Raw genomic sequence first — 55608 nt, forward strand, 5'->3', positions numbered from 1 at the left:
CCACTCCTCCACATCGGGCGGGCTCGAGATCTTGTCCAGCAGCCGCGCATCTACGTCACCGTAGAGGCTGTTGCCAGCCTGCTTGGGGCTGACGGTGATGAGCATCGACCAGCCCTTCTGGAACGGCTTGATGGGGCCTTCCGGCGCCTGCAGCAGCGCCAGGGCCTTGGCCGGATCCCGCGCCGAGAGCTCCTGCAGGCCGAGGCTCACCACGCCGATGACGTCGTGGGCGGCCTGCTCCAGCAGGTGCATCTTGTACTTGTTGTAGTACTTGTCGGCGAATTTGAGGCTCATCAGTACCGCCTTGCCCTTGATGGCGGCCAGCTGTTGCTCGGTCAAACGTTCATTGTCGCGGCCAAAGCGCAGCACCTGGGTCAGAAAGGGGCCCTGGTTGGCATCGCGAATGACTAACTGCATGAATGGGCTCCTTAATCCAGAAAGCTGAACATGTCGTCGACGTCGCCGTATTCGTCTTCCTCGACCTTGTTCTTCTCCTTGGCCTGCATCACCAGCTCGGCGGCAAACTTGTTGATGATGCCGTCCCAGGTCGAGTGTTCGCTCCGCAGTAGCGCCTTGATGGCTTTCTCCACCTCGGGGGCCAGCTCGCGAATGAGCATCAACAGGCTGCGCGGGTCGTCCAGTGCGTAGTCGTGGACATCCTCGCTCTGCTGGCGCTCGCTGTAGCGCAGAGACTCTTCAAGGTCTTCCTCTTCGGCGTGCAGCACGTCGCGATAGCCTTCGTCCTCTTCATAGCGATCGCCACGATAGAACTCGATAAAGGGGATGGCGAGGTAGAAGAGACCGGCCGGATCCTCGGCCACGCACTCGAGGATCTCCCGCTGCTTGGCTTCGCTATCCTGGGTGCGGATCAGGTAGTTGAGGAAGTCGAAGGTGTGCTGTTGCAACTCATCGGCGTTGTTCTTGATCGCCTCTTCCCAGTAGAGCGGCTGCTGGCAGACGATGTCGCGGATCCGCTCCGGGGTCATCAGCTCGGAGATGATGGAGGGGAAGGAGATGTCGTGCTGGCCGTTGATCTGGGTCAGGGTAACGATATCAATGTTTTCAATCACTTCGGCCAGCTGGTCGTCAGACATGGTCTTGGCGATCAGCTCGAACTTCTCGCTGGCCTGCTTCGGCTCGATAACGGCCAGCTCTTTGATCTCGATGGCGGTAATTTCTATCAGACTGTTGCTCATGCCTTGCCCCAATTAGAAACGGACTTCGTCGTACATATCCTGATCGCCGTCATCATCACCATAGCGGTCGCTGCCGCCGTGGTAATCGGCGTCGGCATCTTCCCCGTCTTCCTCTTCCTCATCGCGCAGATCAACGTCGTCATCGCTGCGGTGGCTGCCGCGCGGCAGCGGGTTGTCGAGCAGGAACAGCACGGCGCAGGCTTCCATCAGCTGATCTTCGCTCTGGGCCCGCACCGCCTTGACCAGCGGCAGGATGGCGTTGTTGAAGCCGACGCTCACCTTGAACTCGTCCCAGCTCGGCTGCTCGCCGCTGGCGAGCCACTTGTTCCACTGCCCCTTGGCCTTGGCCGGGAACTGCACCCGGCCATAGAGGGCGAGCGGCAGATACTCGGGCATGAACTCCAGCATGCTCATGTCGGCCAGCAGCAGGGCCTTCATCTGGTCGGTGAACTGCTCGAGTCCCTTGGGGTCGTCCTGATCCCGGTAGGATTCGATGTTTTCACTGGCATCGCTTTGCAGGGCCTTGAGCCGTGCCTGGTCCCATTTATTTTGCATAGTCGCTCTTCTTGCCTGGTGGCTCAGGGGTAGAACTGGTCCCACATCTCCTGCATGGCAGCAGCGGGATCGGTCACGATGACGTTGTTGAAATCCTTGATAAAGGCGGCCCGCTGTTTCGGATCGGACAGCACTTCATAAGCCTGCTTTACCTGGTGCAGCTTGAGGGCTGCCTGCTCTTTCTCTTCTTCGCTCGCCCCGTGCAGCTTGTCGGGGTGGTACTGGTTCGACAGCCGTCGATAGGCTTTTTTGATGTCGTTTTCACTGGCGTTGGACTTGACGCCCAACACCCGGAAGTAGTTGTTCATGACGGATCCTGCCTCACTGGCATCGTGGAATTGACCCTGCGCTAGCCTGGCGGCGGGGCTCTTGGCAAACCAGGCTCGGCAAAAACCCGACATTTTAACGCAAACAGGCCGCCATCGCCATGGATAGGAAGCGAACAGATGGGCGTGCTGGTGGCGTCGTGCGGGGCCTCGTCAGGGGCGGTTTGGGGCCGTTTGTGACTATTTTGTCAGTTCCATGGTGACCCATGTGTGACAGGGGTTGAAAAAACGCCCGGACTGGCCGGGCGTCGAGGTCAGGGGTCAGCGCAGGCTGGCCCACAGCAGGCGGGCCTTGAGCCCGAGCCATGAGCTCCAGCCGGTGGTGCTGCTCACCAGCGTCCCATCCTTGATGATGAGGAAGGTGGGGGTGACCCCCACCTGCCAGCGAGCAGCCAGCTCTCCCCGCTCATCGTTGTGGGTGGGAAAGGCGAGCCCCTTCTTCGCCATCCCGGCGCGCAACTGGTCATCGCTGCCGGAGCGCAGCGCCACCGTCAGCACGTTTTCACCCTGTTGCCAGAGTTGCTCCACCGTGGGGGTAGTGAAGCGGCAGACGCCACACCAGCTGGCCCAGTAGTAGACCAACAGCGGCTTGCCGCGGCTCTGCTCGGCCAGGCTGGTGATGGTGCCATCCTGCAGGGTGAAGGGGGCCTCCATGGCCCCCGCCGGCAGGGTGGGGCTGCGCCACAGATCCAGCAGGGTGGAGATGACCAGCGCCATCAGCAGCAGCCAGAGCGCCTCCTTGCCCCAGCGGCGCCAGCGGGGTGGCTTTACGACTGCATCTTCCGCCATGGCTTAGCTCCGCTTGGCCAGCTCGGCCTTTACCAGCTGCTCCAGTTCGTCATAGGGCACGGCGCCCGGCACCAGCTGGTTGCCGATCAGCGTCGCCGGGGTGCCCTGCACCCCCAGGAGCGTGCCGATGCGCAGGCTATTGCGCAGCTCCTCGGTGGCTTTGGCATCGGGCTTGAGGGCCGTGTTGCCGGTGGCCGCCAGCGCCTTGTTGATGTCCGCCTCGGTCAGCATCCCCTGCTTGCTCATCAGCTTGTCATGCAGGGCGAGGAAGCGGGCCGGCTCCTGTTGCCACAGGGTCAGACTGTACTGGGCCGCCTTGGCGGAGCTCTGTCCCTTGAACGGCAGCAGTTTGATCACCAGCCCCAGATCGTCGGGATAGGCCTTGAGCAGCTTGGTCAGCTGGGGATCGAACTGCTTGCAGTAGGGGCAGTTGTAGTCGGTGAACAGCACCAGGGTCAGCTTGGGGTGCTTGGCGCCGAGGCGCGGGCTGGTGGCGCTGCTGAACAGCACGTCCTGATTGCCCTTGATGAAGTCGCCGAGTTGGGCCTCCTGGGCGGCTGCGTTCTGCTTCTCCCAGGATTCGGCCGCCTCGTCGAGGATCTTGGGGTTCTGTACCAGGGTCTCGCGGATGAGCTCCTTGATGCGGGCCTCCTGCTCCGGGGTGAAGGGTGCCGCCTGCAGCAAGGGGGCGCAGAGGGTGCCGGCAACCAGGGCGGTGCAGAGGGTAAGGGTGCGCAGTTTCAGGGTACGCAGAGTCATGGGATTCTCCTTAAAAGTGGGGGGCATCGGCCTGGACGAGGCCGGCCTGGTGCAACACGTCGAGCAAGTCGGCCTTGTCCAGCAGGGGCGAGAGGATCTCTCCCTCTGGCAGGCCGGGCCCGTAGATCTGGTTGAAAGGGACGGCGGCAGCGCCGCGCTGGCGCAGGAAGGCGGAGATGGCATCGCTCGGCCGGCTCCAGTCGCCACGCAGGGCCACCACGTCCGGGGCCGACAGGGCGCCCTGCACCTCGTCACGCAGCAGCACGTTGTACTTGTTGGCCTTGCAGGTGACGCACCAGTCGGCGGTGACGTCGACGAAGACCCGCTTGCGCTGGGCCAGCGCATCGACGATGGCCTGTTCGGTGAGCGGCTGCCAGGCAATGCGATCGACGCTGCCCGACCCCTGCGCCGTGAGGGCGCCCCCCAGCAGCAGGGCACCGCCGATGAGGGCCGAGAGGGAGAGGGCCAGCGTGAAACCGCGCATGCCATAGCGCCAGAGGATGCCAATCAGCAGCGCCAGCAGCATGGCGGCCATCAGCCAGCCGGTGGCCGTGCTGCCCAGATGGTTGCCAAGCAGGCTCGCCAGCCAGAGGCTGGAGCCCAGCATCATCAACCCGAGCAGGATGCGTAGTCGCCCCATCCAGCGGCCCGGTTTGGGTAGCCAGAGGGCGAGGCGCGGCAGGGCCGCCACCAACAGCCAGGGCAGGCTCATGCCAAGGCCGAGCGCCGTGAAGATGAGCCAGAGCTGGCCGAGCGGCGCTGCCAGTGCAAAGGCCACCGCGGTGCCGAGGAAGGGGGCCGAGCAGGGGGTGGCCAACAGGGTGGCAAAGCTCCCCTGCAGGAAGTGGCCGCCGAGCCCCTTGCCGCCGCTGGTGGCGAGGCGAGTGCTGAGATTGCTGGGCAGGTGGATTTCGAACAGCCCCAGCAGGTTGGCGCAAAACAGCAAGGTCACCGCCACCATGAAGCCGATGAAACCGGCGCTCTGGAACTGGATCCCCCAGCCGACCGCCCCCTGGGTCGCGCGCAGCAGGCTGCTCATGGCCGCCAGCACCCAGAAGGAGGCAATGATCCCGGCGCTGGCGGCGAGGAACTGCTTGCGCACCTGTCGCTGTTCGCTCTCTTGCTGCTGCAGCACGGTGCCCAGTTTCAGGGCCAGCACCGGCAGCACGCAGGGCATCAGGTTGAGGATGAGGCCGCCGAGCAGCGCCGCCCCCAGCAGCCAGATGAGAGGCTGGCCTGGGGCTGGCAAGGCGAGGGGATCGGCGATGGTGGCGCGGGTCTGCCAGGCCTCATCGCCGCTGCCGAGCAGCAGGCTGAGGGATTGACCGCGCAAGTCAGGGGCATCCCCCTGCCAGCCATCGCTGACCGGAACCCGGGCAATCAGGGTGTTGCCACTCACCTCGAGCGCGGGCTTGCCGAACTCGGCCCCCTCCAGCGCATCGATGAAGAGCGCGGGCGCCTGCCAGCCCTCTGCCCGCTCGGCGCGCAGCTGCAGCTGGTTGTGCTGGTAGCCGAGCTCGACCCGGGTGTCGGCGGGCAGCGTCTGCGGCAGGGTGCTCATGGTCTGGGCCCAGCCGAAGTCGAAACCGGCCGGCGCCTGCCCATCCACCGCCAGGGTGAAGGGGTAGTCGGTCAGGATGCAGACGTTGCTGCAGGTGGAGAGGCGCAAGGTGCCCTGGAGCGGCTGCCCGGCCGGGTAGTCGAGGCTCAGGGGGAAGCGCACCTGTTGCTGATAACCCTGGGTGCTGAGCCCGGCCACCTCGAAGGGGCGCGGCGTGGGCCAGTGCCACTGGAAGTCGCCGACCGGCTGATCCCACAGGATCTGGGGCGCTATGCCCCCTTCACCCGGGCTGCGCCAGTAGGTTTTCCAGCCGGACTCGAGGGCCACCTCGAGCAGGATGCGGGTCTGGTCAGGGGCGCTGCGGTCGGCTTGCAGCCAGACCTTGGCGTGATCGTTCTGGGGGCTGGTGAGCCAGCCCGTATCGCTGGCCAATCCGCTGGATTGCCACAGCAGGCAGCCCAGCAGCAGGCTCGCCTTGAAGAGAGTTGACATAAACGTTGTCTCGCAAAAAATGAATGACAGCAGGCTGAAAAAGCGCGGCTGAACTCATTCCCGCCAGACACAGAGGGTGAGGTGAAGTCGTCGTTCGGGGGGCGACACGGCCCGTGGCGGCGGCAGTGGCGGCGTGTAGCGCCAGAGCGGGGCCAGCAGCGCGATGAGCAGGGCCACCGCAAAGAACAGTTGCTCGAGGCAGAGCAGGGTGGTGGCGCTCAGCCACTTGCCGTTGAGCTGGCAGCTGTTGGGCTGCGGGCTGGCGGGCGTGCCCTTGTCGGCCTGGTCGTCGGCCGTGACGAAGGAGGGCAGGGCCTGACAGCTGAGAGCATGATCGAGCAGAGCCAGCCGGGCCAGCGGCTGGGCAGCGCAATTGAGCACCAGCAGGCAGACCAGCAGCAGGAGTCGTTTCGCCACGCGTTGTTGGTGAATCATGCTCGCCCCGTTCATCAAGATGGCCACATCCTAACGGCCAACGCCGGGTGGGGCAAGCCGCCGTCCGTTTTAAGGCAGAGGGGCGAGTGGCAGGGGTGGTCGGTTCTGTTTGGCGAACGCTTGTTCGCTAAAAGGGGGACCAGTATACTGCGCCGAGTCAAAATCCGAGGTGTTCGATGCTCAAACTTGCCCGTGTGCTGCTGCTTGGTCTGCTGCTCATCTTCTGGTTCCTGTTCGGTCTGCTGCTTTGTCTGGTGCGTCCGCGCCATCCCAACAACGTCTATGTCTTCGCCCGCATGTATCATGCTGTCTGCCCGCTGATCGGGCTCAAGGTCCGGGTGACGGTGGCCGACGAGGTCAAATCGGTGGGGCCGGCGGTCTACGTCTGCAACCACCAGAGCAACTACGACATCTTCACCGTGACCGGCGCGGTGCAGCCCGGCGTGGTGGCGGTGGGCAAGAAGAGCCTGCTGTGGCTGCCCTTCTTCGGCCTCATCTTCTGGCTCTCCGGCAACGTGCTGATCGACCGCTCCAACCGCTCCCGCGCCATCGGCACCATCGGCCAGGTGGTGGAGCGCATCAAGAATCGCGGCACCTCCATCTGGATGTTCCCGGAGGGGACCCGCTCCAAGGGGCGCGGCCTGCTGCCGTTCAAGGCGGGCGCCTTCCACACCGCCGTACAGGCAGAGGTGCCGGTGGTGCCCATCGTCTGCTCCAGCTACTTCGGCCAGATCGATCTCAACCGCTGGGACAACGGCGAGGTGCTGCTGGAGGTGATGGCCCCGGTCTGCAGCAAGGAGCACGGCGCCGCCGGCATTCGCGACCTCTCCGACAACTGCCGCGCCCGGATGGAGGCCAAGCTGGCCGAGCTGGACAGCAAGCTCGGTCATCCCCGGGCTGCCTGAGTACACCGCTGATTGCATGAGGGAGCCGCCGGCTCCCTTTTTTATTGGTTAAAATCACCACTTGATCGGTATTTTTCGCCACTAAGACGATATTGAAAATACCTGATAAAACCTCATCTATATGTAAGTAAAGGAAAAATTATCTTGGCATGGCTCTTGTAATGTCATGGGAAGAGATAGCCATCCCATCAACAAGGAGCCAGACCATGAGCGTATTTAGCCGCCTGACCGACGTGATCAATGCCAACCTGCACAGCCTGCTCGACAAGAGCGAAGAGCCGGAGAAGATGCTGCGGCTGATGATCGAAGAGATGGAGCAGGTCCAGGTCGAGATGAGAACCCAGGCCGCCCGCGTCATTGCCGAACAGAAGCAGCTGGAGCGTCATCAGCAGGCGTTGCAGCACCAGATCCTGGAGTGGGCGGCCAAGGCCGAACTCGCCATCCAGAAGGGGCGTGAGGACCTGGCCCGGGCCGCGCTGACCGAGAAGTTGGCCGAGGTCAAAAAATGTGAGCAACTGGAGCAGGACAAGGCGCGGGTCGCCGAGGTGCTGGCTCAGCTCACCGCCGACAGCGAGCGGCTGGCCGCCAAGCTGACCGAGGCGCGCGAGAAGCAGAAGCTGCTGACCCTGCGTGAACAAACCGCTCACAGCCGGCTGCGGGCCCGTGCCCAGGTAGACAACCAGCGCATGCACGAGCTGATGGCCCGCTTTGACGGCTTTCAGGGCCGGGTCGATCAGCTGGAAGCCCAGCTGGAGGCGGCAACCCTGGGGCAGAACCCCTCGCTGGAGGCCCAGTTCCGCGAGCTGGAGCTGAACGACGAGATTGAACGGGAGCTGGCCCGCCTCAAGAGTCAAAAGGTGGAGGCATAACCATGACGCCCTGGCCGAAGGATCTTGCCCATCGCAAGCTGACCGGCGTCTGCGCCGGCATCGCCAACGGGCTGGGGCTCTCCAGGGTGACGGTGCGGGTTGCGGCCCTGATGGCGCTGATCCTGATGCCGCCCTTGGCGCTGGCCGCCTATCTGCTGGCGGTACTGATCATGCCGCCCCGTCGTGAATTGAAGCGCTGGCTGGATTGACCCCGGGTCACTCAGCGGCATTAACCCAGTGAGGAGCAACACATGCTGGAATTTATCGTCTTGATGCTGGTTCTGGTCGGCATGGCGCTGGCCGGGTTCACCGTGCTGGCCATGCTGCTGGTGAGCGGCGTCTTCGTGCTGTTTGGCGCCCTGGCCGGCATGTTTGCCCTCATCATCAAGCTGGCGCCCTGGTTGCTGGTGCTGCTGGTGGTGTGCTGGTTCATCAGCAGCCGGCGCAAGCAGGCTAATACCTACCGTTGACACTCCCTGTTACCGGATCCTTCCTTGGCCGCTGTGTACAGCGGCCTTTTTTGCGTCTGCTGGTGGCGTGCTGATTTCAGCAGCCGGCGCAAGCAGGTTAATCAACACCTACCGTTGACACTCCCTGTTACCGGATCCTTCCTTGGCCGCTGCGTACCGCGGCCTTTTTTGTGTCTGGGTGGTGGCGTGCTGGTTTCAGCAGCCGGCGCAAGCAGGTTAATCAACCTGCCGTTGACACTCCCTGTTATCGGATCCTTCCTTGGCCGCTGCATACCGCGGCCTTTTTTGTGTCTGGGCGGTGGCCAGCCAGGACTGGCTGCAGGCGAGCCAGCGCTCCGGCTGGGTGATCAGCTGCTCCTTGAAGGCCTTGCTCTGCTGCTTGAGCCGGTATTCGAGGCGCAGCGCCGCCCCTTTCTCGCCGATGACCTGCTGCCATGCCAGGGTCAGCGGCCCTTTGCCACGCAGGGCGCGGGATCCCTTGCCGCTCTGATGCTGATGCAGGCGGCGGACCGGGTCCGTGCTGATCCCGGTATAGAGCAGGCCGCTGGCGGTGCGCACCATGTAAATGAACCAGTGGCTGGCGGGCGGACTGGCAGCCGGTTCGGCGCCGGGAGCAGGTTCTCTCATTCGATCTCTCTGTGCCACACTCAAGAGCAGCTCAAGGAGGTGCGATGCGAGCGTGGTGGTGGTTGTGGTGTTTGCTGTCGATATCGGCTCATGGCGAGACGCTGCGTCTCTACGACTATCATCAGCACCCCCCCTTCATGACCGGGGAGCAGACCGGTCTGAGCCGGGATCTGGTCAAGTATCTCAATGAAAAGCTTGGCGGAGAACCCAGGCTGGAACTTTGGCTGGTGAATCGGGCCAGACTGGCGCTGGAGATGTCGGACCCCGGCTTCGATGGCCTGGTGGCCTGGGTCAATCCCGCCTGGGTGGGGGATCCCCAGCGCGAGCTCTACCTCTGGACCTTTCCCATCATGCGCGATACCAACGAGCTCATCTCCAGCGTCGCCAGGCCGGTCATCTATCGCGGGCCCGACTCACTGAAGGGGATGAGCTTCGGCGGCATCGAGGGGTATCGCTATCAGGGCATCGACGAGGCGGCGGCCAGGGGCGATCTGGTGCGGGTCGATGCCAAGAAGGTCAAGACCAACTTCAGCCTGCTGGTGCGCGGTCGCATCGACGTGACCCTGGTGCCGGGCTCGGCGCTCACTTTCTTCACCCATGACCCGGCCTTCGAGGGCAAGCTGTTCGTCTCGCCCTTTGCCCAGTCCAGCTATACCCGCCACATCCTGTTGCCAAAATCCCGCAGCGCACTGCACAGCCGGCTGAATGACATCGCCGAGCAGATGGACCGAGATCCCAAGTGGCACGCCATTCTGGAATCCTACCGCGGCAGACCCTGAGCGTCGGCGTTGCGGCGCAGATGGCGCCCGAGCTTGTGCAGCGGCAGCAGGCTCACCAGCAGGCCGGCCCAGACGAAGGCAAACCCCACCGATTTCACCGGATCCGGCGTCTCGCCAAACCAGAAGATGGCGAGCAGGAAGGCGAGGCTGGGCTCTATGTACTGCAACAGCCCCACCGTGCTCATGCGGGTGCGCATCATGCCGTAGCAGAACAGCCCCACCGGCAACAGGGTCGCGGGGGCGCTGCCCATCAGCAGCAGTCGCTCGGTCCAGTCACCGGCCACGAACTGGCTGGCACCGCTCACCGCCAGAGCGCCGATGATCAGCAGGGCGACGGGCAGCTGCACCAGAGCCTCGAGGTAGAGGCTGACGCCGGCGTCATAGTGGACCTTCTTCTTGAGCAGACCGTAGAGGGCGAAGTTGGCCCCCATGATGAGGGAGAACCAGGGCAGCTGGCCGTAAGAAAAGAGCATGTAGGCCAGCCCCGCCAGCGCCAGTGCCACCGCCAGGTGTTTTTGCGGGGTGAGCTTCTCTTTGAGGAACAACACGGCAAACACGATGTTGAACAGCGGCGTCATGAAGAAGGCGAGGCTGGTGGCCAGCACCTGGCCTGTGGTGAGGCACCAAGTGAACATGCACCAGCTGATGGACATGACGGGGCCGGCCAGCAGGATGAGGCCGAGCTGGCGCGGTTCGCTGCGTAGCCGCGCCCAGGGCACCCGGTAGCCGATGAGGAGGAACAGAAGGCCCAGCAGCACCGCCGACCAGAGTACCCGGTGGGAGAGCAGCTCCCACATGTTGACTGCGGTCATGAACTGGTAATAGAGGGGCAGCATGCCCCACAGCACGAATGAGAGGGCCGCGCTGCCGGTGCCCATCCAGTTCTTCATCTCGCTCCGTTTATTAAATTAAACAAATGTGATTGCATGATAAGTATCTGCTGAATCTTTCACAAGCAGGATCCGGCGGAAAACTCTGCTACTATCGGGCCCATGAACCGACTCGACAGTTTGTTTGAACAGATCCGGGCCTGCCGCCTGTGCGAGGCACACTTGCCGCTCGGGCCCAGACCGGTGATCCGTGGCAGCGAGCGCGCCCGTCTGCTGATCATCGGCCAAGCGCCCGGCACCCGGGTGCATGCCAGCGGCATCCCCTGGGACGATCCCTCCGGCGATCGCCTGCGCCAGTGGCTCGGGGTGGACAAGGCCACCTTTTACGATGAATCCCGTATCGCCATCATGCCGATGGGGCTCTGTTATCCCGGCAAGGGCAAGTCGGGAGATCTGCCGCCGCGCCCCGAATGTGCACCCACCTGGCACGACAAGGTGCTGATGCTGCTGCCCAACATAGAGCTGACCCTGCTGATCGGCCAGTATGCGCAAGCCTACTACCTGCGGGATGCGGCGAAAGGGTCGCTGACCGAGACGGTACGCAGCTGGGCGGACTACGGCCCGGCCTGGTTGCCGCTGCCGCATCCGTCACCGCGCAATACCTTCTGGCTCAAGAAGAACCCCTGGTTCGAGCAGGATGTGATCCCCCATCTGCAACAAAGGGTCGCCCCACTGCTGGGGTGACCCTCGTTGGCTAGAGCGCCGGTTCGACCTGTGGTTTGGGCTTGCTGCGGGCCATGGCGATGAGCGGCAGTATGATGCACAGGCACCCCAGCAGCAGCGGCAGGCCCGGCTGCTCATCGAACAGCCATACCCCGATGGCGACCGCCATCAGCAGGCCGGTGTACTCCGCGGAGGCGATTTTGCTCGCCTCCGCCTTGCGATAGGCCACCACGCACAATCCCGCATAGACCATGATCAGCGCCGAAGAGCCGAAGGCGGGCCACCACATCTGCCACTGCCAGTCGCCCCCTTCCCACCAGGCCAGCGCCATGATGAAGGGCATGCTCAACACGTTGGTAAAGAACAGGGTCTGGGCGATGGGCTGCTGGAGCGGGATCCGCTTGATCAGCAGATTGTTGAGCGCCATGGAGAGCGCCACCCCGAGCGCCGCCAGCGCCGCCCAGTTCACCTCGGTGGGGCGCAGCACGATCAGCACCCCGACAAAGCCGATGAAGGCGGTCAGCACCTTCTGGCGCGAGATCGCTTCCCCCGCCAGCCACACCGCCAGCGGCACCATCATCAGCGGCGCCGCATAGAAGAGGGCGTTGGCGGTGGCCAGCGGCAGTCGGGTGAGGGCGATCACCATCAGGCAGACGCCGACGGCCCAGATATGGGCCCGCAGCAGATGCCACTTGAGCGCCACCGGCGGGTTGCGACGCCATGACCAGAGCAGCCAGGGAGCCAGCAGGATGGCGGCGGAGAGCTGGCGGAAGAAGACGAACTGGAACACCGGCTGGTCCGGCTCCAGCACCTTGACCAGCGCGTCGGAAAAGACCGCCACCATATTGCCCAGCACCAGATAAAGGATGCCGATCCCCACTGCATTCATACCACCTCCCATGTTTGATGAGGGAAGGGTAGCCCGTGGGCCGTTATCCAGTAAAATGATAAAAAATCACCATGCATGAGAATTTTGGATAATGAAGCTACCCCCCCTGCGTGCCGTTCAATACTTCGAAGTGGTTGCCCGCCTGCTCAGCTTTTCTCGCGCCGCGGTTGAGCTCAACGTCAGCCAGAGTGCGGTCAGCCACCAGATCCGCCTGCTGGAGGATTTTCTGGGTGAACGGTTGCTGCTGCGCCAGGGCCGGCTGCTGTCGCTGACGGCGCAGGGGGAGGTCTATTTCGAGGGGATCTCCGCCGGGCTCGGCCAGATTGCCCAGAGCTGCGAGCAGCTGCGCGGCGGCGGCGAAATGCGGATCAGGCTTGCAGTCTACAGCTCGTTTGCGGTGAAGTGGCTGATCCCGCGGCTGGCGGGGCTGCGCCAGCTCTATCCCGAGCTGGATCTCAGTCTGGAGATGGTGGCGGAGGATCCCGAACTCTCCGATCGGGTGGCGGACTGCTTCATCACCGTCTCCCCCAAGGGGCCCGGTTATATGCACGATCTACTCTATCGGGAGCGGTTGATGCCGGTGTGCAGCCGGCGGCTGTGGCAGCAGGTGGAGGGGGAGTGGCCCGCAGCTCTGTGGCAACTGCCGCTGCTCTCCATCCAGGCGATCTACAAGGAGAAGGGGGAGGATTGGCGGCGCTGGGCCGACGTGGGCGGGCTGACGATCGCCCCCGAGGCGAGGATGCACCATTTCAGCCACATTCTGCTGGCACTGGAGGCGGCCAACTGGGATCAGGGGGTGGCGCTCATCAACGACTATATGCTGCAGCCGGAGGATCCCGGTCTGGTGCGACTGCCGCTGCATGCACTCGAGACCGGGGACAACTTCTATTTCGTCTGCAAGCGTTCACGCGTCCATGAACCCGCCATCAGCCGGCTGCGCCAGTGGCTCTGGCAGGAGGCGCAAGCCAGCCTGCGCCCCGGCGAGAATGAACCGCTCAGGCGTGTTTGAATAGGCTCAGCACGAGCAGATTGGTGGCGGAGAGCCAGCGAAGGGCCGAGATATGGAGTGGCCTGACGGCAGGGCTCAGGCCACTTAGGTTCAGGCTTTTTTGAACTGGCTCAGGATAAACAGGCTGGTGGCACAGACCACCACCGAAGGGCCGGCCGGGGTGTCCTGATACCAGGAGAGCAGCAGTCCACCGAGCACGGCAAGGCAGCCGATGAGGGCGGCAAAGCCGGCCATCTGTTCGGGTGTCCGGCTGAAGCGGCGGGCCGTTGCCGCAGGGATGATCAGCAAGGAGGTGATGATCAGCGCCCCGACGAACTTCATCGCCACCGCGATCACCAAGCCAATCAGCAGCATCAGCACGCAGCGCAGTACATCAACTCTTACCCCTTCCACTCGCGCCAGCTCTTCCGAGATGGTCATGGAGAGCAGGGGATCCCACAGCCGCCACAGGGTGAGCAGCACCAGGGCGCCGCCGCCATAGATCCAGAGCAGGTCCATCGGCTGTACCGAGAGCAGGTCACCGAACAGGTAGGCCATCAGATCCACCCGCACGTTGTCCATGAAGCTCAAGGTGACCAGACCGAGCGACAGGGCGCTGTGGGCCAGGATGCCGAGCAGGGTATCGGTGGCCACCTGCTGGTTGCGGCTCATGATCACCAGCAGCATGGCCATGGCGAGGCAGCAGACCACCACCGCCAGGGTGAGATCCACCTGCAGCAGGATGCCGAGCGCGATGCCGAACAGGCAAGCGTGGGAGAGGGTGTCGCCAAAATAGGCCATCTTGCGCCACACCACGAAGCTGCCGAGGGGGCCGGCCAGCAGGGCGATGCCGAGGCCGGCCGCGAGGGCGTATAACAGAAAGCTGTCCACTTGATGATCCTGTCGGGTACGTTATTGATTGCGGGAGGGCAGGCGAATGACGGGGGCCTGCGGTTCATGATGATGGTGTTCGCCGTCGCAGTGGTGATGGTGGGTGTAGACCGCCAGCACCTCCTGCTCCGGTCGGCCGAACAGACGGGCAAATTCGGGGTGGCGAGCCACGCTCTCCGGTTCGCCGTGACAGCAGACGTGGCGGTTGAGGCAGATCACCTCGTGGGTGCTGGCCATCACCAGGTGCAGGTCGTGGGAGACCATCAGCACGGCGCAGTTGAACTCGGCGGCCAGCTGGCTGATGAGGGCGTAGAGCTCGATCTGGCCGTTGATGTCCACCCCTTGCACCGGCTCGTCCAGCACCAGCAGCTCCGGTTTGACCAGCAGGGCGCGGGCCAGCAGCACCCGCTGCATCTCGCCGCCGGAGAGTTTCTGCATCCGGTTGTCCAAGAGATCTTCCGCACCGACCCGGTTCAGCGCCTCCTCGATGGAGAGGCGGCCATTCTTACCAAGCTGCAGGAAGCGGCGCACCGTCAGCGGCAGGGTGGGATCCAGATAGAGGCGCTGGGGCACGTAGCCGACCCGCAGGTCGCGGCTGCGGGTGATTTGGCCCGAATCCGGCGTGAGCAGGCCCAGTACCAGCTTGCTCAGGGTACTCTTGCCCGCCCCGTTAGGACCTACCAGGGTAGTGATTTTGCCTTTGTTCAGGGTAAAGGAGACCTTGTCGAGCACGGATCGTCCATCAAATGAAAGACAGACCTCTTTCAGCTCCACCAGTTGGGTCATGACAGCTCCGGGGTTTACAGCCTGTGAGAGTGATAATATAACAATAACGTTGGTTTGTTATATTATCACACACACACTTCCTGACGAGATCTCTATGCGAATTCTTGCTTTGATCACTGCCCTGCTGGCGGTGAGTCTGCCTGTCCGTGCCCTCGAGGTGCTGACCACCATCAAGCCGCTGGGTTTCATCGCGGCCGCCATCACCGATGGCGTAAGCGAGCCCAAGGTGCTGCTGCCGACCGGCGCCTCGCCCCATGATTTCTCACTGCGCCCCTCCGACATTCGCAGCATCAATGAGGCCGACCTGGTGGTCTGGGTCGGCCCCGAGCTGGAAGGCTTCATGGCCAAACCGCTGGCCAAGCATGCCCATGTGTTGACCCTGACCCGGGTCGAAGGGATGCCGCTGTTCGATTACAGCAAGCAGGCCGGCCACGAAGAACACGCCGACGAGGGGCATGAAGGCCATGACCATGACGGTCATGAGGGGCACCACCACGAGGGCGTCGACCCCCACATCTGGCTGGGGCCGACCCAGGCGCTGGTCATTGCCAATGCCCTGAGCGAAACCCTGAGCGCGCAGGATCCTGCCAACGCCGAGCGTTATCGCGCCAACCTGCTGGCGTTCAAGGCCAAAGTAGAGGCCAAGGACAAGGTGATTGCCGAGCAGATGAAGGCGGTGAACCAGAAGGGCTACTTCGTGTTTCATGAGGCCTATGGCTACTGGGAGCGCCACTACGGCATGAGCTCCAAGGGCCACTTTACCGTGAGCCCGGAGCGACGCCCTGGCGCCAAGACCCTGGTGGAGATCCGCAAGGCGCTGGAAGAGAAAAAGGCGAGCTGCATCTATGCCGAGCCGCAATTTTCGCCGGCGGTGATCGAGTCGGTGGCCCGCAATACCGGTGCCAAGGTGCTGCTGCTGGACGAAGTGGGTGAACAGGTGCCGCTTGGCCCGGATGGCTATCCCCGGTTCATGCAGCAGCTGGCCGACGCTTTCGCCGAGTGCCGCTGACAGACCCGTCGAGCCGTGGTGCTCATCGATGGGACGAGCGCAGCCAACTATACTGACTTCCAGCATCTGACAGGGAGTGTCTTGTATGAAATGGCTGCTCGTTTCCACCTGCACGTTGGCACTATGCTGCGCCAGCGTGCAGGCATCCCGCCTCTCCGAATACATCGCCAGCCCCGAGCTGCGGGCAAAATTGCAGGAAGTGTATGGTGGTCGTGCCATTCAGCGGGCCGAGGCATTTTCGCGCCTGCTCACGCCCAGGGCCGGTACCACGGATCAGCAGAAGATCGAGCTGGTGAACAACTACTTCAACAACCTGACCTACAGCGATGATCCCAGGTTGTGGGGAGAAGCAGATTACTGGGCCAATCCGCTGGAGTTTATCGGCGCCCGCGGTGGCGACTGCGAGGATTACAGCATCTCCAAGTACTACACCCTGATGGAGCTGGGGGTGGACGAGAAGAAGCTGCGGCTGGCCTACGTCAAGGCGGTGCGTTACAACCAGTTCCACATGGTGACGCTCTACTTCGCGACCCCCAAGTCGGATCCAATGGTGCTAGACAACATCAACAGCCGGATCCTGCCCGGCAGCAAGCGAACCGACCTTATCCCCGTCTACAGCTTTGATGCCAAAAGCATCTGGATCATGAAGTCCCGCCGTGAAGGGACGCTGGCAGGCAGTGCCGACAGGTTGGCGCAGTGGACGTCGATGAAGACCCGGTTCTCCAGCGAGCAACTGCGCTCCCCCCGCCGCGAGCTATAGCTTGCCCACGGTTTTCAACTCCTCGAAATATTTGGCCGCGCCCGGATGCTGGTCGATGCTCAGCACCGGGCCGGTCTTATTGCGTGCCTGATGGAACAGGTTGGCGTAGCCGTAGGTCTGCTCATTGAACTTGGTTTGCTGGGTCAGCATGGCCTTGCTCAGGCGGTAAACATCGGCTTCCGGCGTGCTGGCGGTGGTCACCAGGGTAGCTGCGATGGCAAAGGTCGGCGTCGCCTTGAGGTTGCCCGGGTAGATGCGAGCAGGCACCTGACTGCGCTGGTAGTACTTCACCCCCTTGAGCAGTTGATCCCGGGTAGCTCCCTCGATCGGCAGAAAACGCACGGCGCAGCGTTTGGCTGTATCCAGCACGATGCGGTTGGGGTGACCCATCACCAGGCCATAGGCATCGATCTGCTTGCTGCACAGAGACTCGGCCAGATTGGCCACGCTCTTGAGATCGAGATCCTGCTCCTTGGTGCCCAGCACGTTGAACAGGGCGAGCGCCGTCTGGCGGGTGCCTGAGCTCTTGAGCCCCATGTCGATGGGGGCCAGCTTGAGCTGCTCCAGGCTGGTGATATCGCCGTCGGCCCTTACCACGATAGTGAAAGGCTCAGCGTGGGTGGCGAAGATGGCTCTGAGCTCTGGCTGCGGCTGACTGACATACGGACCCAGGCCGTGACTGGCCTGGTAAAGCCAGTCCGACTGCACCAGCGCATAGCGGGTCTCGCCACTTTTCAGTTGGCGCAGATTTTCGATGGAGCCCGAGGTCGCCTGTAGCTTGCACTGCAATCCGGCATCGCTCTTGTTGGCCAGCCGGCAGAACTCTTTGGCGATCTGGTGATAGATCCCCTGCTCACCGCCAGTGGCGATGGTCATGGTGTCGGCCAGTAGCGGCAGTGGGCACAGCAGAGTGAGCAACAATCCGGTCTTGTTCATCATGCCTCCTTGCTGGCGTAGCCATCGATGCCCCAGTTGCGCAGGGTATCGATATCCTGAATGTCGCCGGCCTCTGCCAGCAGGGTGTAGCCCGCGCTGTGCAGGCACTGGGCCACCAGATTCCAGTAGAGCGAGGCCTGGGTTGGCTGGCAGCTGATGAAGACAGGGTTGATGGGGTCGAGTTGATTGAAGGTCTCGTTGGTCATCGGGATGGCGCTGAACGCCATCTCCACGCCCTGTTCTTGCAAGGCGGCCAGCCGCTCCTGGGCAAGGGGTGGCACATGTTCCTGATCCCAGCGCCAGTCGAGGGTCTTGCCTCTGCCCTTGGCCAGCAGGGCGGAAAATTGCGTCCAGTCAGCATGGCCAAGCAGGCTGAGCGGCAGTTGCAGCCCCTCGACCGTGTGGTGCAACCAGAGATCGAGCAGGTGCCGGATCTCGTCTGGCGAGCTGTCCAGCGAGGGGGTGACCTCTGGAATGAGGCGGCTGTAGAGGCGAATGCTGCCCTGGGTCGAGAAGAAATGTTGTTGCAGCAGGCCTTCTCCCGCCTCTGTCAGGGTTTGCAGCGGCTGATTTGGTAAAGGGATCTGTTTGCTGAGCTGGCTGATCTTGAGCCGCTGTTGCAGCAGATCCCGTTTTCGTTCGGACACCAGCTGGTTGACCGAGGCCACCAGTTCCTTGAGATCCTGCAGCCAGGGGGAGGCCAGATTGCCGCTGAACTGGCGCTTGCGGATCTTCACCAACTGCTGGTTGATCTGCTCGAGCGGGCGCAGCAGCCGGTTGCAGACCCAGGAGATCACCAGGGTGAATACCAGCAGACCGGCCAGCAGTGCCGTGCCGGTACGGCTGATGGCATTCCACAGGTGCTGGTAGGCATAACCCGTGTGTCCTTCCAGGGTGAGGGTGCCCAGCATGCGCCAGCCATCGGTCAGCTCCTGCTCAATTTTTACCGGCGGCATGTCGATAACAGAGGGGAGCCAGGTCGGCACGTTTTGCTGCGCCGTGTGAAAGACCTTCTGAAACAGCACCTGGCCATCGGGATCCAGCAGGGTGACCGCGCTGACGAAGCCGCCGTCGAACATGGCGTTGACGATGGTTTCGGCCAGTACCTTGTCATCGTTGAGCAGGGTGCCCTGCAGCACTAGGCCGAGGGCCGTGATGGCGGTTTCCAGATTGGCAGACATCTGATCGAGGATGGACTGGCGTACCGTGGTGACCTCCAGCATGAACAGCAGGATGGCCCCGACCAGGAACAAGATCAGGATGATTCTATTTAACAGTTTCGCTAACGACATATCCACCCCATGGAAAAGTTATCGCAACATGCTGAAACCTTGGGTCTGATGCGAGCGGACCCGGCTCTTAAAAATAGGAAAAAAATGGTTAAAAAAGACGATCATTTCTGCCCATAAAGGAATGTTATGCATAAAATGTGAGGTTCATGCAGATTGCTATGAACTAATTGTGAGTATTTAGGTCAAACAATCAGTTTTATACGGTTTCATAACAAACAAACTGACCACTAACACCCTTAGATCTAATGACAGGATAGCGGATGAAACGTCTCCGTCCCTTGGTAGCGCAGGCCGCCAATTGGGAACCCCCGGTTCCCCGCAAACACTTTTACGCCATGCTATTGCTGACCGCCATGACGCTGTCAGCGGTAGCCATATTGCCAGCGCCGGGTGACATCCTGGAACGGCCATTGCGTCTGGAGTTGCCTATTGCCACCAACGGCACCGCAACCAACGAAGACAATACGGACTTCAACGACATCCCGGATCACGAGCTGGTGGAAGCCGCGACCCCGGAAGATGACATCCCGACCGATGCCACCCCCCAGTGGCAGGATTATCGGGTACGAAACGGCGAAAACCTGACCACCATCTTCAACAACCTGGGTCTCTCCACCACCACCCTCTACAAGGTGCTGGATGCCGATACCAAGAACAATCTGGCACGTCTCAAGCCCGGTCAAACCATCGAGCTGCTGATCGATCAGGACAACATACTGCAGCAGATGAAGATTCGTCTGAACATCAAGCAGACCCTGATCCTGGAACGCACCGATGACACCTACAGCGCCAACATGCTCAACGAAGAGGTGGAGTGGCAGAAGAAAGGGTATGACGGGGTCATCAACGGCAGCTTTTACGTCAGTGCCCGCAATGCGGGGATCCCGGCCAACCACATCCAGAAGATTGCCAACCTGTTCCAGTGGCGGCTCAACTTCGCCAAGGATCTGAAAAAGGGCGACAAGTTCAAGGTGCTGGTGCGCCAGGAGACGGTTGAGGGCAAGAGCACCGGCAATACCCAGTTGCTGGGGGTGGAAGTGTTCAGCCAGGGCCAGAGCGTGTCTGCCTGGTTGTCTGAAGATGGCAACTACTACGATGGCCAAGGCAACAGCCTGGAGCGCGGCTTCCGCCGTTATCCGACCCACAGCCGCTACCGGGTCAGCTCCAGCTTCAACCCGAACCGCCGTCACCCGATCACCGGCCAGGTACGCCCCCATGAGGGTACCGACTTTGCCCTGCCGGTCGGCACCCCCGTGATGGCAACCGGTGACGGCGTCGTGCTGAAGGCGACCAGCCACCCGCTGGCCGGCACCTATGTGGTGATCAAGCACGGTCGTACCCTGATGACCCGTTATCTGCACCTGAGCAAGCTGCTGGTCAAGCCGGGTCAGAAGGTGAAGATGGGTGACAAGATTGCGCTCTCCGGCAACACCGGTCGCTCCACCGGTGCCCACCTGCACTACGAGGTGCGGATCAACAACCGTCCGGTCGATGCCATGAAGGTCAAGCTGCCGATGGCGGAACCGCTCTCCGGCAAGGAGAAGCGCCAGTTCCTCGCCAAGGTGAAGAGCTATCGCAAGGAGATGGAGGCCGGTTGATGCCTCTCTCGCCGAAACACAAAGGCCCCGCCACTCTGGCGGGGCCTTTTTATTGGCTGATGGCCATCAATAGCCCTTGTCGAAGTCTATCTTGCCGTCCAGCGGCTGGCCGTCGATGAAGCGGATGTAGTTGCGCACGAAGATCTGAGCCACATCCTCGGGGAAGCTGTAGGCGCTGTTGTGCGGCGTGATGATGAGGTTGGGCTGGCCCCAGAGCGGGCTGTCGGCGGGCAGCGGCTCCTGTGCGAACACGTCCAGCACTGCCATGCCCAGCTTGCCGGTGCGCAGCGCCGTGAGCAGGTCACCCTCGTGGATGGCGTTGCCGCGCCCCACGTTGAACAGGATGGCGCCCGGTTTGCAGTGTTCGAAACGGGGAGCGGTGAAGAGGTGATGCGTCTCACGGGTGGCGGGCAGGACGCTGACGATGACATCGGCCTGTGCCAGCACCTTGTTGAGGGCCGGCAGCTGATACACCTGATCGAAGCCGGCCCGCTCGCGGCCGCTGCGGCTGATGCCAAGCACCTTCATGCCGAAGTGCTTGCCGGTGTGGGCTATGTGCTGGCCTATGCTGCCGGTGCCCAAGATAAGCAAGGTGCGTCCCTTGAGGCCGTGATAGGGGTGGCTTTGCCACAACCGCTGCTTCTGTTGCTCCCGATAGAGCGGCAGCTGGCGCATCAGGCTGAGCAGATGGCCGAACACGTATTCGCTCATCAGCGGGCCGAAGATGCCGCGCACGTTGGTGAGCTGATAGTCGCGGCGGCAGCTGGCATCCAGCAGCACGTCGACCCCGGCGTAGGTGGATTGCAGCCAGCTGAGCTTGCCGGCCTTGGCCAGCAGCGGTTTGGCCCGCGCCGGCTCTGCCATCAGGATGTGGGCTTCGCCGATCAATTTTTCGGCCTCGCCCTGGTTGTCGGCCCGCAGAATGCGCAAATGGGGGAGGTGGGCCGCCTTGAGCAGGCGCTCGTAGTGAGCATTGTCCTGGCTGAGCAAAAGAAGGGTACGTTGACTCATACTCTTGTTCCTTATCAGATTTGCGGCGCGGGAGAGAGGCCGCTCTGCCCTCATCTTACCCGAGTTGACCGGCCAACATAGCCGACCAGGCCGCTTTTTCGTTTTCGCGCGGCCCCTCGTGGGCTACAATCTGCCCCACATTTTGCAAAGGATCCGACTCCAGTGTTTGGTGACAAGTTTTATAAGCGACTGGCCGAGCTACAGCCTTGGCAACAGACCGTCTACACCCTGGCGCTGGCAGAGCGCATGTACCCCAACTATGCGCTGTTTTCCCAGGCCTCCGGTTTCGGGGATGCGAAGGCATTTCGCCACGCCCTGGATCAGATGTGGAATTACCTGACGGTGAAGGGTTCTCGCGTCAATCTGGGGGCGATCCTGGAGGCGTTTGAAGTCTATATTCCCGAGCCTGGCAAATTCGAGTCCTACGGTGCCTATCCGGCGCTGGATGCCTGCGTGGCGCTGGGCTGTGCCTACAACTCGGTGATCTGCCGGGTGGGTGAAGAGGCCAACGATGCCAGCCATGCGTCGGTGGGTACCGTGGCCGGTTTCATCGAGATGCTGGAAGAGCGCGACCTCACCGACGAGGAGCTCTACGAGCACGAATACATGGAAGCCGAGCTGGAGTTCCAGGTCGAGCTGCTCAAACGGGTTGCCCATGAGCGCGACAGCGACCGCATTCTGGCTATCCGCACCTTTGCGGCCCAGGATGGTGTCTCCAATATCGGCATCAGTCTGGAAGAGTGAGCACACTCTTCCCGGCCCATAAAAAAAGCTCCCGTTCGGGAGCTTTTTTTATGCCCGCTCCTCGGTGAGGGGCCGGACGCTCAGCACCGGGGCCGCGTCTATCTCGTCGGCATTCATCATGGCCGAGATGTGCTGCAGGGAAGAGAGCAACAGGGTCTGTTCCCAGACCTCAAGTGCCTGAAAGCGCTGGATGAAGCGCTCCTGCAGCGGAGTGGGCGCCTGGGCCAGCAGGGCACGGCCTGCGTCAGTCAGCGTCGCATGCACCTTGCGCTTGTCGGTTTCGCTGCGGATGCGCTGCACCAGCTGGCGGCTCTCGAGGCGGTCCATGATGGTGGTGGCGGTGGCCTGGCTCATGTTGGTGTGATCCGCCAGCTGGCGCATGGAGATCTGGCCCAGCTCGTCGATCCCCTTGAGCAGCAAGAGCTGGGGCGAGGTCAGGCCGGCCTCCTTGATCAAGCGCTTGGAGTGCATGTCGATGGCACGAATTATCTGGCGCAGGGCGACCAGCACTTCATCATGTTTTTCCATGGGGAACGAATCGTCGAGGGGCTGTTGAGAGGCGCAAAATTCTCCGCCTAATTCGTCACAAGGTCAATATGGTTTTTACTGTAATGATTTCTGCTCTAATCATTTCTGTGTTAGGTTAGCGGGCATTTTCCGAATTTTGACCCGACCTTTGAGGAGCAAGATGATGAGTGACGAACTGGACATCAAGTCGCTGGCGGCCGACCTTCGGGTGGTCAGAGTGCGTTATGAACTGCCTGATACCTCGGCTTTCGTGCGTTACCAGCCTGCCTATGACGAAGACCCCAACAACCTCAAGGTGCACCACTACGATGGTGAACTGCCCCTCTCCTGCAGCGAGACTGGTTCTTTCAACCTAAAGGAGTTGGTGAATGAATTGCGTTACGCCTATGTGCTGGTGCACCTCTTCCCGGACGAGAGCGCGATGAACTTCTATCTGACCGGGCTTGATACCGGGCTGGCCCAGCTGGAGTTCATCGGCGGATCCTACGACTTCAACCGGCTCTGGATCACCAGCGGCATCTCCAACCTGGGCGTGCCCATGGCCATCTTCCTCGGCAAGCGTCATGCGGTGAATGGCCAGCCTTCGGTCAGTCTGGTGGACCACCGGGTGCAGACGGCCGGCAAGCTGGTCTACCGCGCCATCGGTGGTGCCGGCGATCACGTGGGTGAAGACTTTTTCAACAACGACTAAGGAGGCCAGATGAGAGCAAGCAAAGGGCTATTCAAAGGCCTCAACCCGATCATGGCCATGACGGCGCTCACCGTTATCACCCTGTTCCTGCTGTTCGGGGTGTTCGTTCCCGAAACCGCCGCCAGCTGGTTTGTCGGCGCCAAGGATCAGATCATTGCCGGGTTCAAGTGGTACTACATTCTGGTGGTCGCCCTGTTCCTGTTCTTCGCTGTCTACCTGATGTTCAGCCGCTTTGGCAGCATCCGGCTGGGTGACGACGACCAGGTACCGGAGTTCGGCTACTTCGCCTGGTTTGCCATGCTGTTCAGTGCCGGCATGGGCATAGGGCTGGTGTTCTGGAGCATCGCCGAGCCGATGAACCACCTGCAGGGCAACCCTTTCATCACCGAAGGGATGACCCCGGAAGCGGCCCAGATCGCCATGCGCCTCACCTTCTTCCATTGGGGCCTGCATCCCTGGGCCATCTACGTGATCGTCGGCCTGTCGCTCGCCTTCTTCAGCTATCGGCGCAAGCTGCCGCTGGCCATCCGCTCCGTGCTCTATCCGCTGCTCGGCGATCGTATCTACGGCTTCTGGGGCCATGCTGCCGACGTGCTGGCGGTGTTCGGCACTGTGTTCGGGGTGGCCACCTCTCTTGGCCTCGGGGTCTCCCAGATGAACACAGGCCTCAACCAGATGTTCGGCATGGCGGTATCGCAAGCGAACCAGCTCTGGCTCATCGGCGGCATCAGCCTGATCGCCACTCTGTCGGCGGTCTCCGGGGTTGGGCGGGGGGTCAAGCTGCTCTCCGAGCTCAATATCTGGCTGAGTGTATTCGTGCTGGGCCTCTTCCTGGTGCTGGGGCCGACCACCTACATCCTCAACGCCTATGTGCAGAACATCGGCGATTACCTGCAGAACATCGTCAAGCTGAGTTTCTGGACCAACACCGAGGCCAATGGCACCTCGGCCTGGCAGTCGAGCTGGACCGCCTTCTACTGGGGCTGGTGGATTGCGTGGGCGCCGTTTGTCGGCATGTTCATCGCCCGCATCTCCAAGGGGCGTACCATCCGCGAATTCGTGCTCGGCGTGCTGCTGGTGCCCTCGCTGCTCGGCATGTTCTGGCTCACCGTGTTCGGCGGTACCGCCATGAATCTGGAGCTGTTCGGCGGTGGCGGCGTGGTGGCCGCGGTCAATCAGGACGTGACCCTGGCGCTCTACCAGACGGTGGAACTGCTGCACTGGGAGACCTTCGGCTGGATCGCCAAGGGCGTGCTGACCCTGCTGATCTGTACCTACTTCATCACCTCCAGCGACTCGGGCACCCTGGTGATCACGACCCTGCTCTCCATCGGCGATCAGGATCCTCCCGTGCTGCACCGCGCCATCTGGGGGCTGGGTCAGGGGCTGGTGGCCGCCATCCTGCTGGTCTCCGGCGGGCTGGCCGCCCTGCAGGCCGCCAGCATCATAGCGGCGCTACCCTTCTCGGTGATCATGCTGGCCATGTGCTACTCGCTGATGTTGGGGCTCAAGCAGGAGAGCCAGCACCAGTTCGAATACCGGCAGAAGCTCAAGCGCCACGACGGTTCAACCCACATGAGCCTGCTGGAGCGGATCGGGCCGGCTTGACCTGGCTGCATCCTGTTGCGGCTGCCATCAAGCAGCCAAACAAAAGGGGAACCTCGCGGTTCCCCTTTTATCTTTCTGATCGGCAGTCGCAGGTTACAGCATCTGCTTGAGGCGATAGAGCAGATCCAGCGCCTGCCGCGGGGTGAGCTCGTCCGGGCGCACCGCTTCCAGCTCATCGACCACCGGATGGCTCTGGAGTGCCATGGCCACCGGGGCCGGACGGGTTTCGCCGGCGGCCACCGGGGTGGCACTCTCCAGCTCGTGCAGTTTGTGACGGGCCTGCTGGATCACCGATTTCGGCACCCCCGCCAGCGCAGCTACCTGCAGCCCGTAGGAGCGGCTGGCCGCCCCCTCCTGCACTGCGTGCATAAAGGCGATGGTGTCGCCGTGCTCCACCGCATCGAGGTGGACGTTGGCCAGCCCTTCCATCAGCTCCGGCAGGCGGGTCAGCTCGAAGTAGTGGGTGGCGAACAGGGTGTAGGCGCCGATCTTGCTTGCCAGCTGTTCGGCGCAGGCCCACGCCAGCGAGAGGCCGTCGTAGGTGCTGGTGCCGCGACCGATCTCGTCCATCAGCACCAGGCTGCGGGCGGTGGCGTTGTTGAGGATGTTGGCGGTCTCGGTCATCTCCACCATGAAGGTGGATCTTCCCGATGCCAGGTCATCCGACGCCCCGATGCGGGTGAAGATACGGTCGATGGGGCCGATACGGGCGCTGTCGGCCGGCACGAAGGCGCCAATGTGGGCCAGCAGCACGATCAGCGCGGTCTGGCGCATGTAGGTGGATTTACCGCCCATGTTGGGGCCGGTGATGATCAGCATCCGCCGCTCCCTCTCCAGCCGGATGGGGTTGGCGATGAAGGGGTCTGTCATCACCTGCTCCACTACCGGATGGCGGCCCGCCTCGATCAGGATCTGATCTTCATCGATGAGCGTCGGGCAGCGGTAGTCGAGGGTCTCGGCCCGCTCGGCCAGGTTGGCCAGCACGTCCAGCTCCGCCAGCGCGGCGGCGGACTCCTGCAGATCGCCGAGGTGGGGCAGCAGGGCATCGAGCAGCTCTTCGTAGAGGCGTTTTTCCAGCGCCAGCGCCTGGGCCTGGGCGGTGAGCACTTTGTCCTCGTACTTTTTCAGCTCGTCGATGATGTAGCGTTCGTTGTTCTTGAGGGTCTGGCGGCGGATGTAGTGGGCCGGCACCAGGTGGCTGTTGGCGCGGCTCACCTCGATGTAGAAGCCGTGCACCTTGTTGTAGCCCACCTTGAGGGTGTTGATGCCGGTCAGCAGCCGCTCGCGCTCCTCGATGCGGGCCAGGCTGGCGGTGGCGCCGTTGGCCAGATCCCGCAGCTCGTCCAGCTCCTGGTTGAAGCCGTCACGGATGACGCCGCCATCGCGGATCAGCACCGGCGGCACCTCCATCACGGCGCGCTCCAGCAGATCCAGCAGTTCGGGGAAGGTGCTGGCGCGTTCGCGCAGCTGCTGCACCGCTTCGTGCTCGCTCTCCGCCAGCAGGCGTTGCAACTCGGGCAACTGGGCGAACGCCTGCCGCAGGCGGGTGAGGTCGCGCGGGCGGGCCGAGCGCAGGGCCAGGCGCGCCAGCACCCGCTCCACGTCGCCGACCTGGCGCAGCAAGCCGCCCAGATCGTCATAGAGGTTCTGCTCGATGAGCTCCTTGATGGTGCTCTGGCGGCCTTTCAGGATCACCCGGTCGCGGATCGGCTGGTGGATCCAGCGCTTGAGCAAGCGGCTGCCCATGGGGGTGGCGGTACAGTCCAGCACGGCGGAGAGGGTGTTGTCGTGACCACCGGCCAGATTCTGGGTCAGCTCCAGATTGCGGCGGGTGGCGGCATCCATGATGACCGCATGATCGGGCTGCTCGAGGCGCACGCTGCGAATGTGGGGCAGGGCGGTGCGCTGGGTGTCTTTGACGTACTGCATCAGGCAGCCGGCGGCGCACAGGGCGGTCTCGCTCTGTTCTACGCCAAAGCCCACCAGATCCTGGGTACCGAACTGCTGGCACAACAGCTTGCGGGCGGTACCGAGCTCAAACTCCCACTCCGGGCGGCGGCGCAGACCGCGGCGACCCTCGACGTGATGCAGGAAGGCGAAGGATTCGGGGTAGAGCAGCTCGGCCGGATTGGTGCGCTGCAGCTCCGCCAGCAGGGTCTCTTCTTTCTCGAACTGGTTGATGAAGAAGCGGCCGGAGCCGATGTCCATGGTGCCATAGCCGAAGCGGCGACCATCGTGATAGACGGCGGCGATCAGGTTGTCCTGCCGCTCGCTGAGCAGCGCCTCGTCGGAGACGGTACCCGGGGTGATGATGCGAATGACCTTGCGCTCCACCGGCCCCTTGCTGGTAGCGGGATCCCCCACCTGCTCACAGATGGCGGCAGATTCGCCGAGCTGCACCAGCTTGGCCAGATACCCCTCGATGGCATGATAGGGCACCCCCGCCATCGGGATGGGGCTGCCGGCCGACTGGCCGCGCTTGGTCAGGGAGATGTCGAGCAGCTGGGAGGCCTTGCGGGCATCGTCATAGAACAGCTCGTAGAAGTCGCCCATCCGGTAGAACAGCAGGATCTCCGGGTTCTCGGCCTTGAGGGTCAGATACTGCTGCATCATGGGCGTGTGGGCGCTGAGATTGGCGCCTGGCGCGGTGCCGGTAGCTTGGTGTTGTGCGGTCATGTGCGATTCCAGAAGGGGCCTCTGCGGGCCAGTGTCTGCGGTGATGAGCCTTGAGCTTGATGGCGCCATTCTACACATAAGCGCCGCGTCGGGGGAGGCTGGCATCTATGCCACTGTGGTTGCGGGCGGCGGAGGCGGGATCGCATAATGTGTCTCTTGAGTGGATCAGAAGGAGCCGTGATGAAACTGGACGCAGAGATAGAGCACCTCGCCATCGAGCTGGGTAAGGCCCTCGGTCAGCGCGGTTGGCTGGCGGCAACCGCCGAATCCTGCACCGGTGGCGGGGTGGCCAGCGCCATTACCGACATCGCGGGCAGCTCAGGCTGGTTCGATCGCGGTTTTGTCACCTACACCAACGAAGCCAAGCAGCAGATGCTGGGGGTGAGCGGCGAGAGCCTTGAGCAGCACGGCGCGGTGAGCGAAGCCGTGGTGCTGGAGATGGCCCGTGGTGCGCTGGCGCACTCCTCTGCCGCCATCAGTGTCGCCATCAGCGGCATCGCCGGCCCTGGCGGCGCGACACCGGGCAAGCCGGTCGGTACCGTCTGGTTCGCCTGGGCTGATCGATCCGGTCGTCATCACTCCCTGCTGGCCCGTTTCGACGGGGATCGCCGGCAGGTGCGCCAGCAGGCGGTGAGACAGGCCTTGTCGGGTCTGTTGGCCCTGCTCAGATAAATTGGGCTTGATACTGTATGAATAGACAGTATACTTAGCCCAACTTCATTTTTACTCACGATTTCCAGCGGAGATTGGCATGGATCAGAACAAACAGAAGGCACTGGCGGCTGCGCTGGGTCAAATCGAAAAGCAGTTTGGCAAAGGCTCCATCATGCGTCTGGGCGACAGCAAGACCATGGATATCGAAGCCATCTCCACCGGCTCCCTCTCCCTGGACGTGGCGCTGGGCATCGGTGGCCTGCCGTGCGGTCGTATCGTCGAGATCTATGGCCCGGAATCTTCCGGTAAAACCACGCTGACCCTGCAGGTGATCGCCGAAGCGCAGAAGAAGGGCAAGACCTGCGCCTTCGTCGATGCGGAGCATGCGCTGGATCCCATCTATGCCGCCAAGCTGGGCGTCAACGTCGACGACCTGCTGATCTCCCAGCCGGACACCGGTGAACAGGCGCTGGAAATCTGCGACATGCTGGTGCGCTCCAACGCCGTTGACGTCATCATCGTCGACTCCGTGGCAGCCCTGACCCCGAAAGCGGAAATCGAAGGCGAGATGGGTGATTCCCACGTCGGCCTGCAGGCCCGTCTGATGTCCCAGGCGCTGCGCAAACTGACCGCCAACATCAAGAACGCCAACTGCCTGTGCATCTTCATCAACCAGATCCGGATGAAGATCGGCGTCATGTTCGGCAGCCCGGAGACCACCACGGGTGGTAACGCGCTCAAGTTCTACGCCTCCGTGCGTCTGGATATCCGTCGCATCGGCGCCATCAAGGAAGGTGACGAAGTGGTCGGTAACGAGACCCGCGTCAAAGTGGTCAAGAACAAGGTGGCCCCGCCCTTCAAGCAGGCCGAGTTCCAGATTTTCTATGGTGCCGGCATCTCCAAAGAGGGCGAGCTGGTGGATCTGGGCGTCAAGCACAAGCTGATCGACAAGGCTGGTGCCTGGTACAGCTACAACGGCGAGAAGATCGGTCAGGGCAAGGCCAACGTCATGAAGCTGTTCGCCGAGAACAAGGCGATGGCTGGTGAAGTGGAAGCCCGTCTGCGCGAGCTGCTGCTCTCCGGTGCCGTACCTGTCGATGACAAGGCTGCGCCGGTTGAGGCAGAAGAGTTTGATGCCGAAAGCGAACAAGAGTTCGAATAAGGAACAAAGGAAGGCCGGGTTGATACCCGGCCTTGTTATTTATGGTTGATGAATCTGCTGACAAACCGGTCGAACTCACTTTTGAAGAGCAACTGGCGGCGGCCCGCGCCTTTGCCATGCGCAGTCTTGCTCGCCGCGAAAGCGCCGAGTCCGAGCTGGCCAGACGGCTGCGCCAGCAGGGCTATCAGGAAGAGGTGATCGAGGCGGTTGTCGATTATTGCCGGGGTTATAACTGGGTCAACGACGAGCGCTATGGCGCCATGGCGGTAAGAGCCGGAGCGGCCAAGGGGCACGGTCCCATCAAGATCCGTTTCGAGCTGCGCCGCAAGGGGCTGGATGACAACCAGATCGACGCCGCCTTCGAGCAGCCGGAGCTGGACTGGTTTGAACTGGCCTTGGCACTGTTGGAGCGGCGAGCCAACGTGGCTGACCTTGCCGATTTCAAGCTGCGGATGAAGTGGCTCAAATACCTGCTGGGGCGCGGCTTTACCCAGGAGCAGGGACGCTATGCGTTGAGCGCCTTGCAGGAGCGCGAGCTTTAACCACACCGTTTCTGCTCTCCTGCAACCGTCTCAGTCTGCTTATGACCTGCAAGGGGGGATGGTGGCGTACTTGTTACCTAGCTCCAACACCAAATACCAAACACCCAGCAGCCAAGATTGTCATGGCGCAGTTCTGCCTCTCGCATGATACCTTCTGCTCGGGTTGTCCGTATCGTCTATCCCGCCGCCATGGACATGGTTGCATGCCCTTTGCCGCTGGTGTCTGTGGATTCAGCAACTTGCATCCTGGTGGTAGACGCGGTGAGAGGCTCCTCGGCAGCAGGCCGATTTTCCGCTGCCATCGGCCAGAACCATGGCTGAAAACGCCCCGGTTTGTCTCCCTTTTCTACCAGTCCCCATTTATGCGCGCTTTTTCACCCGTGGCGGCCCTGTCCGTTTTACTTTACCCCGCAGAAAACTTACATTAATGCGGTTAAAAGTCCGTATTCGAATCAAGCAGGATTTTCCATGTATATGTCCACGTCAGAGATTCGCGCCGCGTTTCTCGAGTATTTCCGTTCCCAGGGGCACCAGGTTGTCTCCTCCAGCTCGCTGGTACCGCATAACGACCCGACCCTGTTGTTTACCAACGCGGGTATGAACCAGTTCAAGGACGTGTTCCTTGGCGCAGACAAGCGTGCCTACAATCGCGCGACGACTTCTCAGCGTTGCGTGCGTGCCGGTGGTAAGCACAACGATCTGGAAAACGTCGGCTATACCGCTCGTCACCACACCTTCTTCGAAATGCTGGGCAACTTCAGCTTCGGCGACTACTTCAAGCAGGATGCCATCAAGTTTGCATGGGGCTTCCTGACCGAGGTGCTGCAACTGCCGAAAGAGCGCCTGCTGGTGACCGTCTACGCGACTGACGATGAAGCCTTCGACATCTGGGAAAAAGAGGTCGGTGTGCCGGCCGATCGCATCGTGCGCATCGGTGACAACAAGGGCGCACCGTACGCTTCCGACAACTTCTGGGCGATGGGCGATACCGGTCCGTGCGGTCCTTGCACCGAGATCTTCTATGACCACGGCGATCATATCTGGGGTGGTCGTCCCGGCTCACCGGAAGAGGATGGCGACCGTTTCATCGAGATCTGGAATGTGGTGTTCATGCAGTTCAACCGTCAGGCTGATGGCACCATGGAGCCGCTGCCGCGTCCGTCCGTGGATACCGGCATGGGTCTGGAGCGTATCTCCGCCATCATGCAGGGCGTGCACTCCAACTACGAAATCGACATCTTCCAGGCGCTGATCAAGAAAGCGGCCGAGATCGTCGGCACCACCGATCTGAGCAACCAGTCCCTGCGCGTCATCGCCGACCACATCCGCTCCTGTGCCTTCCTGGTGGCAGATGGCGTGATGCCGTCCAACGAAGGTCGCGGCTACGTGCTGCGTCGCATCATTCGCCGCGCCGTGCGTCACGGTCGCAAGCTGGGTGCCACCGAAGTGTTCTTCTATAAACTGGCTGCCGAGCTGGCGGCACAGATGAAGGATGTCGCCGCCGAGCTGATTGCCCAGCTGCCGCTGGTCGAGCGGGTGCTGCGCATCGAAGAGGAGCAGTTCGTCCGCACTCTGGACAGAGGCCTGCTGCTGCTGGAAGACGTGCTGGCCAATCTCGGTGATGCTAAGGTCATTCCGGGCGAGGTGGTGTTCAAGCTGTATGACACTTACGGCTTCCCGGCCGACCTGACTGCCGACGTGGTGCGCGAGCGCGAGATCGGCATCGACGAAGAGGGCTTCAAGGCCGAGATGGAGAAGCAGCGTGCTCGCGCCAAAGAGGCTTCCAGCTTCGGCGTGAACTACAACGAGATGCTCAAGCTCGACTTCGAGACCCCCTTCACCGGTTACAAGACCCTGACCGAGCGCACCCGTGTGGTCGGCATCTACAAGGGCGTGGACGAGGTGAGCGGTCTTATCGCCGGTGACGAAGCTGTCATCGTGCTGGAGCAGACCCCCTTCTACGCCGAGTCCGGCGGCCAGATCGGCGACAGCGGTACCCTGAAAGTGGACGACGGCATCTTTGCCGTGACCGATACCGTCAAAGCGGGCAAGGCGATCATCCACAAGGGTTACATGGAGCTGGGCACCCTGGAGAAAGGGGCCGAGGTCGAAGCCGTGGTCGATGGCGAGCGTCGCCAGGCCATCGCCCTGAACCACTCAGTGACTCACCTGTTGCACGCTGCCCTGCGTCAGGCGCTGGGTGGTCATGTGACCCAGAAAGGCTCTCTGGTGGGCGCCGAGCGCATGCGCTTTGACTTCTCCCACTTCGAGGGGATGACCATGGCGACCATTCGCCGGGTCGAGGAGCTGGTCAACAACCAGATCCGCGCCAACCACGAAATCACCACCCAGCTGATGGATCTGGAAGCCGCCAAGTCGGCCGGCGCCATGGCGCTGTTTGGTGAGAAATACGAAGACGACGTGCGCGTGGTGCGCATGGGCGACTACTCCACCGAGCTGTGCGGCGGTACTCACGCCAAGCGCACCGGTGACATTGGCTTCTTCAAGATCATCGCCGAGAGCGGCATCGCCGCCGGCGTGCGTCGTATCGAAGCGGTGACCGGCAAGGCCGCCATCGACTTCATGCATCAGGTCGGCGAGCAGATCGAAGAGGCTGCCGCACTGGTGAAAGGTGACCAGTTCTGCATCGCCGACAAGATTCGCCAGGTGCTGGACAAGGCCAAGATGATGGAGCGCGAGCTGGAGCAGCTCAAGGCCAAGCTGGCCGCTCAGGCCGGTAACGACCTGCTGGGTCAGGTTATCGAGATCAAGGGTCAGAAGGTGCTGGTTGCAGCGCTGGAAGGGGCCGATCCGAAATCCCTGCGCGGCATGCTGGACGAACTGAAGAACCAGATGAAGTCCGGTGTCGTGCTGCTGGCCACCAGTGGCGAGGGAAAGGTCAACTTGATCGCGGGCGTCACCAACGACCTGACCGGCAAGGTCAAGGCCGGTGAGCTGGTCAATCTGGTCGCCCAGCAGGTGGGCGGCAAGGGCGGCGGTCGTCCCGACATGGCCCAGGCGGGTGGTACCCAGCCCGAGGCAGTGCCGGCAGCCCTGCAATCCGTACACTCCTGGCTGGAAGAGCGCCTGTAATCGGGCGAGGTGATCTGTGGCACTCTATGTACAGAAGTACGGCGGCACCTCGGTCGGCACGCTGGAGCGGATCGAGGCGGTAGCTGAGCGGGTCGAGCAGACCCGCGCCCAGGGACACGACGTGGTGGTGGTGGTCTCCGCCATGTCGGGCGAAACCAACCGGTTGCTGGGCATGGCCCAGCAGCTGGATCCTGATGCCAACCGGCGCGAGATGGATGTGCTGGTCTCCACCGGTGAACAGGTCACCATAGCGCTGCTGGCGATCGCGTTGAACAAACGCGGTTGTCCTGCGGTCTCAATGACCGGCGATCAGGTTCGCATTCATACCGATTCCGCTTATGGCAAGGCGCGTATCACCCACATCGACACCGAGCAGGTTCAGGCTGAACTGGGTGCGGGCAAGGTGGTGGTGATCGCCGGCTTCCAGGGCCGTGACGAGCACAATGCCATCACGACGCTGGGCCGCGGTGGCTCTGACACCACGGCGGTTGCCGTGGCGGCGGCCATCAAGGCCGATGAATGCCAGATCTTTACCGATGTGGATGGGGTCTATACCACGGATCCGCGCATCGAGCCCAAGGCGCGCCGTCTCGATACCATCACCTTCGAGGAGATGCTGGAGATGGCCAGTCTCGGCGCCAAGGTGCTGCAGATCCGTTCGGTGGAGTTCGCGGGTAAGTACCGCGTACCGCTGCGGGTGCTGTCGAGCTTTGTCGATGGAGAGGGAACCTTAATCACATATGGAGGTGAGAGGATGGAAGCTCCCCTGGTATCCGGGATAGCGTTCAATCGCAACGAGGCGAGCCTGACCATTCTGGGTGTGCCGGACAGGCCCACCGTGGCTGCGCAGATCCTGAATCCGATCAGCGACGCCAACATTGATGTCGACATGATAGTGCAGAACACGCTGGGCGATGGGACCGCCGACTTCACCTTCACGGTGAATCGCGATGACTATCGCCGGGCGCGCGCCCTGCTGGAGGAGACCGCCAGCGAGCTGGGGGCCGCCTGCGTGCAGGGCAACGGTGAGATCGCCAAGGTTTCCATCGTCGGAGTCGGGATGTGGAACCATCCTGGCGTCGCCCGCACCATGTTCAAGGTATTGGGCGAGGAGGGGATCAACATGCAGTTGATTTCCACCTCTGAAATCAAGATATCCGTGGTGATTGACGAGAAGTACCTGGAGCTGGCAGTGCGTGCCTTGCACTCCGCTTTTGGGCTGGATCAGGAGCCTCATGAGCAGCCCTTGGGAAACAATCCCTGATTGATTTAGTTTCAACCATTTACCATATCGGTATCTTTGTAAGATAATGTCGCATATCGATATAAATACAAAACAGGATACAGGAGCAAGCGAATGCTTATTTTGACTCGTCGTGTAGGGGAAACCCTGATGATTGGTGACGAAGTGACTGTCACCGTACTGGGCGTGAAAGGCAATCAGGTTCGTATCGGTGTGAACGCACCGAAAGAGGTCTCCGTACACCGCGAAGAGATCTACCAGCGCATCCAGGCCGAGAAAGTTCCGGGCCAATCCGGCTTCTAAGCGGCGTTAATGGCTGTGACAAGGCGACACCTCATGTGTCGCCTTTTGTTTTTCTGGGGTGCTGAAAATTGTGTCGCAGGGAGTAAAAGAGCGGGATAAGTGTCGATATTGCTTGAATATTCCACGCTTTGACCAAATGCTGAGCGAACGCGTTTTTTTCTCCAAAAAAGTGTTTGACTAAAAATCCCTGTGAAGTATTATCAGCCCCGCAAACGGAGAGGTGGCCGAGAGGCTGAAGGCGCTCCCCTGCTAAGGGAGTATGCGGCTTATACCCGCATCGGGGGTTCGAATCCCCCCTTCTCCGCCATTTGCGCCCGTAGCTCAGCTGGATAGAGTACCTGGCTACGAACCAGGTGGTCAGAGGTTCGAATCCTCTCGGGCGCACCATAAGCAAAATGCGCCCGTAGCTCAGCTGGATAGAGTACCTGGCTACGAACCAGGTGGTCAGAGGTTCGAATCCTCTCGGGCGCACCATACAGAAGACAGCCTCGACCTCGGTCGGGGCTGTTTTTTTATATGGCATTTCACCGGAAGGGCTGACACGGCTCAGCTCGCGGTATCCTCCCGTTTGGCTCGACAGCCGTCATCCGTCTTGGTTTCAGCCCAACAACAGCGTGACGAAGGCTCCTATGCCTGCATGACGTGCTCCCTTGTCGTGCACCCTTGCCATCTTCTCCCTCACGCTCACGGTATCGCGTCGTATGGCTGTCTCCTTGCCTGAGGCAATCCTTTATCTTCCTTGTGATTACTGTCCCCAGATGAGCGCAGAGGCGGTTTGCGGGCAATAAAAAAGGATGCTGCAGCATCCTTTTTCATCCCCGCAGTGCGGGATCAGCTTTTCAGCCACTTGCGAATGCGGTTGGCATCGCCGACCGGGGTGCGTTTGCCCACGGAGTTGAGCAGCACGATGGCTAGCTCGCGGTTGTCCGGCTTGGCGCGCATCAGCAGGCAGCGGCCGGCCTCGTCGGTAAAGCCGGTCTTGGAGAGGCGGACATCCCAGTCCGGGTTCTTCACCAGCGGGTTGGTGTTGTTGAACATCAGGCTGTAGGCGGGGGTGCGAAAGCGCATGTCCTTACTGGTGTCCTGGGTGAACTCGCGGATCAATGGCTGGCGATAGGCGGCGGCGATGAGCTTGGCCAGATCCTGGGCGGTGGAGACGTTGCGAGTCGACAGGCCGGTGGAGTCATAGAAGCGGCTGTTGCGCATGCCCAGCTGCTTGGCCTTGTTGTTCATGGCTCGCACGAAGGCGGGGCGTCCACCGGGATAGTGACGGGCCAGCGCCGAGGCCATGCGGTTCTCCGACGACATCAGCGCCAGGTGCAGGGCATCGCGGCGTGATACCTGGGTGCCCATGCGCACCCGCGAATAGGTGTGCTTGATGGCGTCTCTGTCGTTCTGATCGATGGTCAGGGTCTGGCCGAGATCCTGGCGGGCATCCAGCACCACCAGTGCCGTCATCAGCTTGGTGATCGAGGCGATGGAGCGCACCCGGGTGGCATTCTTCTGGTACAGGGTTTTGCCCGTACCGACATCCATCACCAGCGCGCTGCTCGATTGCAGCTGCAGTTTGGCCGGGTTGGGGGCAGCCAATGCTGCTGGCAATCCCAGCAGTCCAACCAATGCATAAACCAGCGCCATAGCGCTAACCCGACACCGCATACTACCGACTCCATTCACGTCGAAAAAAAAGGCGCTAGATTCACTCATTTTTACCCTCGCTTGACAAGAGTGCCAGCGGGTAAATCGCCATTATTTAGCTAAAAAAAGGGCCATCTTGCGATGGCCCTGTGTATTTGTATCAATCCCGTGGCGCACTGGCTTTGCGTTTGCTCAGCCAGCGCCAGATCAGCGCGATGAGACCGCCGACCAGCAGCACGATCGGCAGGCAGAGAATGATGCTGAGGAACTGGGACTGATACTCGGACGCCAGCTTGGTGTGGCTCAGGAAGTAGCCAAAGCCGACCAGCGGGCAGATCCACATGATGGAGCTGACCAGATTGACGATGAGAAAGCGCCCCTGCGGCAGCTCGGTCGCGCCGACGATATAGGGGTAGGCGGTGCGCACGAAGGCGATGTAGCGGGCGGTGATCAGGGTCACGATGCCGTATTTGTCGAGCAGGTAGTACACCTTCTGCTGGTGTTTCTCTTCCACATGGGAGAGCAGCCGGTGGTAGAGCTGGGTGTGGCCCAGGAAACGCCCCTGCATGTAGCCGAGCCAGGTGCCGACGAAGGTGGCCAAGATCAGCAGCGGGATCACCCCAAGGGAGAGCACGTCCTGATAGATGAGCACGCCGGTCAGGATCAACAGGCTGTCGCCGGGCAGAAAGGCGGTGGGGATGAAGCCATTCTCCAGCACCAGAAACGTCAATAACACGCCGCAGACCATGAAGGCCATCTTGGGATCGGATAGCGTCACCAGATCCTGATGCATAAAGGCGTGAGCCAGTTGGTAAAACTGCTCCATAGTTGCAAACTCCGCAGGTTAGCTGGGTTGATCAAGCAAGGGCATGGCCAGCACCTTGTCGATGCGCAGACCATCCATGTCAACAATTTCCAGTTGCCACTGTTCCAGCGTGACCAGATCTCCGGTCTGGGGAACGCGGCCAAGGAGCAGCATGATAAGCCCTCCGAGGGTGTGATAGTGATGTTTTTCTTCTTCCGGTAGCCGAACCAGTCCCAGACAGTCCTTCAGCTCCGGCAACGGAATGAGGCCGTCGAGCAGCCAGCTGCCGTCGGTACGCTGGAATGCCCAGTTGTCGTCGCCGTCCTCCTGCTGGAAGTCGCCGGCCAGGGTCTCCAGCAGATCCTGCTGGGTCACAAGCCCCTGCAGCTCGCCATATTCGTCCACCACCAGCACCATGTGTTCGGAGTGGGTACGGAAGTGGTTGAGCAGCTCGAGGCCGTTGAGGGTCTCCGGCAGCAGGCTGCCATCCTGGGTCAGCGCCGCCAGATCAATGGGCTCTCCCTTGATGTAGGCGTGCAGCACCTTGCTGACGTTGATGATGCCCACCAGTTCCGACAGGCTGCCGTCACAAACCGGGAAGAAGCTGTGGCGATACTCCACCAGTCGCTGCAGGTTCACCTCCAGCGGCAGGGCGAGGTCGAGATAGCGGATGTCGCTGCGCGGCACCATCAGTGACGAGAGGCTGCGCTCGTCGAGGCGGAACACATTGCGCAGCATGGTGTGCTCGTGATCCTCGATGATCCCGGCCTCGGAGCCTTCCACCAGCATGGCGTGGATCTCCTCCTGGGTCACGTTGGCGCCGCCGTCCTGGCTGACGCGCAGGATGCGCAGGCTGGCCTTGGTGGAAGCCGACAACAGCCAGACAAAGGGGCGGGTGAGGGCAGCCAGCCACATCATGGGGCGGGCCACCAGACAGGCGATGCGTTCGGCGCTGAGCTGGCCAAGCCGCTTGGGCACCAGCTCGCCGATGACGATGGAGAGATAGGTGACCACCACGATGACCAATACGGTGGCGAGCAGGCTGCTGCTCTTGGGGGCCATGCCCCACTCCTGCAGCCAGAGCGCCAGTGGCTGGGCCAGCAGGGATTCGCCGTAGATACCGTTGAGCAGACCGATACTGGTGATGCCGATCTGCACCGCGGAGAGAAAATGGGTCGGATCTTCACTCAGTTTGAGGGCGATGGCGGCGGAGCGGCTCCCTTCGCTGACCATCTTGCTGAGGCGGGCCTTGCGCGCGGTGACGATGGCGATTTCCGACATGGCGAAGACGCCATTAAGCAAAATCAATCCAAACAGGATCAATATTTCCATACTGCAACAGCACTCCGAGTAGAAAAGATCGCTGGCAGTGTAATGAATTTGGGGGCGATGCGCTTGTGAAAGCGGGTGATTTGGCTCGCTAATTTTGCATGAAGAAGCGCAAAAAGAATAAAAAGCCCCCTGCAGGAGGGGGCTTCTACCAAGTCAAATCCGGCTTACAGCGCGGCGATCTCGGCCTGCTGGGCTTCCAGCTTGGTCAGCTGGAGACGGTAATCTTCCAGCTTCTCGCGCTCCTTGATGATGACCGCTTCCGGCGCCTTGGCGACGAAGGCTTCGTTGCCGAGCTTGCCTTCGATGCGGCCGCACTCGCCGACCAGACGGGCAACCTCTTTGGCCAGACGGGCCAGCTCGGCATCCTTGTCGATGAGACCGGCCATCGGGATCATCAACTCGGTGGCACCGATCAATTTTTTGACCGACAGCGGGGCGGTTTCACCGTCCGCCAGTACGCGGATGGATTCCAGACGGGCCAGCGACTTGAGGAAGGCCTCGTTGTCGGCTGCGCGCTGGGCATCCTTGGCATCGCACTGGAGCAGCACGTTGAGCGGCACGCTCGGCGCCACGTTCATCTCGGCGCGGATGTTGCGGATGCTGACGATGAACTCCTTCACCCACTCCTGATCCGCCATCGCGGCTTCGTCCACCTTGGCGGCGTCGAACTCCGGGAAGGCCTGAATCATGATGGTGTCGGCGTGCACGCCGGCCAGCGGGGCGACCGATTTCCAGATGGTTTCGGTGATGAACGGGATGATCGGGTGTGCCAGGCGCAGCAGGGTCTCGAGGACGCTGACGAGGGTGTGGCGGGCAGCGCGCTGCTCGGCCTCGGAGCCCTTGGTCAGTACCGGCTTGGTCAGCTCCAGATACCAGTCACAGAACTGGTTCCAGATAAATTCGTACAACACCCCGGCCGCGATGTCGAAGCGGTAGGTATCGAGGGCGGTACGGAAGTCACGGATGGCCACTTGCAGCTGGGACTGGATCCAGCGATCCGCCAGGCTGAACTGCATCTCGCCACCGTTGAAGCCACAATCCTGATCTTCGGTGTTCATCAGCACATAGCGGGAGGCGTTCCACAGCTTGTTGCAGAAGTTGTTGTAGCCATCCAGGCGCTTCATGTCCCAGTTGATGTCACGACCGGTAGAGGCCAGCGCTGCCAGGGTGAAGCGCAGGGCGTCGGTACCGTGGGCTTCGATCCCTTCCGGGAACTGCTTGGCGGTACGCTTGCCGATCTTCTCGGCCATCTGCGGCTGCATCATGTTGCCGGTGCGCTTCTCCAGCAGATCTTCCAGCGAGATGCCGTCGATCATGTCGAGCGGATCCAGCACGTTGCCCTTGGACTTGGACATCTTCTGGCCTTCTTCGTCACGGATAAGGCCAGTGATGTAGACGGTCTTGAACGGGACTTGCGGCTGGCCGTTTTCGTCCTTGATGAAGTGCATGGTCATCATGATCATCCGGGCAATCCAGAAGAAGATGATGTCGAAGCCGCTCATCAGCACGTCGGTCGGGTGGAAGGTCTTGAGCGCCTCGGTGTTGTTCGGCCAGCCCAGGGTGGAGAAGGTCCACAGTGCGGAGCTGAACCAGGTGTCGAGCACGTCTTCGTCCTGACGCAGCACGGTCACGGACGGGATGCTGTGCTTGGCGCGCACTTCATCTTCGTTGCGGCCCACGTAGACGTTGCCGGCATCGTCATACCAGGCCGGGATGCGGTGACCCCACCACAGCTGACGGGAGACGCACCAGTCCTGAATGTCGCGCATCCAGGAGAAGTACATGTTTTCGTACTGCTTGGGCACGAACTGGATGCGGCCATCTTCCACCGCCTCGATGGCGGTCTTGGCCATCGGCGCGACGCGCACGTACCACTGGTCGGTCAGCATCGGCTCGATGGGCACGCCACCGCGATCGCCGTAAGGCTGCTGCAGCACGTGATCCTTGATCTCGGCCAAGAGGCCCAGCTCGTCCAGCTTGGCGACGATGGCCTTGCGGGCCGCGAAGCGCTCCATCCCGGCAAACTCGGTCGGCAGGGTGGCGTCATAGGCGGTGCTGGGGTTGCCGTTGCTGTCGACTACTTCGGCCTCGGCACGCACGTGGGCGTCCAGGGTGAAGATGTTGATCATCGGCAGGTTGTGGCGCTTGCCCACTTCGTTGTCGTTGAAGTCGTGGGCCGGGGTGATCTTCACGCAGCCGGTGCCCTTCTCCATGTCGGCGTGTTCGTCGGCGACGATGGGGATCAAACGGTTCACCAGCGGCAGCAGAATGTGCTGACCGATCAGCGCCTTGTAGCGCGGGTCTTCCGGGTTTACCGCAACGGCGGTATCACCCAGCATGGTTTCCGGACGGGTGGTGGCGACGATCAGGTGATCCTGGCCTTCGGCAGTCTTGGCGCCGTTGGCCAGCGGGTAGCGCAGGTGCCACATGTGGCCCTTGATCTCGCGGTTTTCCACTTCCAGATCGGAGATGGCGGTGTTGAGCTTGGGATCCCAGTTCACCAGACGCTTGCCGCGGTACATCAGGCCATCTTCGTAGAGACGGACGAACACTTCCTGTACGGCGGCGGAGAGGCCTTCATCCATGGTGAAGCGCTCGCGCTCCCAATCCACGGAGTCACCCAGACGGCGCATCTGGCGGGTGATGGTGCCGCCGGACTCTTCCTTCCACTGCCAGATCTTGTCGATGAAGGCTTCCCGGCCGTAATCGTGGCGGGTCTTGCCCTCTTCTGCGGCGATCTTGCGCTCAACCACCATCTGGGTGGCGATACCGGCGTGGTCGGTACCTGCCTGCCACAGGGTGTTCTTGCCCTGCATGCGGTTGTAGCGGATCAGGGTATCCATCAGGGTTTGCTGGAAGGCGTGACCCATGTGCAGGCTGCCGGTGACGTTCGGCGGCGGGATCATGATGCAGAAGGAGTCTTTGCTGGTGTCGCCGTGGGGCTTGAAGTAACCCTGGGCTTCCCAGTGCTGATAGAGCGCCTGTTCGATGGCGTTGTGATTAAAAGTCTTTTCCATGGTCTCGCCGTATTCTGGATGGATGGATTCTGGTGTTGATTCGTCGTGGATCGAGGGTGGCACAGTCAGGGCTGCGCCGGATCCGGTGCGGCAAGGACGGGCTGATCCCTCATCTCGAGGGCGTGGCCTGCCTGGCGATAGTGCTTGTAGCGCTCGCGGGCTTGCTGCTTTTGCGTTTCGTCAGTGGGGACAAAATCTACCACTTGAGCGAAGTGTCCTGCAAACAAAGGTGTCTGTTTGGCCAGATTGATGAGGCGGGCATAGCGCCGCCGTGGCGGCTGATGGCCGATCTCCACCGGTGCCTGACCGCTCTCGCCCTGCAACTGGTGCGGCACGAAGCGCTCCGGCGGCAGCTGCCACAGCAGCTCGTCGAGGCGCAGGGCCTGCGCTTCGTCGTCGCACAGCAGGTAGAGATGGCCCGCACCCCAGCTATCGGCTACGAGCTGGCAGGCGAGGCGTTCGACGGCCGAAGCCTGCGCGTCATCCTGCTCGCTCATCAGGTAAAAGGTCACTTGGCTCATCAGGTTGATCCCGTTTGCGGTGACGGACTATTGACCGCCGGTAAGGACGGGCAGGGGATATTCCTGCCAACCCTCAATGAAACAAGGAAGAGGCGGGCCTCTTCCTTGTGATTCAGGGTAACGCCATCCCGTTTGATGCACGCATCGAACGGGATAAAAGGGTTACTCCTTCTCTTCGATGACCACTCCTGACCGGTTCAGCAGGAACTGGGTCAGCAGGGGCACCGGACGCCCGGTGGAGCCTTTCTCCTTGCCACTCTTCCAGGCGGTCCCGGCGATATCCAGGTGGGCCCAGTTGTACTTCTTGGTGAAGCGTGACAGGAAGGCGGCGGCGGTGATGGTACCGGCCGGACGGCCACCGATGTTGGCCATGTCGGCAAACGGACTCTCCAGCTGTTCCTGATACTCGTCGAACAGCGGCAGACGCCAGGCGCGATCACCCGCCTGCTCGGAGGCGTTGAGCAGCTCGTGGGCCAGCGGGTTGTGGTTGGCCAAGAGACCCGTGGTGTGGTGACCCAGGGCGATGATGCAGGCACCGGTCAGGGTGGCCACGTCGATCACGGTTTCCGGATCAAAGCGATCCACGTAGGTCAGTGCATCGCACAGCACCAGGCGGCCTTCCGCATCGGTGTTCAGCACTTCGATGGTCTGGCCGGACATGGAGGTGAGGATGTCGCCCGGGCGATAGGCGTTGCCACCCGGCATGTTCTCGCAGCCCGCCAGCACGCCGATGACGTTGATGGGCAGCTGCAGCTGGGCCAGGGCGTGCATGGTACCGAGCACGGAGGCGGCGCCACCCATGTCGTACTTCATCTCGTCCATGCCCTCGGCCGGCTTGATGGAGATGCCGCCGGAGTCGAAGGTCAGTCCCTTGCCGACCAGCACGATGGGCTTGGCATCCGGATGACCCTTGTACTCGATGATGGCCATCATGGCTTCGTTGTCGGAGCCGCGGGCCACCGCCAGATAGGAGTTCATGCCGAGCTCGGCCATCTCCTGCTCGCCGATCACCTTGGTGGTGATGTTGTCGAAGGCATCGGCCAGACGACGGGCCTGGGAGGCGAGATAGGCCGGATTGCAGACATTGGGCGGCATGTTGGCCACGTCGCGACAGACGCGCACCCCTTTCGCCACGGCCAGGCCGTGGGCGATGGCTTTTTCACCAATGGTCAATTCCCGACGCGTCGGCACGTTGAATACCAGCTTGCGCAGCGGACGGCGCGGCTCGGCCTTGTTGGTCTTGAACTGATCGAAACTGTAGAGGCCCGCCTTGGTGGTTTCTACCGCCTGGCGCACCTTCCAATAGGTATCCCGTCCCTTGACGTGCAGCTCGGTCAGGAAGCAGACCGCTTCCATGGAGCCGGTTTCGTTGAGGGTGGTGATGGTCTTGTTGATGATCTGCTTGTACTGGCGTTCGTCGAGTTCCCGCTCCTTGCCGCAACCGACCAGCAGCACGCGCTCGCTGAGCACGCCCGGTACTTGATGCAGCAACAGCATCTGGCCTGGTTTCCCTTCCAGGTCGCCACGGCGCAGCAGCGAACTGATGTAGCCATCGCTGATCTTGTCCAGTTGTTCGGCAACCGGAGAGAGGCGACGCGGCTCGAATACGCCGACCACGACGCAGGCACTGCGTTGCTTCTCAGGACTGCCACTCTTTACACTGAACTCCATGGAATCTCCTACATCCTAAAGACAAAAGGCACCTTTTATTGAATAATGCGGTGCTTGTTGGGGTATCAGAGGCGGAGCGAACAGGCACTGGCTCCGCAGTTCAAACTGGTAAAAATCCAATATACGGCCCTATTTTTCAGGCATTCGACTAAAAACACAAGTTTACTTGGGAATGACTGTGATCGTTTTCCGATATTTGTTCAGGGAAACCCTGAAAACCCAGCTGGCGGTATTATTCGTGCTGCTGCTCATCTTCGTCAGCCAGCAATTCATCCAGATCATCGGCGATGCCGCCGATGGTGAGGTGCCGACGCGCCTGGTCTCTACCCTGCTGCTGCTCAACCTGCCCAACATGGCCCTGTTGATGCTGCCCATCAGCCTGTTTTTGGCCATCTTGTTCGCTCACGGGCGCCTCTACGCCGAAAGCGAGATGACGGTGATGCATGCGGTGGGCTTCAGCCACCGTTTCGTGATGCGCAGCGCCATGGTGCTGGCCTTGCTGACGGCGGCCGTCGCCGCCTTCAACACCGGCTGGGTGGCCCCGCAGGCCAAGGAGCGCGAGTACCAGGTGATTGACGAGTTCAAGGCCGATCCGGGTATCTCCTTCCTGCAGGCAGGCCGTTTCATGGAGCTCGACAAGGGGCGCCTGGTGGCTTACATCCAGGACCTCAACGACAAGGGCTCCAAACTGCAGAAAATCTTTGTGTTGCAGCGCTCCCAGGATGGCAAGCCGCCGTCGGTGGTGGTGGCGACCGAAGGGGTGGTCACGGTCGACAGCAACGGTCTGCAGTGGCTGACCCTGAAGGATGGCTCCCGCTACGAGGGGCACTTCAATACCCGCCAGTTCCAGATCTCCGAATTCGACGAGTACAGCCTGGTGATCCGCCAGCAGGAGATGGAGCGCTCCAACCGCAAGGCGGCGGCCAAGCCGACCATGGAGCTGCTGGGTACCCAGGACAACCAGCTGATGGCCGAACTGCAGTGGCGCCTGTCGCTGCCGCTCTCCATTCTGGTGCTGACCTTCCTGGTGGTGCCGCTGGCGCGGGTCAACCCCCGTCAGGGCCGCTATGCCAAGCTGTTGCCGGCCATCCTGCTCTACCTCTCCTACTTCCTGCTGCTCAGTGCCGCCCGTTCTGCCATCGACAGCGGCCGGCTGCCGCACTGGCCCGGCATGTTCCTGGTGCCGCTGGTCTATCTGCTGCTGATCGGGTTGCCGCTCAACCTGCAGGGCACCAGCTGGTGGAACGGGGTTAAGACCCTCTATTTCAAGAGAAAATCGGCATGATGTTGCCATCTGGGAGTCTCTACTGATGTTTGGCATTCTCGATAGACATGGCGACCGGATCATTTTGATGTCGCCCCCGCTCCATACGTCTGTATTTGAGGAAAAAATCAGCATGATGCTGCAACAGGGGGGTCTCTGCTGATGTTTGGTATTCTCGATAGGTATATCGGCCGGGTTATTTTCATGTCGGTTCTGCTGTGCGAACTGACCCTGGTCGGGTTGGCGGCGCTCATCAAGTACGTGGAGCAGCTGAAGTCGGTAGGGGAAGGCAACTACGACATGCTCAGCGCCCTCTACTATGTGCTGCTCTCCATGCCGAAAGAGGCGGTGCTCTTCTTCCCGCTGGCGGCCCTGCTGGGCGGTCTCATCGGTCTGGGCCAGCTGGCGACCAGCTCCGAGCTGGTGGTGATGCAGGCGGCGGGCCGCTCCAAGATCAGTATCGTGATGGCGGCGCTCAAGACCGCCATCCCGCTGATGATCCTGGTGGGGCTGATGGGAGAGTACGTGGCACCCATCGCCAAGCGGATGGCGGACGACATCAAGGCGGGTGCCCTGTCTGAGGGTCGGCTGACCGTGTCGGCTTACGGGGTGTGGGCCCGCGATGGCAACAACTTCGTCAATATCAACGGGGTGCGCAACGATGGCGCGCTGACCGGCATCACCCTTTACCGTTTCACCCCAGAGCGCAAGCTGATCGATATCCTGCAGGCGCAGGAGGGGGTGTTCGAGCAGCATCACTGGCTGCTCAAGCAGGTACAGGTGACCCGCTTCGATGACCCCAGGCAGATCATGAGCGAGACCCAGCCCCAGATGGAGTGGAGCTCAGAGCTCACACCCAAACAGTTGGGGGTGGTGAGCATCGATCCTGAAAACCTGCCGGTGGCGGGACTGCTGGATTACATCGGCTATCTGGATGCCAACAAGCAGGATGCCGGGCGCTACAAGCTGGAGATGTGGCGCAAGCTGCTGTCACCGCTCTCGGTGGTGGCCATGATCCTGCTGGCCTCCTCCTTCATCTTCGGCCCGCTGCGCTCGGTCAGCATGGGGGCGCGGATGCTGATGGGGATCATGACCGGCTTCGCCGTCTACGTCAGCGATCGGGTGTTTGGCCCCATCAGCCTGGTGTATGCGGTACCGCCGATCCTGGCAGCCATCGCACCGAGCCTGCTGTTTGGCGGTATCTCCTTCTATATTCTGAGCCGCAAGCAGTAGCGGCCTGAAGGGCTGCTGACAAAAAGCGGCCATCGCTCCTGCTGCACTGCTGTTTGGTGGCATCTACGTCTATATCCTGAGTCGCAAGCAATAAGCGTGTCGGCCAGCAAAAAGGGCACCCTCAGGGTGCCCTTTTTCGTTGCTGCCACAGGATCAGCGATTGAGCTGTTCCAGGTTTTCCTGTTTGCCAAGCACCACCACTTCGCATTCGGACCAGATGTCCTGAAACGCGCGGGGTGACTTGTGGTTGAACAGGCAGAGCAGGTTGCCGAGGCCGAAGGCCGCCGTGGCCAGCCGGATCAGGGCCTGGGTGATGCGAATGTTGCTGCCGTCGGTATTCTGGATGCGCAGACGCCAGGCCCGCATGCCGATGGTCTGGCCGGCGCGGGTCCAGAACCAGGTGTAGAAACCGCAGATGATGAAGGCGAGCCAGGCGCTGTAGATGGGGCTGGTCAGCAGCCAGGCGGCGTCCTTGCCTTCGGGCACGGTCGCCATGCCGGTTGCCAGCAGCAAGTGTGCCACCCCCATCCCGATAAAGCCGGCGATGATCAGCAAGGAGATGACCACCAGATAGTCATAGAGCAGGGCGCCGAGCCGGCGCAGCAGGCCGGCGGAAGGGTAGCGCGCAGTCGCGGGAGGGGTCGGTGTCGGTTGGACGGATTTACGCTTGGCCATCGTTTTTATTCCATTAATATGATGCGGGCATTCTATGTAACTGACCCAGCCTCGGCAAGGCGTTGAATAAATGAGCAAACAACTGTGAGAGCAAGAAAAACACCTTGCATGCCCAAGCGCCATTCGTATAATCCCTCGCAGTTGCCCGGGTGGCGAAATCGGTAGACGCAGCGGATTCAAAATCCGCCGGTGAATAACCGTGTCGGTTCGAGTCCGACCCCGGGCACCATCAAATTCCAAAACAAAAGGCCATCAGCAATGATGGCCTTTTGTTTTTCCGCTTTCTCCTTTCTCATCGCTCTTCTGTTTTCTGGCTGATATCGGCAGGCCGGCTACTCGCCTATGTCCCGCATGGCGTCCCTCTGCGCTATTTCGGTGCGGCAGTATGTGTGTGCACAGCGGAAGTGCGCACTTGCTCAAGTTAGCGCGTCCCGTGCGCCAATCTGGTGCGTCACTTCGCTGTGGTAAGCATAACTTAATGATTTAAAACTATTTATTAAGTTGGCCTGCTTTGTGCTTTGAAGCATTTATGTCGCCATGATGCCGCTCATCTGAGGAATGATGGGCGGGGCGGTCACCAGTGTGTAGCGAATGTGGATGTACGTGAATCGTCGGTTTCGATGTTCATATCAGGAAATGGACCCGGCCGGGAGCCGGGACGACAGGGAAGGAGATGGCTGTATGCTCAAGAGACTCGTGATGACTGGCCTGTTGGCGCTTGCCGCCTTGCTGGCCGCCCCCAGTTGGGCTGAAGAGGTGGTGGCCGCCTCGGCCGAGGTCGTGCAGGCTGCGGCCCCGGCAGTCGTAACCATCAACAAGGGGGACAATACCTGGATGCTGCTGTCGGCAGCCCTGGTGATCCTGATGTCCATTCCGGGCCTGGCCCTGTTTTATGGCGGGCTGGTGCGCAGCAAGAACATGCTGAGCGTGCTGATGCAGGTGTTCACCCTGTTCTCGCTCATCTGCGTGTTGTGGATTCTCTACGGCTATTCGCTGGCCTTTACCGAGGGCAACAGCGTTTATGGCTCTTTCAGCAAGGCGCTGCTCAAGGGCGTGACCCCTGATTCCATCGCCGCCACCTTCAGCAAGGGGGTCGGGATCAGCGAGTTCATCTATGTGGTGTTCCAGGGCGCCTTTGCCGCCATCACCTGCGGTCTGATCGTGGGGGCCTTCGCCGAGCGCATCAAGTTTGCCGCCGTGCTGCTGTTCTCGGTGATCTGGTTCACCTTCGCCTATATCCCGCTGGCCCACATGGTGTGGTACTGGGCGGGTCCGGATGCCTATACCACGGCCGATGCCGCGGCAGCGGCCACCGCGACCGCCGGTTATCTGTTCCAGCACGGTGCGCTGGACTTTGCGGGCGGCACAGTGGTGCACATCAACGCGGCGGTGGCCGGTCTGGTCGGTGCCTACCTGGTGGGCAAACGCCTGGGCTATGGCCGTGACCCCATGACTCCGCACAGCCTCACCATGACCATGATCGGGGCCTCCCTGCTCTGGTTCGGCTGGTTCGGTTTCAACGCCGGCTCCGCGCTGGAAGCCAACGGCACGGCGGCACTGGCCTTCATCAATACCTGGGTGGCTCCGGCTGCGGCGGCCCTCTCCTGGACCCTGGCCGAGTGGGTGATGAAGGGTCGTCCCTCCCTGCTGGGTGCGGCTTCCGGAGCTGTCTCCGGGCTGGTGGTGATCACTCCGGCGGCCGGCTTCGTTGGAGTGGGCGGCGGTCTGGTGATGGGCCTCATCAGCGGTGTTGCCGGGCTGTGGGGAGTCCACGGTCTCAAGCGGCTGCTGGGCGCCGATGACAGTCTGGACGTGTTCGGCGTGCACGGGGTGTGCGGCATCCTGGGGGCGCTGCTGACCGGCGTCTTCGCCAGCCCGGATCTGGGCGGTACCGGGGTGTGGGACTACGTCACCAACCAGGTGGCGGAGGGTTACTCCATCCTGGCGCAGGTCAAAATTCAGGCCATCGGGGTCGGTGTGACCATCCTCTGGTCCGGCATCATCTCGGTGGTGGCCTACAAGCTGGTGGATCTGCTGATCGGCCTGCGAGTGAAAGAAGACGCGGAGCGGGAGGGGCTGGATGTCACCACCCACGGCGAGAAGGCCTACAGCCTGTAATCCGCCATCTGTTAGTCAGCAATATTGCCGCCGGCCATGCCGGCGGCTTTTTTATGTCGGGCTGTCAGGGTTGGGGGGCCGGTTTGATGGCTGGGCCGTTGGGGTGATAGCCAGTCCGTGGTCACCATGCTCTCTTATTAAGGACAACCCCTGAATCGCGCCGGGGGACTCCGGCTTTTTCGGCAGATAACGCCAGGCGGGGCAATGTCCTCGGTCTTGTTGCTGTTTTATGCCTGCAATTTGGCCGGATCTCCGCTAAACTCTGCCACCTTTTCTTGATGGGGCTGGCTGGGCCGGTTCCATCACCCCTCTTTATATGTACTTTTGGAGCCGCTCATGCCGTTAGTGGGACATCAACACCAGATCGAGATCCTGGAACTGACCGACAAAGGAGATGGCAAAGGACGCCTGTTCGACCGCCCCCTGTTTGTCGAAGGTTTGCTGCCCGGTGAGCAGGCGCTGGTGGAGCTGACCGAGGTCAAGCCCAACTATCTGCACGGCAAGGTGACCGAGCTGCTCCAGCCCTCCGCCGATCGGGTCGCCGACTTCTGCCCGAACACCGAGTGCGGTGGCTGCCAGGTGCGCCCGCTGGCCTATCCGGCCCAGCTCAAGCTCAAGCAGGCGCTGGTGGAGAGTGCGCTGGAGCAGGCCGGGTTGGGTGATACCTCCGTCAGGACGATCCTCGGCATGGACAGCCCGTTTGCCTATCGCAACAAGGCCCAATATGCGGTGCGCGGTTGCGACGCTGGCGCCGAGATCGGCTTTTATCGCAAACACTCCCATGACCTCATCACCGCCGACGATTGCGCGGTGCAAGACTCCCTGCACGTCGAGCTGAACGCCCGGGTACGCAGCTGGATGCGCGAGCACGACATCGCCGCCTATGACGAAGTGAACCACACCGGCTGTGTGCGCAACCTGATGACCCGCAAGGGCTTCAAGAGCGGCGAGCTGATGGTGGTGCTGGTGACCCTGGGCGAGGAGCTGCCGTTCGAAGCCGAGCTGCTGGCGAGCTTAAGCGATCTGCCGGTTACCACCCTGGTGCAGAACATCAACGAGGAGCGCACCAACCGCATCCTGGGTGCCACCAACCGGGTGCTGCTGGGCGAAGGGGTGATCCGCGACAAGATCCACGAGCTCGAGTTCGAGATCTCGCCGCTCTCCTTCTTCCAGAACAACCCGAGCCAGACCGATGTGCTCTACTCCAGCGCCCTCGAGTATGCCGAACTGACCGGCAACGAGACGGTGTTCGACATTTATTGCGGTATCGGCACCATCTCCCTGTTCCTGGCGGGCAAGGCTGCCAAGGTAGTGGGGATCGAGTCGGTGGAGAGTGCCATCAGCGATGCCCGTCGCAACGCCGCCCTCAACGGCATCGAGCACACCGAATTCCACGTCGGCAAGGCCGAGCAGCTGATGCCCGAGCTGCACGCTCAGGGGGTGACCGCTGACGTGGTAGTGATGGATCCGCCGCGCAAGGGCTGTGACAAGGCCGTGCTGCAGACGCTGGTTGCCATGGCGCCGCGCCGGCTGGTCTATGTCTCCTGCAACCCGCAGACTTTGGCCCGCGATCTCGCCTGGCTGGTCAAGCAGGGCTTCGTGCTGGATGAGGTGCAGCCGGTCGACATGTTCCCGCACTCCATGCACGTGGAAGCGGTTGCCCGTCTGAGCCTGTCGGCCAAGGGCTGATCGCCGGGTCATGCACGTAGAAGCCGTCGCTCGACTGAGCCTGCCCACCTAGGCATGAATTGAATTAGCCAGATGGCTCTGATAAAAACGACTCCAAATGGAGTCGTTTTTTTATACCTGTCATTCCGGTATCGAGTCGTGACATTAGCGGATTCGGAGCAGATAGGCAGAAACGGCAAGGGGACGACAGAGACGAGGAACAGACCATGAAAGGCATCTTGTTACGCTGGCTGGCTCGCTACGATGGCTGGTGCGAGGAGTGGGGACTCACACCGGAGAACCGGCGCTGCTGCGTGCCGGTACGCCACGAGCAGGATGACGCGCCGCAGATGGAGCAGCAGGGCGAGTCGGAATCGCTCACTGGAAATTGCGGGTCACGGCACCAGTGACGCTGTTGTAGTCGAAGGAGAGGCCATCCGGATAGGCCGGGAAGCGGCCGATGGAGTCGCGCAGGGTATAGCGGCAGTTGCTGTGCGGCTCCCCATCCGCATCTACCTGGTTGGCAGGCAGTTCGCTGGACAGGTAGTCGGCGTTGAGCTGGATCTCGGGATCCTGATCGACCGAAGCGACGGTATAGCTGCTGTCCAGCAGCCCCTGAAACAGCAGGCGGCAGTCTGACTGGTTGCTCACCGAGATGTAGTCACCCTGACCTGTGACATAGGGCTCATCTATCCCCTTGCGACCCTGATCTTCGTCTGTGCCGGCGGGCCAGCCATAGCGGTTGATGTCGAGATTGCGCTGCCCCATGCTGCCAAGATTGTAGAGCGCCTGATCCTGCGTTTTGACCGCCCAGCCGGCATGGGCCAGCTGCACCGCGCTGGCGAAGCTGGTGGCGGTGGTGGCGACCGTACTCTTGAGAGCGTCATCCTTGAGATTGATGAAACGGGGCAGGGCGGTGACGGCCAGGATCCCCAGCACTATGATGACCAGCACCAGTTCTATCAGGGTAAAGCCGTGGCTTGTGCGTTTCATCATGATATGGACCCATTAATTACGACAAACAGGTGAGAGCGACATGCAACTGATCGACACCCATTGCCATCTCGATTTTCCGGTCTTCGCTCCCGATCGGGCGGCGCTGCTGGCCGAGTGCCGCCAGCTGGGGGTGAGCGAGTATATCATTCCCGCCGTGGGAGAGGAAAACTGGGGCCGGGTGATGGCGCTGGCGGCAGAGCACGACGGTATTTCCTATGCCCTGGGTGTGCACCCCTGGTATGTGGGGGGGCAGACTCAGGCGGTATTGACCCGGCTGCAGCGATTGCTGGCCGAGCGTCCACGCGGGCTGGTGGCGGTGGGCGAGTGCGGGCTAGATCTGCGCTCCCATGTGCCGCAGGAGGGGCAGCTCGAGATGTTCGAGGCTCAAATCAAGCTGGCCATGGAGCATGAGCTGCCCTTGATCGTCCATTCGGTGCGCGCCAACGACACGGTTGCCAAGATCCTCAGGCGCCTGCGTCCGGCCAGAGGGGGCGTCATCCACGCCTTCAGCGGTTCTCTGCAGCAGGCAGAGGCGTTCTGGCAACTGGGATTTCGGCTCGGTATCGGCGGGGTCATCAGCTTCGAGCGGGCCAACAAGACCCGGGAGGCGGTGCGCGACATGCCGCTGGAATCCTTGCTGCTGGAAACCGACGCTCCCGACATGCCGCTGCAGGGTCAGCAGGGGGCGCCCAACACCCCCGCCAACCTGCCGAAAATTGCGCAACTGCTGGCCGATTTGCGGCAACAACCACTGGTCCATGTTGCCTCGGTGTTACGTGAATCCACTTTGCACGCTTTCCAACTGGGCAAGTCATAAATTAACAGCCGATTAACTATTGATAGCGGCATGATAAAAAACGGGGTGAGTAAAAATCGTTTGCGGTCTAATTTGACGACCCCTAGCGCATTTCATGCTTATAAAATGTGACCAGCATTCTACTTTGTCGCACCGTAATTAGTATAATGCGCACCCTTGATTGATGGCTTTGAGATACAAGTTGTTAACAAGCTGGAAGGTGCTACTAAAGAGGAAGTGTTAATAATGAATTTGATAATGGGTCTGGTAGGGATGGCAACGCTCGTCCTTATCGCGGTGCTGTTCTCCAGTAATCGCAAAGCAATAAAAATTCGCACCGTTGCCGGTGCCTTTGCAATTCAAGCTGGACTGGGTGCATTCGTGCTGTACGTCCCGGTTGGCCGAGATATTCTGGTGGGTGTATCTGATGCCGTTTCCAGCGTCATCGGTTATGGCCAAAACGGTATCGAATTCCTGTTCGGTGGTCTGGTCAGCAACAAGATGTTCGAAGTATTCGGTGGCGGCGGCTTTATCTTCGCCTTCCGCGTACTGCCGGTCATCATCTTCTTCTCCTCGCTGATTGCCGTTCTTTATTACCTGGGCATCATGCAGTGGGTCATCAAACTGCTGGGTGGTGGCCTGCAAAAAGTACTGGGCACTTCCCGTACCGAATCCCTCTCTGCCACTGCCAACATCTTCGTGGGTCAGACTGAAGCCCCGCTGGTGGTGCGTCCCTTCATCTCCAAGATGACTGACTCCGAGCTGTTTGCCGTCATGTGTGGTGGTCTGGCCTCCGTTGCCGGTTCCGTACTGGCTGGCTACGCCTCCATGGGCGTTAAGATGGAATACCTGATCGCCGCCTCTTTCATGGCCGCTCCGGGTGGTCTGCTGTTCGCCAAGCTGCTGGTACCGGAAACCGAGACCCCGAGCTATGACGAGAACAATGCCGATGGCGAGCTGGAAGACAAGCCTGCCAACGTGATCGATGCCGCTGCCGCCGGTGCTTCCGCCGGTCTGCAACTGGCCCTGAACGTCGGTGCCATGCTGCTGGCCTTCATCGGCCTGATCGCCATGATCAACGGCATCTTCTCCGGTGTGGGTGGCTGGTTCGGCTATCCGCAGCTCTCCCTGGAACTGCTGCTGGGCTGGATCTTCTCCCCGCTGGCCTTCCTGATCGGGGTACCCTGGAGCGAAGCCATCGTGGCCGGTTCCTTCATCGGTCAGAAACTGGTGGTCAACGAGTTCGTGGCCTACCTGAACTTTGCCCCTTATCTGAAAGATGAAGTGCTGATCAATGGCGTGGCCATGTCTGACCACACCAAGGCCATCATCTCCTTCGCCCTGTGCGGCTTCGCCAACCTGTCCTCCGTTGCCATCCTGCTGGGTGGTCTGGGTTCCATGGCACCGAACCGTCGCGGCACCATTGCCAAATTTGGTCTGAAAGCCGTACTGGCTGGCTCTCTGTCCAACCTGATGTCTGCGACCATCGCAGGCTTCTTCCTGGCGCTGTCCGGCATGTAATATCGCCTGACTGTCAGGGTAAAGACGAACGCCACAGCGAGAAGCTGTGGCGTTCGCGTTTGGGGCGGTGACAACCGTTTTCCTTTCTAAACTAATAATAAAATGAGTCAAATCGGAGGTTATATGAATGAAGTGCTACTGGCGATGGCGGCCGGCTTTATCGTTGGCTTGTTGTTTTCTTTCCTCAAATTGCCGATCCCGGCCCCGCCCGTATTGTCCGGGGTAATGGGGATCGTCGGAGTCTATCTGGGGGGGCTGGCATACTCCTGGATACTCACTCGCTTCTTCTCTTAACGCACTTTTCAGTACCGGATTTGCCAGATGTGAGGTACCTCTGAAAATGGCAAATCCGGCTTGCAAACAAGGGGTATCTCGGCTGAAATAGGCATTGCCAGCAGGGTGCTGGCATTGACTAATGCCCGATGAAATCGGGTGTTGGCGGTCAAATGGAATTGATTGGGAAGTCGGGTCAGACCTTGTCTGCCTTTCTCAAGTCTTCATGGAACCAAGTCCGCACTTTTGTAAGAAAGTGACAGGGCTCTTGCCTTATTTGCAGCCTCATTGCCCGTGCAATTGCGCTGCAATTCCATTCCCGTTTCTTTGGGAGTCGTGTCTTGCCGGTTGCGTTGCGACAGGCGGACCCATGCCCTGGAATCCGGACTAAATCGAGACTTTGGAGAACAGAATGACTGATCTGAAACTGGCCGCCCAGCGCGCCCTGAACCTGATGGACCTGACCACTCTGAATGATGACGACACCGATCAGAAGGTGATCGACCTGTGCCGCAAGGCCAAGTCGCCGTCCGGCCTGACCGCCGCCGTCTGCATCTATCCCCGTTTCATCCCCATCGCTCGCAAGACCCTGCGTGAAATCGGCGCCGCCGACGTGCGCATTGCGACCGTGACCAACTTCCCGCACGGCAACGACGACATCGAGATCGCCGTGGCCGAAACCCGCGCCGCCGTGGCCTACGGTGCCGACGAAGTGGACGTGGTGTTCCCGTACCGTGCCTTCATGGCCGGCAATGAACAGGTCGGCTTCGATCTGGTCAAAGCTTGTAAGGAAGCCTGTGGTAGCCAAGCCCTGCTGAAAGTGATCATCGAAACCGGCGAGCTGAAAGAAGAGGCGCTGATCCGCCGCGCGTCTGAAATCTCCATCGACGCCGGTGCCGACTTCATCAAGACCTCCACTGGCAAGGTGCCGGTCAATGCGACCCCGGAAGCGGCGCGCATCATGATGGAAGTGATCAAGGCCAAGAACCCGAAAGTCGGCTTCAAGCCGGCCGGTGGCGTGAAAGACGCCGCCGTGGCGGGTCAGTACCTGGCCATGGCCGAAGAGATCCTGGGCAAGGACTGGGTATCCGCCCGCACCTTCCGCTTTGGTGCATCCAGCCTGCTGGCCAGCCTGCTGGCCACACTGGGGCATGGCGACAAGCCGGCCAACACCAGCGGTTACTAATAGGTTGATGAGAGGGCGGACCTGGTCCGCCCTGTTTCGCCCCCACCATGCGGTGTGCGGGCAAGGATTCAGGCTTGTGTAACGCCAGCAATGGCGGAGGGAATGAAAGATGTTTTTGCCTCAAGAAATCATTCGCAAGAAGCGCAACGGTGAAGCGCTCAGTACCCAAGAGAT

General features: G+C 61.3%; 55 protein-coding genes and 4 tRNA genes (2 of these 59 running past the window's edge). 33 read left to right on the forward strand and 26 right to left on the reverse strand.

Going from position 1 to position 55608, the window contains the following annotated elements:
* From atcC to PG900_RS15560, 8 genes are all read right to left on the reverse strand, one after another.
* A protein-coding gene (atcC, locus tag PG900_RS15525) for a cold adaptation protein AtcC (protein ID WP_270831774.1) crosses the window boundary here: on the reverse strand, window positions 1-417 show its start. It extends 486 nt beyond the left edge of the window; the window shows 417 of its 903 coding nt (coding positions 1-417); the start codon lies at window positions 415-417; the stop codon falls past the left edge of the window.
* Window positions 418-428: 11 nt separating this feature from the next.
* The gene (gene atcB / locus PG900_RS15530; RefSeq protein ID WP_024943297.1) at window positions 429-1196 is read right to left on the reverse strand and encodes a cold adaptation protein AtcB; all 768 of its coding nucleotides are present in this window, start codon (window positions 1194-1196) and stop codon (window positions 429-431) included.
* 12 nt (window positions 1197-1208) lie between these two features.
* Complete coding sequence (gene atcA, locus PG900_RS15535) at window positions 1209-1751, reverse strand: cold adaptation protein AtcA (protein ID WP_270831775.1); 543 nt, start codon at window positions 1749-1751, stop codon at window positions 1209-1211.
* A gap of 23 nt (window positions 1752-1774) precedes the next feature.
* Entirely contained in the window at window positions 1775-2059 is a 285-nt protein-coding gene (atcJ, locus tag PG900_RS15540) for a cold adaptation protein ActJcold adaptation protein ActJ (protein WP_005305278.1), read from the reverse strand.
* Between the two features lie 279 nt (window positions 2060-2338).
* Window positions 2339-2866, reverse strand: coding sequence for a protein disulfide oxidoreductase (locus tag PG900_RS15545; RefSeq protein WP_270831776.1), 528 nt, complete (start codon window positions 2864-2866; stop codon window positions 2339-2341).
* 3 nt (window positions 2867-2869) lie between these two features.
* Complete coding sequence (locus PG900_RS15550) at window positions 2870-3625, reverse strand: DsbA family protein (protein WP_270831777.1); 756 nt, start codon at window positions 3623-3625, stop codon at window positions 2870-2872.
* Between the two features lie 10 nt (window positions 3626-3635).
* Window positions 3636-5678, reverse strand: coding sequence for a protein-disulfide reductase DsbD family protein (locus PG900_RS15555; RefSeq protein WP_270831778.1), 2043 nt, complete (start codon window positions 5676-5678; stop codon window positions 3636-3638).
* A 54-nt stretch (window positions 5679-5732) separates the two neighbouring features.
* A complete protein-coding gene (locus tag PG900_RS15560) occupies window positions 5733-6113 on the reverse strand; it encodes a hypothetical protein (protein ID WP_044801244.1) in 381 nt (126 codons plus the stop codon).
* Window positions 6114-6289: 176 nt separating this feature from the next.
* Between PG900_RS15560 and PG900_RS15565 the strand changes: the two genes are divergently transcribed.
* From PG900_RS15565 to pspG, 4 genes are all read left to right on the forward strand, one after another.
* Window positions 6290-7018, forward strand: coding sequence for a 1-acylglycerol-3-phosphate O-acyltransferase (locus tag PG900_RS15565; protein WP_016352068.1), 729 nt, complete (start codon window positions 6290-6292; stop codon window positions 7016-7018).
* A gap of 206 nt (window positions 7019-7224) precedes the next feature.
* Complete coding sequence (pspA, locus tag PG900_RS15570) at window positions 7225-7887, forward strand: phage shock protein PspA (protein ID WP_270797884.1); 663 nt, start codon at window positions 7225-7227, stop codon at window positions 7885-7887.
* A 2-nt stretch (window positions 7888-7889) separates the two neighbouring features.
* Window positions 7890-8096 carry a PspC domain-containing protein gene (locus PG900_RS15575; RefSeq protein ID WP_017411260.1) on the forward strand — a complete coding sequence of 69 codons (207 nt, stop codon included), beginning with the start codon at window positions 7890-7892 and terminating at the stop codon, window positions 8094-8096.
* A 42-nt stretch (window positions 8097-8138) separates the two neighbouring features.
* Window positions 8139-8357, forward strand: coding sequence for an envelope stress response protein PspG (gene pspG / locus PG900_RS15580; protein WP_010636066.1), 219 nt, complete (start codon window positions 8139-8141; stop codon window positions 8355-8357).
* 216 nt (window positions 8358-8573) lie between these two features.
* On the opposite strand, the gene PG900_RS15585 is transcribed toward pspG, so the two are convergent.
* On the reverse strand, window positions 8574-8984 hold the full coding sequence (locus PG900_RS15585; RefSeq protein ID WP_270797885.1) for a GIY-YIG nuclease family protein: 411 nt from the start codon (window positions 8982-8984) through the stop codon (window positions 8574-8576).
* Between the two features lie 44 nt (window positions 8985-9028).
* Between PG900_RS15585 and PG900_RS15590 the strand changes: the two genes are divergently transcribed.
* Window positions 9029-9763, forward strand: a complete 735-nt coding sequence (locus PG900_RS15590; protein ID WP_043119440.1) for a substrate-binding periplasmic protein — start codon at window positions 9029-9031, stop codon at window positions 9761-9763.
* Here PG900_RS15590 and rarD read toward each other — a convergent pair.
* Window positions 9745-10653 (reverse strand): EamA family transporter RarD, encoded by a 909-nt coding sequence (rarD, locus tag PG900_RS15595; RefSeq protein ID WP_270797886.1) that lies wholly within the window; start codon window positions 10651-10653, stop codon window positions 9745-9747. The genes PG900_RS15590 and rarD overlap by 19 nt on opposite strands.
* A 102-nt stretch (window positions 10654-10755) precedes the next feature.
* Here rarD and PG900_RS15600 point away from each other — a divergent pair, with 102 nt between their 5' ends.
* A complete protein-coding gene (locus tag PG900_RS15600) occupies window positions 10756-11337 on the forward strand; it encodes a uracil-DNA glycosylase family protein (RefSeq protein WP_102987937.1) in 582 nt (193 codons plus the stop codon).
* Between the two features lie 10 nt (window positions 11338-11347).
* Here the strand turns inward: PG900_RS15600 and PG900_RS15605 are convergent, their stop codons facing one another.
* Window positions 11348-12205 carry a DMT family transporter gene (locus PG900_RS15605; RefSeq protein WP_011707447.1) on the reverse strand — a complete coding sequence of 286 codons (858 nt, stop codon included), beginning with the start codon at window positions 12203-12205 and terminating at the stop codon, window positions 11348-11350.
* 91 nt (window positions 12206-12296) lie between these two features.
* On the opposite strand from PG900_RS15605, the gene PG900_RS15610 reads away from it, so the two are divergent.
* Window positions 12297-13214: a LysR substrate-binding domain-containing protein gene (locus PG900_RS15610; protein WP_270797887.1), complete on the forward strand. Its 918-nt coding sequence runs from the start codon at window positions 12297-12299 to the stop codon at window positions 13212-13214.
* Between the two features lie 90 nt (window positions 13215-13304).
* On the opposite strand, the gene znuB is transcribed toward PG900_RS15610, so the two are convergent.
* On the reverse strand, window positions 13305-14084 hold the full coding sequence (gene znuB / locus PG900_RS15615) for a zinc ABC transporter permease subunit ZnuB (protein WP_011707445.1): 780 nt from the start codon (window positions 14082-14084) through the stop codon (window positions 13305-13307).
* A gap of 21 nt (window positions 14085-14105) precedes the next feature.
* Complete coding sequence (znuC, locus tag PG900_RS15620; RefSeq protein ID WP_017411255.1) at window positions 14106-14870, reverse strand: zinc ABC transporter ATP-binding protein ZnuC; 765 nt, start codon at window positions 14868-14870, stop codon at window positions 14106-14108.
* A gap of 94 nt (window positions 14871-14964) precedes the next feature.
* Here znuC and znuA point away from each other — a divergent pair, with 94 nt between their 5' ends.
* Both znuA and PG900_RS15630 read left to right on the forward strand, forming a co-directional pair.
* A complete protein-coding gene (gene znuA / locus PG900_RS15625) occupies window positions 14965-15879 on the forward strand; it encodes a zinc ABC transporter substrate-binding protein ZnuA (RefSeq protein ID WP_049046015.1) in 915 nt (304 codons plus the stop codon).
* Window positions 15880-15964: 85 nt separating this feature from the next.
* Window positions 15965-16639, forward strand: a complete 675-nt coding sequence (locus PG900_RS15630; protein ID WP_045788979.1) for a transglutaminase-like cysteine peptidase — start codon at window positions 15965-15967, stop codon at window positions 16637-16639.
* Here PG900_RS15630 and PG900_RS15635 read toward each other — a convergent pair.
* The gene (locus PG900_RS15635) at window positions 16634-17575 is read right to left on the reverse strand and encodes a TAXI family TRAP transporter solute-binding subunit (protein WP_270831780.1); all 942 of its coding nucleotides are present in this window, start codon (window positions 17573-17575) and stop codon (window positions 16634-16636) included. The genes PG900_RS15630 and PG900_RS15635 overlap by 6 nt on opposite strands.
* Entirely contained in the window at window positions 17575-18867 is a 1293-nt protein-coding gene (locus tag PG900_RS15640) for a LapD/MoxY N-terminal periplasmic domain-containing protein (protein ID WP_270797889.1), read from the reverse strand. The genes PG900_RS15635 and PG900_RS15640 overlap by 1 nt, the downstream gene beginning before the upstream one ends.
* Window positions 18868-19127: 260 nt before the next feature.
* On the opposite strand from PG900_RS15640, the gene mepM reads away from it, so the two are divergent.
* Window positions 19128-20465, forward strand: a complete 1338-nt coding sequence (gene mepM / locus PG900_RS15645) for a murein DD-endopeptidase MepM (protein WP_016352056.1) — start codon at window positions 19128-19130, stop codon at window positions 20463-20465.
* A gap of 66 nt (window positions 20466-20531) precedes the next feature.
* Here mepM and PG900_RS15650 read toward each other — a convergent pair whose 3' ends face one another.
* Window positions 20532-21476 carry a D-2-hydroxyacid dehydrogenase gene (locus PG900_RS15650; protein WP_017411249.1) on the reverse strand — a complete coding sequence of 315 codons (945 nt, stop codon included), beginning with the start codon at window positions 21474-21476 and terminating at the stop codon, window positions 20532-20534.
* A 162-nt stretch (window positions 21477-21638) separates the two neighbouring features.
* Here PG900_RS15650 and PG900_RS15655 point away from each other — a divergent pair, with 162 nt between their 5' ends.
* Entirely contained in the window at window positions 21639-22220 is a 582-nt protein-coding gene (locus PG900_RS15655; protein WP_011707437.1) for a YjaG family protein, read from the forward strand.
* A gap of 48 nt (window positions 22221-22268) precedes the next feature.
* Here PG900_RS15655 and PG900_RS15660 read toward each other — a convergent pair whose 3' ends face one another.
* Window positions 22269-22748 carry a MarR family winged helix-turn-helix transcriptional regulator gene (locus PG900_RS15660; protein ID WP_270831781.1) on the reverse strand — a complete coding sequence of 160 codons (480 nt, stop codon included), beginning with the start codon at window positions 22746-22748 and terminating at the stop codon, window positions 22269-22271.
* A gap of 163 nt (window positions 22749-22911) precedes the next feature.
* On the opposite strand from PG900_RS15660, the gene PG900_RS15665 reads away from it, so the two are divergent.
* Entirely contained in the window at window positions 22912-23439 is a 528-nt protein-coding gene (locus tag PG900_RS15665; RefSeq protein WP_011707435.1) for a hypothetical protein, read from the forward strand.
* Between the two features lie 9 nt (window positions 23440-23448).
* The gene (locus PG900_RS15670) at window positions 23449-25047 is read left to right on the forward strand and encodes a BCCT family transporter (protein ID WP_270797891.1); all 1599 of its coding nucleotides are present in this window, start codon (window positions 23449-23451) and stop codon (window positions 25045-25047) included.
* Between the two features lie 93 nt (window positions 25048-25140).
* On the opposite strand, the gene mutS is transcribed toward PG900_RS15670, so the two are convergent.
* Window positions 25141-27723, reverse strand: coding sequence for a DNA mismatch repair protein MutS (gene mutS / locus PG900_RS15675; protein WP_270797892.1), 2583 nt, complete (start codon window positions 27721-27723; stop codon window positions 25141-25143).
* A 180-nt stretch (window positions 27724-27903) separates the two neighbouring features.
* Between mutS and pncC the strand changes: the two genes are divergently transcribed.
* From pncC to PG900_RS15720, 9 genes are all read left to right on the forward strand, one after another.
* Window positions 27904-28395 (forward strand): nicotinamide-nucleotide amidase, encoded by a 492-nt coding sequence (gene pncC / locus PG900_RS15680; RefSeq protein ID WP_270797893.1) that lies wholly within the window; start codon window positions 27904-27906, stop codon window positions 28393-28395.
* A gap of 79 nt (window positions 28396-28474) precedes the next feature.
* On the forward strand, window positions 28475-29539 hold the full coding sequence (recA, locus tag PG900_RS15685) for a recombinase RecA (protein ID WP_011707431.1): 1065 nt from the start codon (window positions 28475-28477) through the stop codon (window positions 29537-29539).
* Between the two features lie 41 nt (window positions 29540-29580).
* On the forward strand, window positions 29581-30081 hold the full coding sequence (locus PG900_RS15690; RefSeq protein WP_017411244.1) for a regulatory protein RecX: 501 nt from the start codon (window positions 29581-29583) through the stop codon (window positions 30079-30081).
* A gap of 468 nt (window positions 30082-30549) precedes the next feature.
* Entirely contained in the window at window positions 30550-33174 is a 2625-nt protein-coding gene (gene alaS / locus PG900_RS15695) for an alanine--tRNA ligase (protein ID WP_270797894.1), read from the forward strand.
* 16 nt (window positions 33175-33190) lie between these two features.
* On the forward strand, window positions 33191-34438 hold the full coding sequence (locus PG900_RS15700; RefSeq protein WP_011707428.1) for an aspartate kinase: 1248 nt from the start codon (window positions 33191-33193) through the stop codon (window positions 34436-34438).
* Window positions 34439-34531: 93 nt separating this feature from the next.
* Window positions 34532-34720 carry a carbon storage regulator CsrA gene (csrA, locus tag PG900_RS15705; protein WP_005305164.1) on the forward strand — a complete coding sequence of 63 codons (189 nt, stop codon included), beginning with the start codon at window positions 34532-34534 and terminating at the stop codon, window positions 34718-34720.
* Between the two features lie 214 nt (window positions 34721-34934).
* Window positions 34935-35027: transfer RNA gene (locus tag PG900_RS15710), tRNA-Ser, on the forward strand.
* A gap of 3 nt (window positions 35028-35030) precedes the next feature.
* A tRNA-Arg gene (locus tag PG900_RS15715) sits at window positions 35031-35107 on the forward strand.
* 10 nt (window positions 35108-35117) lie between these two features.
* A tRNA-Arg gene (locus tag PG900_RS15720) sits at window positions 35118-35194 on the forward strand.
* Window positions 35195-35551: 357 nt separating this feature from the next.
* Here PG900_RS15720 and pbpG read toward each other — a convergent pair.
* From pbpG to pepA, 6 genes are all read right to left on the reverse strand, one after another.
* A complete protein-coding gene (gene pbpG, locus PG900_RS15725; protein WP_270831783.1) occupies window positions 35552-36379 on the reverse strand; it encodes a D-alanyl-D-alanine endopeptidase in 828 nt (275 codons plus the stop codon).
* Window positions 36380-36518: 139 nt separating this feature from the next.
* Window positions 36519-37184 carry a DedA family protein gene (locus tag PG900_RS15730; RefSeq protein WP_016352045.1) on the reverse strand — a complete coding sequence of 222 codons (666 nt, stop codon included), beginning with the start codon at window positions 37182-37184 and terminating at the stop codon, window positions 36519-36521.
* Between the two features lie 18 nt (window positions 37185-37202).
* Window positions 37203-38495: a hemolysin family protein gene (locus tag PG900_RS15735; protein ID WP_029302168.1), complete on the reverse strand. Its 1293-nt coding sequence runs from the start codon at window positions 38493-38495 to the stop codon at window positions 37203-37205.
* 164 nt (window positions 38496-38659) lie between these two features.
* A complete protein-coding gene (locus PG900_RS15740) occupies window positions 38660-41512 on the reverse strand; it encodes a valine--tRNA ligase (protein WP_270831784.1) in 2853 nt (950 codons plus the stop codon).
* Window positions 41513-41577: 65 nt separating this feature from the next.
* Window positions 41578-42033, reverse strand: a complete 456-nt coding sequence (locus PG900_RS15745; RefSeq protein WP_011707423.1) for a DNA polymerase III subunit chi — start codon at window positions 42031-42033, stop codon at window positions 41578-41580.
* A 162-nt stretch (window positions 42034-42195) separates the two neighbouring features.
* Window positions 42196-43704 (reverse strand): leucyl aminopeptidase, encoded by a 1509-nt coding sequence (gene pepA, locus PG900_RS15750; protein ID WP_011707422.1) that lies wholly within the window; start codon window positions 43702-43704, stop codon window positions 42196-42198.
* A gap of 172 nt (window positions 43705-43876) precedes the next feature.
* Here pepA and lptF point away from each other — a divergent pair, with 172 nt between their 5' ends.
* Together lptF and lptG are read left to right on the forward strand one after the other, a co-directional pair.
* Window positions 43877-44989 carry an LPS export ABC transporter permease LptF gene (gene lptF, locus PG900_RS15755; protein WP_005305138.1) on the forward strand — a complete coding sequence of 371 codons (1113 nt, stop codon included), beginning with the start codon at window positions 43877-43879 and terminating at the stop codon, window positions 44987-44989.
* 141 nt (window positions 44990-45130) lie between these two features.
* Window positions 45131-46201, forward strand: coding sequence for an LPS export ABC transporter permease LptG (gene lptG, locus PG900_RS15760; RefSeq protein WP_011707420.1), 1071 nt, complete (start codon window positions 45131-45133; stop codon window positions 46199-46201).
* A gap of 153 nt (window positions 46202-46354) precedes the next feature.
* Here lptG and PG900_RS15765 read toward each other — a convergent pair whose 3' ends face one another.
* On the reverse strand, window positions 46355-46876 hold the full coding sequence (locus tag PG900_RS15765; RefSeq protein ID WP_164927748.1) for an RDD family protein: 522 nt from the start codon (window positions 46874-46876) through the stop codon (window positions 46355-46357).
* Between the two features lie 143 nt (window positions 46877-47019).
* Here PG900_RS15765 and PG900_RS15770 point away from each other — a divergent pair.
* The 4 genes from PG900_RS15770 (at window position 47020) to PG900_RS15785 (ending at window position 51072) form a co-directional block, all read left to right on the forward strand.
* A tRNA-Leu gene (locus PG900_RS15770) sits at window positions 47020-47105 on the forward strand.
* Window positions 47106-47557: 452 nt separating this feature from the next.
* Window positions 47558-48994, forward strand: coding sequence for an ammonium transporter (amt, locus tag PG900_RS15775; protein WP_016351995.1), 1437 nt, complete (start codon window positions 47558-47560; stop codon window positions 48992-48994).
* A 336-nt stretch (window positions 48995-49330) separates the two neighbouring features.
* Window positions 49331-50683 (forward strand): 23S rRNA (uracil(1939)-C(5))-methyltransferase RlmD, encoded by a 1353-nt coding sequence (rlmD, locus tag PG900_RS15780; RefSeq protein WP_270797934.1) that lies wholly within the window; start codon window positions 49331-49333, stop codon window positions 50681-50683.
* 206 nt (window positions 50684-50889) lie between these two features.
* Complete coding sequence (locus PG900_RS15785; RefSeq protein WP_187268880.1) at window positions 50890-51072, forward strand: DUF5363 family protein; 183 nt, start codon at window positions 50890-50892, stop codon at window positions 51070-51072.
* On the opposite strand, the gene tppF is transcribed toward PG900_RS15785, so the two are convergent.
* A complete protein-coding gene (tppF, locus tag PG900_RS15790; RefSeq protein ID WP_270797935.1) occupies window positions 51041-51658 on the reverse strand; it encodes a type IVa pilus pseudopilin TppF in 618 nt (205 codons plus the stop codon). The two genes, PG900_RS15785 and tppF, sit on opposite strands and share 32 nt — an antisense overlap.
* A gap of 40 nt (window positions 51659-51698) precedes the next feature.
* Here tppF and PG900_RS15795 point away from each other — a divergent pair, with 40 nt between their 5' ends.
* From PG900_RS15795 to deoA, 5 genes are all read left to right on the forward strand, one after another.
* Window positions 51699-52475, forward strand: coding sequence for a TatD family hydrolase (locus PG900_RS15795; RefSeq protein WP_270797936.1), 777 nt, complete (start codon window positions 51699-51701; stop codon window positions 52473-52475).
* A 225-nt stretch (window positions 52476-52700) separates the two neighbouring features.
* Window positions 52701-53975 (forward strand): NupC/NupG family nucleoside CNT transporter, encoded by a 1275-nt coding sequence (locus PG900_RS15800; protein ID WP_016351990.1) that lies wholly within the window; start codon window positions 52701-52703, stop codon window positions 53973-53975.
* Window positions 53976-54098: 123 nt separating this feature from the next.
* A complete protein-coding gene (locus PG900_RS15805) occupies window positions 54099-54269 on the forward strand; it encodes a XapX domain-containing protein (protein ID WP_005305103.1) in 171 nt (56 codons plus the stop codon).
* A gap of 391 nt (window positions 54270-54660) precedes the next feature.
* A complete protein-coding gene (gene deoC / locus PG900_RS15810; RefSeq protein ID WP_270831785.1) occupies window positions 54661-55434 on the forward strand; it encodes a deoxyribose-phosphate aldolase in 774 nt (257 codons plus the stop codon).
* A 109-nt stretch (window positions 55435-55543) separates the two neighbouring features.
* Window positions 55544-55608: the 5' end (the start) of a thymidine phosphorylase gene (gene deoA, locus PG900_RS15815; protein ID WP_011707412.1), read on the forward strand. Its footprint extends 1267 nt past the window's final position; only the first 65 of its 1332 coding nucleotides appear in the window; the start codon lies at window positions 55544-55546; its stop codon lies off the right edge, out of view.

Origin of the sequence: Aeromonas sp. QDB03 (genome assembly GCF_027707985.1) — a bacterium.
Classification (GTDB): domain Bacteria; phylum Pseudomonadota; class Gammaproteobacteria; order Enterobacterales; family Aeromonadaceae; genus Aeromonas; species Aeromonas hydrophila.

Bases quoted from the DNA above. Each gene is read 5' to 3' on its own strand.
- atcB (WP_024943297.1), bottom strand. From the start codon at position 1,196: ATGAGCAACAGTCTGATAGAAATTACCGCCATCGAGATCAAAGAGCTG.
- atcA (WP_270831775.1), bottom strand. From the start codon at position 1,751: ATGCAAAATAAATGGGACCAGGCACGGCTCAAGGCCCTGCAAAGCGAT.
- atcJ (WP_005305278.1), bottom strand. From the start codon at position 2,059: ATGAACAACTACTTCCGGGTGTTGGGCGTCAAGTCCAACGCCAGTGAA.
- PG900_RS15545 (WP_270831776.1), bottom strand. From the start codon at position 2,866: ATGGCGGAAGATGCAGTCGTAAAGCCACCCCGCTGGCGCCGCTGGGGC.
- PG900_RS15550 (WP_270831777.1), bottom strand. From the start codon at position 3,625: ATGACTCTGCGTACCCTGAAACTGCGCACCCTTACCCTCTGCACCGCC.
- PG900_RS15555 (WP_270831778.1), bottom strand. From the start codon at position 5,678: ATGTCAACTCTCTTCAAGGCGAGCCTGCTGCTGGGCTGCCTGCTGTGG.
- PG900_RS15560 (WP_044801244.1), bottom strand. From the start codon at position 6,113: ATGATTCACCAACAACGCGTGGCGAAACGACTCCTGCTGCTGGTCTGC.
- PG900_RS15565 (WP_016352068.1), top strand. From the start codon at position 6,290: ATGCTCAAACTTGCCCGTGTGCTGCTGCTTGGTCTGCTGCTCATCTTC.
- pspA (WP_270797884.1), top strand. From the start codon at position 7,225: ATGAGCGTATTTAGCCGCCTGACCGACGTGATCAATGCCAACCTGCAC.
- PG900_RS15575 (WP_017411260.1), top strand. From the start codon at position 7,890: ATGACGCCCTGGCCGAAGGATCTTGCCCATCGCAAGCTGACCGGCGTC.
- pspG (WP_010636066.1), top strand. From the start codon at position 8,139: ATGCTGGAATTTATCGTCTTGATGCTGGTTCTGGTCGGCATGGCGCTG.
- PG900_RS15585 (WP_270797885.1), bottom strand. From the start codon at position 8,984: ATGAGAGAACCTGCTCCCGGCGCCGAACCGGCTGCCAGTCCGCCCGCC.
- PG900_RS15590 (WP_043119440.1), top strand. From the start codon at position 9,029: ATGCGAGCGTGGTGGTGGTTGTGGTGTTTGCTGTCGATATCGGCTCAT.
- rarD (WP_270797886.1), bottom strand. From the start codon at position 10,653: ATGAAGAACTGGATGGGCACCGGCAGCGCGGCCCTCTCATTCGTGCTG.
- PG900_RS15600 (WP_102987937.1), top strand. From the start codon at position 10,756: ATGAACCGACTCGACAGTTTGTTTGAACAGATCCGGGCCTGCCGCCTG.
- PG900_RS15605 (WP_011707447.1), bottom strand. From the start codon at position 12,205: ATGAATGCAGTGGGGATCGGCATCCTTTATCTGGTGCTGGGCAATATG.
- PG900_RS15610 (WP_270797887.1), top strand. From the start codon at position 12,297: ATGAAGCTACCCCCCCTGCGTGCCGTTCAATACTTCGAAGTGGTTGCC.
- znuC (WP_017411255.1), bottom strand. From the start codon at position 14,870: ATGACCCAACTGGTGGAGCTGAAAGAGGTCTGTCTTTCATTTGATGGA.
- znuA (WP_049046015.1), top strand. From the start codon at position 14,965: ATGCGAATTCTTGCTTTGATCACTGCCCTGCTGGCGGTGAGTCTGCCT.
- PG900_RS15630 (WP_045788979.1), top strand. From the start codon at position 15,965: ATGAAATGGCTGCTCGTTTCCACCTGCACGTTGGCACTATGCTGCGCC.
- PG900_RS15635 (WP_270831780.1), bottom strand. From the start codon at position 17,575: ATGAACAAGACCGGATTGTTGCTCACTCTGCTGTGCCCACTGCCGCTA.
- PG900_RS15640 (WP_270797889.1), bottom strand. From the start codon at position 18,867: ATGTCGTTAGCGAAACTGTTAAATAGAATCATCCTGATCTTGTTCCTG.
- mepM (WP_016352056.1), top strand. From the start codon at position 19,128: ATGAAACGTCTCCGTCCCTTGGTAGCGCAGGCCGCCAATTGGGAACCC.
- PG900_RS15650 (WP_017411249.1), bottom strand. From the start codon at position 21,476: ATGAGTCAACGTACCCTTCTTTTGCTCAGCCAGGACAATGCTCACTAC.
- PG900_RS15660 (WP_270831781.1), bottom strand. From the start codon at position 22,748: ATGGAAAAACATGATGAAGTGCTGGTCGCCCTGCGCCAGATAATTCGT.
- PG900_RS15665 (WP_011707435.1), top strand. From the start codon at position 22,912: ATGAGTGACGAACTGGACATCAAGTCGCTGGCGGCCGACCTTCGGGTG.
- PG900_RS15670 (WP_270797891.1), top strand. From the start codon at position 23,449: ATGAGAGCAAGCAAAGGGCTATTCAAAGGCCTCAACCCGATCATGGCC.
- mutS (WP_270797892.1), bottom strand. From the start codon at position 27,723: ATGACCGCACAACACCAAGCTACCGGCACCGCGCCAGGCGCCAATCTC.
- pncC (WP_270797893.1), top strand. From the start codon at position 27,904: ATGAAACTGGACGCAGAGATAGAGCACCTCGCCATCGAGCTGGGTAAG.
- recA (WP_011707431.1), top strand. From the start codon at position 28,475: ATGGATCAGAACAAACAGAAGGCACTGGCGGCTGCGCTGGGTCAAATC.
- PG900_RS15690 (WP_017411244.1), top strand. From the start codon at position 29,581: ATGGTTGATGAATCTGCTGACAAACCGGTCGAACTCACTTTTGAAGAG.
- alaS (WP_270797894.1), top strand. From the start codon at position 30,550: ATGTATATGTCCACGTCAGAGATTCGCGCCGCGTTTCTCGAGTATTTC.
- csrA (WP_005305164.1), top strand. From the start codon at position 34,532: ATGCTTATTTTGACTCGTCGTGTAGGGGAAACCCTGATGATTGGTGAC.
- pbpG (WP_270831783.1), bottom strand. From the start codon at position 36,379: ATGCGGTGTCGGGTTAGCGCTATGGCGCTGGTTTATGCATTGGTTGGA.
- PG900_RS15730 (WP_016352045.1), bottom strand. From the start codon at position 37,184: ATGGAGCAGTTTTACCAACTGGCTCACGCCTTTATGCATCAGGATCTG.
- PG900_RS15735 (WP_029302168.1), bottom strand. From the start codon at position 38,495: ATGGAAATATTGATCCTGTTTGGATTGATTTTGCTTAATGGCGTCTTC.
- PG900_RS15740 (WP_270831784.1), bottom strand. From the start codon at position 41,512: ATGGAAAAGACTTTTAATCACAACGCCATCGAACAGGCGCTCTATCAG.
- PG900_RS15745 (WP_011707423.1), bottom strand. From the start codon at position 42,033: ATGAGCCAAGTGACCTTTTACCTGATGAGCGAGCAGGATGACGCGCAG.
- pepA (WP_011707422.1), bottom strand. From the start codon at position 43,704: ATGGAGTTCAGTGTAAAGAGTGGCAGTCCTGAGAAGCAACGCAGTGCC.
- lptF (WP_005305138.1), top strand. From the start codon at position 43,877: ATGACTGTGATCGTTTTCCGATATTTGTTCAGGGAAACCCTGAAAACC.
- lptG (WP_011707420.1), top strand. From the start codon at position 45,131: ATGTTTGGTATTCTCGATAGGTATATCGGCCGGGTTATTTTCATGTCG.
- PG900_RS15765 (WP_164927748.1), bottom strand. From the start codon at position 46,876: ATGGCCAAGCGTAAATCCGTCCAACCGACACCGACCCCTCCCGCGACT.
- amt (WP_016351995.1), top strand. From the start codon at position 47,558: ATGCTCAAGAGACTCGTGATGACTGGCCTGTTGGCGCTTGCCGCCTTG.
- rlmD (WP_270797934.1), top strand. From the start codon at position 49,331: ATGCCGTTAGTGGGACATCAACACCAGATCGAGATCCTGGAACTGACC.
- PG900_RS15785 (WP_187268880.1), top strand. From the start codon at position 50,890: ATGAAAGGCATCTTGTTACGCTGGCTGGCTCGCTACGATGGCTGGTGC.
- tppF (WP_270797935.1), bottom strand. From the start codon at position 51,658: ATGATGAAACGCACAAGCCACGGCTTTACCCTGATAGAACTGGTGCTG.
- PG900_RS15795 (WP_270797936.1), top strand. From the start codon at position 51,699: ATGCAACTGATCGACACCCATTGCCATCTCGATTTTCCGGTCTTCGCT.
- PG900_RS15800 (WP_016351990.1), top strand. From the start codon at position 52,701: ATGAATTTGATAATGGGTCTGGTAGGGATGGCAACGCTCGTCCTTATC.
- PG900_RS15805 (WP_005305103.1), top strand. From the start codon at position 54,099: ATGAATGAAGTGCTACTGGCGATGGCGGCCGGCTTTATCGTTGGCTTG.
- deoC (WP_270831785.1), top strand. From the start codon at position 54,661: ATGACTGATCTGAAACTGGCCGCCCAGCGCGCCCTGAACCTGATGGAC.